Source organism: Xanthomonas sp. JL1 (genome assembly GCF_038405005.1).
Map to the genome: position 1 here is coordinate 1 of NZ_JBBYGR010000001.1, position 40796 is coordinate 40796.

Here is a 40796-nt window from a genome sequence, read left to right on the forward strand (position 1 = left end):
GACTCAGCATTTTTCCAGTCATTGAAATGCAAGAAGCTGGAATTTTAGAGGTTTGATGGGTTGTTCAGACCTTCCCTAACTGACCCTACTGCAATGGGCGACAGCTACTTCCGCTATTAAGGTTAATCTCCTCGGCGCCGAGCGCATGCAACCGATCACGCCCAAGCAGTGGATCGGCGCGCCGCAGGCCAAGGGCGATACGGTGCCGCTGTCCAGCGCCGAGGATCTGAAGGTGGCGCTGGAGTATCGCGGCTTTGCCGGCGAGATCAGCGAGCCGGCGCAGCTGCCGCACGATCGCAAGCCGGCGGCGATCAGCACGTCCAGCGGCGGCTACAAGGCCGATGTGTTGCACGCCAACAGCACGCGCTACCCCTGGGCGCTGAGCACCCATAGCATGAGCGGCGCTTCGGCCGAGCAGGCGCTGCAGCAACGCTATGCGCGCATGTGTGCGGCCAGCCACAACGGTAAACAGGGCGATCAGCGACAGACCTACATGCCGATGCTGCTGGGCCTGTGGGACGCGGTGGGCGTGGTGCACGAGCTCAACGGCTACCGGCACGACGTGGTCGCGGCGATGGCGCGTTACAAGGACGAGCGGGCGATGGAGTTCAACGCGATGGAGCACATCGAGGAGATCGACACGCTGTTGCAGCGCAATGCGGCGGTGTTGTCGGATCTACCCCCCCAAGGACGCCGCACGCGCCGAGGTGTTCGACGACATCGAAATGTTCTACAACCCACAACGCCGTCATGGTTCAATCGGCAACCTGTCCCCTGTAGAGTTTGAACGGCGCTACGCGCAACGAGGGTCTTGAGTGTCTACGGAACCCTGGGCGTATCACACCGTCTTCCCCGCCATGCCATGACGCACGATCGCAACGTGCCGCCTGCTCGCACGGTCTAGCCCACGGCACGCGCTATGCGTTGTCCATCTCGCAGATATGTGAGCGATCCGCTCTGTGCAAAACCCAACTCATCGCCGAAGGCTGCGCGCACTGCGATTGCCTAAACGAATGCGTGGCCGCGTGGTTTCTCGCGCGGTTTGATGCAATACGCAGCGGCTAGCCACCGATTACATGCCGCACGCAAGACACCAGCGTACTCGAGTGCTCCGCCAGCGTGCGCTGTTGTTGTCATTGGATCCTGCGGGCAAGCCCATCACGCATATCCATACCTGCCATGCCGGTGTTCGATTTCATTCCGCCGGCAGCAGCGCACACGATGCATCTCCGGTGCAAGGGGGACGCCTTTGCCACATGGCCGCTGCAACCGCAGCGTCCAGCAACCACGCAGATCATCGGAGGCCGCATGTCCGTTCGCAGCAGCAGTCAGAAGTTCATTGCCAGAAATCGCGCGCCTCGCGTGCAGATCGAGTACGACGTCGAGATTTACGGCTCGCAGAAAAAGGTGCAGGTTCCGTTCGTCATGGGTGTGTTGTCGGATCTGTCCGGCGCCAATACCGAACACCTGCCGGCGCTGGAAGCACGCGAGGCAGTGGAAATGGATGTCGACAATTTCGACAGCCGGCTGCGTGCCATGCAACCGCGCGTGGCCATGAGCGTTTCCAATACGCTCACCGGCAGCGGCGAGTTACCGGTCGATATCACCTTCGACAGCCTGGACGATTTTTCGCCCACCGCGGTCGTGAAAAAGGTGGCACCGCTGGCCGAGCTGCTGGAAGCACGTACCCAGCTGGCCAATCTAGGCACTTACCTTGACGGCAAAGCCGGCGCCGAGCGCTTGATCGCCGATGCGATCAAGGATCCCACCCTGCTGCGTTCGCTGGTCGCGGCTCCCAAGTCGAAGGATGCGTAACCTCATGGTGACCCAACATTCCGCTGCCCAAGACCTTGCCGAAGCGCAGCCGCAAACCAGTCAGACCGACGACTTTGCGGCCCTGCTGACCCGCGAATTCCGTCCGCGTAGCGAACGCGCCGGCGAAGAAGTGCGGTTGGCTGTGCGCACCTTGGCCGAACAGGTGCTGGAACGCAGCGACATCATCAGCGACGACCTCGCGCAGACAATCAACGCGTATGTCGCCGAGATCGACCGCAAGATCAGCGAGCAACTCAACCTCATCCTGCACGCCCCGCAATTCCAGGCGCTGGAGGGTGCATGGCGCGGACTGCATTATCTGGTCAGCAACACCGAATCGGACACGCAGTTGAAGATCCGCGTGCTCAACGTGTCCAAAAGGGAGCTCGCCAAGAACCTCAAGCGCTTCAAGGGCACCGCCTGGGACCAGAGCCCGGTATTCAAGAAAATTTACGAAGCCGAGTACGGCCAGCTGGGTGGCGAACCCTACGGCTGTTTGATTGGCGATTACCACTTCGACCATAGCCCGCAGGATGTCGACACGCTGCGCGGCATCAGCCAGATTGCCGCCGCCTCGCATGCGCCTTTCATCGCCGCTGCGGGTCCTGGCCTGATGGGGATGGAAAGCTGGAGCGAGCTGTCCAACCCGCGCGATCTGGCCAAGATTTTTTCCACCCCCGATTACGCGGCTTGGCGTTCGTTGCGTCAGAGCGAGGATGCCAAGTACCTGGCGCTTGCCATGCCGCGCACGCTGGCGCGGCTGCCGTACGGAGTCAAGACCGATCCGGTGGAAGCGTTCGACTTCGAAGAAGACACCCAGGGCGCCGATTCGTCGTGCTACACCTGGCAAAACGCCGCCTACGCGATGGCGGTCAACATCAACCGCTCCTTCAAGCAGTACGGTTGGTGCACCCGCATTCGCGGCGTGGAGTCGGGTGGGGCGGTGGAAGGCCTGCCGACGCATACCTTCCCGGCCGACGATGGCGGTGTGGACATGAAGTGCCCGACCGAGGTCGCGATTACCGACCGCCGTTCGGCCGAACTCGACAAGATGGGTCTGATGCCGCTGGTACATCGCAAGAACACCGACATGGCAGCCTTCATCAGCGCGCAGTCGCTGGGCAAGCCCGAGGAATACGACGACCCGGATGCCACCGCCAACGCGGCGCTGAGCGCACGCCTGCCGTATATGTTCGCTTGCTGCCGCTTCGCGCACTATTTGAAGTGCATCGTGCGCGACAAGATCGGCTCGTTCAGCACGCGCCAGCAGATGCAGAGCTGGTTGACCGATTGGGTGATGAACTACGTCGACGGCGACCCGGCCAATTCCAGCGAAGAAACCAAGGCGCGTAAGCCATTGGCTGCTGCCGAAGTGGTCGTCGAAGAGGTCGAGGGCAACCCCGGCTACTACACCTCCAAGTTCTTCCTGCGCCCGCATTACCAGCTCGAAGGCCTGACGGTATCGCTACGCCTGGTCTCGCGCTTGCCATCGGCGCAGGCAGCCTGATCGGCCACAGGCCTCGCTTTCGAACACCAACGCCCTGCGGCTGACAACGCCACGGGATCGGCTCCCCCTTCCTGCACCACCCATCACTGGAGAAGTTCCATGGCTTTCGATATGCATCTCAAATTCGGCTCGGGCGACGTCGAGATCAAGGGCGCGTCCAACCATACCAAGCACAAGGACCAAGTGCCGATCATTGCCTGGTCGTGGGGCACCAGCAACACCGGCAACCTGCATACCGGCGCCGGGTATGCAGCCGGCGGCAAGGCCAATGTGAAGGATATTTCCATCACCAAGTACGTCGATAGTTGCTCCAATGCCTTGCTCAACGCCTGCTGCACGGGTGCGCGTGTGGATTCGGCCACGCTGTACGTCACCAACGCCACCGGCGAGCAGTCGGACTACGTGACGATCGAACTCAGCGAAGGCGTGATGATCACCTCGGTGTCCACCGGCGGTAGCGGTGGCGAGGACCGTCTGACCGAAAACGTGACCCTGCATTTCGGCAAGTTCAAGTATTCGTTCCAGCCGCAGGACGACAAGGGCAAGAAGCAGGGCGGCACCAAGGACTTCACGTTCAACATGCAGGAAGTGAAGAAGTCCTGAGCCCCACGCATCCCCCAACCGGAGCGCCGCTGCCGATGTCTGCTGTCCATCCCGAACATGCCTGCGCCCGCCTGCTCAAGGCGGGCGACCCGGCGCAATCGTTGGCCACCGCCAAGGACTGGGTGCGGCAGTGCCCGGCCGATGCCCAAGCGCGCATCGGGCTGTTCCAACTGTTGGCGGTGGCCGGAGAGTGGCAGCGCGCGCAACAACAATTGCGCCTGGCCGCGGAGTTGGACCAGGGTTGGGGCGGGGTCGTGGCTGCGTATGTGCGCATCCTCGACGCTGAACTGGAACGCGAACAGGTGCTGGCCGGCCGAATGATGCCGCTGATGCCTGGTCAGGTCCCGCCGTGGCAGCAGGATCTGCTGCAGGCATTGCAGCATGATCGCGACGGCGAACCAGGGCAGGCAGCGCGACGGCGTGCCCTGGCGCTTACGCAAGCCGATGCCATCGCTGGCCATATCGATGGCCGGCGTTTCGACTGGCTGGCCGACGCCGACCCGCGTTTTGGTCCGTGCCTTGAGGTCATCCTCGAAGTGGGCTACGCGTGGGTGCCGTTCGTCCAATTGCGCAGCCTGTGCTTGGAAGCCCCGACCACGCTGCGCGACTTGCTATGGCAGTCGGTCGACATCCAATGGCATGACGGCACACGCAGCCGTGGCGTGGTGCCGTGCCGTTACCCCGGTAGCCAACACAGCGAGCAGGGCGCGATCCGCCTTGGCCAGCGCACCGAATGGAAGGGCGAGGCGTTGTCCGCATGCGGTCTGGGGCAACGCTTGCTGGCTGGCAGCGAGGACGACTACCCGGTGCTCGACATCCGCCACATCGCATTCGACACCGCCGCGGTGGAAGCGCCATGGCCGAACTGACCCAACAAGAGCGTTTGCAGCCATCGCTGCTGGACCGATTGATCGACGACCGCCGACACGAACCGGCGGAAAGCCGCGACGCGCGGGCGATCAGTCCAGCCAAGCTGCGCGACTGCGTCATGCGCGACCTGGCCTGGCTGCTCAATTGCACGCGCCACTGGCATGAGGATGCGTTGCAGGCGTATCCGCACGTCGCCAGCTCGGTACTCAATTACGGCATTCCCGACCTGGCCGGCGCACGGCTGGCGGGGCTGGACGTGATCGCACTGCAGAACCGCATTCGTGAGGCGATTGTGGCGTTCGAGCCGCGCCTGGCTGCGGCCAGCCTGCAGGTCACCGCGAAAGTGGATATCGGGCGCATGGACCGCATGTCGCTGTCCTTCGTCATCGATTCCGAATTGTGGGCACAGCCGCTGCCGCTGGCGCTGTATCTGCGCACCGATCTCGATCTGGAAACCGGTCGTTTCAGTCTGTCTTCGGCAGGCCACTGACGTATGGATCCGCGCCTGCTCCATCACTACAACCGCGAGTTGCAGCATGTGCGCGAGATGGGTGCGGAATTCGCGCAGGCGTATCCGAAAGTGGCGGGCCGGCTTGGGATGAGCGGTATCGAGTGCGCCGACCCGTATGTCGAACGTCTGCTGGAAGGGTTTGCCTTCCTGTCTGCGCGCGTGCAGGTCGAACTCGAAGCCCAGCAGCCTGCATTCGCGCAGCATCTGACGGAAATGCTGTATCCACATTTCCTGTCGCCGGTGCCGTCGATGGCCGTGGTGGAGCTGCAACCGGAGCAAGGCGAGGGCATCGGCCCAGCGGGGCATGTGGTGCCGCGCGGCAGCGCGTTGCGCTCGTTGATCGGGCATGGCGACCGCACCGCCTGCGAATATCGCACCGCGCACGCGGTGACGCTGTTGCCGCTGCGCCTGACTGCCGCCAGTTATCTCACCTCGCCGGCAGCGCTGGCCACGCTCGGTGTGCCGGTCGAGCCGCGTGCGCGCGCCGGCCTTCGCCTGGTCTTCAACGTCGACCCCGGGCTGCGCCTGGACATGCTGGCGCTGGACACATTGCCGATCTTCATCACCGGCGCCGATGGGTTGGCCGGCACCCTCCACGAACAACTGCATGCCAATGCGTTGGGATTTGTGGTGCGTGCCCGCTCCGCGGATGGGCAGGTGCTGACGCGCACCTTCGGTCCCGAGCATCTGCAGCCGCAGGGCTTCGATGACGAGCAGGCGCTGCTGCCGCGCAGCGAACGCTCTTTCAGCGGCTATCGCCTGCTGCAGGAATATTTTGCCTGCCCCGAGCGTTTCCTGTTTACCGCCTTCGATGGCCTGGCGCAGGTGCTGACGCGAGCGGCGTGCGCCGAATTCGAGATGTTGGTGTGGTTCGACCGCAGCGTCGAGCGGCTCGATAACGCGGTGGACGCAAGTAACTTCCGCCTGCATTGCACCCCGGCGATCAACCTGTTTCCTCGGCGCGGTGATCGTATCCATCTGCATCCCGGCATCTCCGAGCACCACGTGTTGGCTGACCGCACGCGGCCGATGGACTTCGAGATTCATGGCGTGGAGCAGGTCGAAGGCTTCGGCGATGGCAATGCGCCAATGCAGCGTTTCGAGCCGTTCTATGGCGCGCAGCCGCGCAGTTGGCATGAGCGGCGTTCGGCATTTTATGCCTTGCGACGGCAGCCGCGGCGGCTGTCGACGGGACAGCGTCGTACCGGGCCGCGCTCGAGCTACGTTGGCAGCGAGGTGTTCCTGTCGTTGGTCGATGGCGACCAGGCGCCGTATTCGCACCAACTGCGGCAACTGGGCATGCAGCTGTGGTGCAGCAACCGCGATCTGCCGCTGCATATGCCGGTGGGCAAATCCAGCACCGACTTCGTCCTCGACGATGGCGGCCCGGTGGCGTCGATCCGCTGCGTTGCAGGTCCAACGCGACCGCGCTCGGGCGTGACCGCCGGCGATACCCGCTGGCGCCTGATCAGCCATCTGCAGTTGAACTATCTCTCGCTGCTGGATGCCGGCGACGACGGTGCCACCGCATTGCGCGAGATGCTCACGCTGTACCACGACCCGCACGATGCCGCTGCGCGACGACAGGTAGACGGCGTGCGCCGCATCGCTTCGCGCCCGATCGTAAGGCGCATTCCGGTGCCGGGCCCGGCCACCTATGGCCGCGGACTTGAGATCACCTTGACCTGCGACGACGCGGCCTTTGAAGGGCAGGGCGTCTATCTGCTTGCCTCGGTGCTGCGGCATGTCTTTGCGCGCCAGGCATCGCTCAATTCCTTTACCGAAACCGTGCTATGCACGCCCGAACGCAACGAGGTCGCTCGATGGCCAGCCCATCTCGGCAATCGGCCGATCCTGTAGCGCTGTTCGCGCGGCTGGATGCGCAACCGCAGGCCTTCGAGCTATTCGAAGCGCTGCGGTGGCTGGAGTGCGCGCATCCGGCGCAACCGCGTCTGGGCCAGGCAGCACGGCCGTTGGAAGAGCCTGTGCGTTTGGGCCAGCGCGCCTCGCTGGAATTTCCTCCGCGCGACATCGACAGCGTGCACGCTGGCGTTGACGGTCGCCCGCCGACCCTGCGCACGCTGTCGCTGGGCTTGTTCGGCCCGCATGGTGCGCTGCCGTTGCACCTGACCGAGCACGCCATCGAACGTGAAAGCGCTGGCGATCCCACCTTTGCGGCCTTTGCCGACATGTTTCACCATCGCATGATTGCGCTGTGGTATCGCGCCTGGGCCGATGCGCGACCCACCGTGCAGATGGATCGCGTGGGCGATGACCGCTTCGGCGCGCGGCTGGATGCGTTAACCGGTGTGGACCAACCTGCGTTACGTGATCGCGATGCGATGCCGGTGGCTGCACGCCGGCACTTCGCCGGTCGCTTCATTGCCCAGGCGCGCAATGCGGAAGGCTTGCGTGCTGTGCTGACCGGCCTGTTCGACGTCCCGGTGCAGGTGCAGGAATTCGTTGCCAACTGGTTGACGCTGCCCGAGGAAGGGCGACTGCGGATGGGACGTGCTGCTGCGCGTATCGGGCGTGACGCCACGCTTGGCGCATCGGCGCGCAACGCGCAGCATCGCTTCCGCCTGCGGATCGGCCCCTTGGAGATCGCCCGCTACCGCGAGTTCCTGCCGGGCGGCCAGGCCCTGGACGTACTGACCGCCGCAGTACGCGGCTACATCGGCGACGAGCAGGCCTGGGACTTACAACTCGTGCTGGCGCGCGAAGACGTCCCGTTGCCAGTCCTGGGGCAGGGCCAGCGCATCGGCCTGTCGCTGTGGCTCGGCCACTATCGCCGCACGCTCGATGCCGACCAGCTCGTGCTTACGTCGCCCTGATGCGTTTCTCGGTTTTCACTTCTGGAGTTTTTATGGCAGACATCAGTCGCGCCGCCTTGTTCGGCAAGCTCAACAAGACCACCTATCGCGGTATCGAATCGGCCACTGCGTTCTGCAGGCTACGTGGCGACCACGAAGTGGAACTGCTGCACTGGCTGCATCAGTTGCTGCAGGCGCAAGACGGCGACTTGCACCGCATCGTGCGCCGTTTTTCGCTGGATGCGTCGCGGCTTGCACAGGACCTGACCGTGGCGCTCGATCGCCTGCCGCGCGGCGGTGGCGGACACTTCGATCTGTCGGCCAGCGTGGAGGAGGCAGTGGAACGCGCCTGGGTGCACTGCACGTTGCGTTACGGGCGGCAACGCATCCGTGGCGGCGATCTGCTGGTGGCGATCCTGCACACGCGTAGCCTGCGTCACGGGTTGCTGGCGATGTCGAGCGAGTTCGCCAAGCTGCGCGCGGAAGCACTGGCGGACGATCTGGATGACATCGTCGCCGGCTCGCCGGAAGACGATGCCACCGACGTTGCGGCGGCTGTCGCCCCCGTTGGGACTGGCGCAACAGGTGGTACTGCGGCGCTCGCGCTGTACACGGTCGACCTCACCGCACAAGCGCGCGAGGGCAAGCTGGACCCGATCATCGGCCGCGACGACGAGATTCGCCAGGTCGTCGATATCCTGATGCGGCGCCGCCAGAACAACCCGATCCTGGTTGGCGAGGCCGGCGTCGGCAAGACCGCGGTGGTGGAAGGCTTCGCACAACGTATCGCGCGCGGCGATGTGCCGCCCGCGTTGCAGGATGTGCAGCTGCGCACGCTCGATGTCGGCTTGCTGCAAGCCGGCGCCAGCATGAAAGGTGAGTTCGAGCAGCGCTTGCGCGCAGTCATCGACGAAGTGCAGGCCAGCCCCAAGCCGATCATTCTGTTCGTGGATGAAACCCATACCCTGGTCGGCGCCGGTGGCGCGGCCGGCACCGGCGATGCGGCCAACCTGCTCAAGCCGGCACTGGCGCGCGGCACCTTGCGCACCGTAGGCGCGACCACCTTTGCCGAGTACAAAAAGTACATCGAAAAAGACCCTGCATTGACGCGGCGCTTCCAGGCCGTGCAGGTCGACGAGCCGGACGAGGCCAAGGCCGTGCGGATGATGCGCGGTGTCGCCTCGACGATGGAACAGCACCACCGCGTGCAGATCCTTGACGAAGCGCTGGAAGCGGCGGTCAAGCTCAGTCACCGCTACATCCCGGCGCGCCAGCTGCCAGACAAATCGGTCAGTCTGCTCGATACCGCCTGCGCGCGCGTCGCGGTGAGCCTGCATGCCACGCCTGCGGAAGTGGACGACAGCCGTCGCCGCATCGAATCGCTGGACACCGAGCACGCCATCATCGAGCGCGAGCGTGCGATTGGCATCGTGGTCGATGAGCGTGCTGCCGCTTGCGCCAGCCTGCTGCAAAGCGAGCACGGCCGCCTGCGCGAGCTGGAACAGCGCTGGGTTGCCGAAAAGGCGTTGGTCGATGCGCTGTTGTCGCTACGCGCGCAACTGCGAGGCGGCAACGCGCCGGTGGAAGGGACCGGCAGTGCGTTGGAAACGGAGGCCGAACAGCGTGCGTCTGGCGATATCGCGGTGCTCGAAACGCCGGTACACGTGGATCGCGATGCGCTCTTAGCACGTTTGCAGTTGGTACAGGCCGAACTGGCCGCATTGCAGGGCGAATCGCCGCTGATCCTGCCCACAGTCGATTACCAAGCCGTGGCCGCGGTGGTCGCCGACTGGACCGGCATCCCTGTCGGGCGCATGGCCCGCAACGAGATCGACACCGTGCTGCGCTTGCCCGAACTGCTGGCCAAGCGCGTGATCGGCCAGGACCACGCCATGGAGATGATCGCCAAGCGGATCCAGACCAGCCGCGCCGGCCTGGACAACCCGGACAAACCGATCGGCGTGTTCCTGCTGGCCGGAACCTCCGGCGTCGGCAAGACCGAAACCGCACTCGCCCTGGCCGAAACGCTGTACGGCGGCGAGCAAAACCTGATCACCATCAACATGAGCGAGTACCAAGAGGCGCACACTGTCTCCTCGCTCAAGGGCGCACCGCCGGGCTATGTGGGCTACGGCGAAGGTGGCGTACTGACCGAAGCGGTGCGCCGCAAGCCGTACGCGGTCGTGCTGCTGGACGAAGTGGAAAAAGCCCACCCGGACGTGCACGAACTGTTCTTCCAGGTCTTCGACAAGGGCTGGATGGAAGACGGCGAAGGCCGCCGCATCGACTTCCGCAACACCTTGATCATCCTTACCAGCAACGCCGGCACCGACCTGATCGCCAGCCTGTGCAAGGACCCGGAATTGATGCCGGATCCGGACGGCATGGCCAAGGCATTGCGCGAACCGTTGTTGAAGGTGTTTCCGCCGGCATTGCTCGGGCGGCTGGTGGCGATTCCGTATTACCCGCTCAGTAACGCCATGCTCGGACAGATCGTGCGATTGCAGTTGAACCGCATCAAGCAGCGGATCGAAGAGCGCTACAGGATTCCGTTCGACTACGACGAGTCTGTAGTGGAGCTGGTGGTGAGCCGGTGTACCGAGAGCGAATCGGGTGGCCGGATGATCGATGCGATTTTGACTAACTCGATGTTGCCGGAGATTAGCCGCAAATTTCTTCGTGGGGTAGTGGACCGGAAACGGACTGAACGCCTTGACATTCGTGTCGAAGATTCCGCATTGGTTTATTCGTTTCTCTGATTTCGAAAATTTTCTGTTGGTGGCGACGGGAAGGCCTGGCCATGAGTGGAGAGCTGTATGACTGACTACGATACCTTGATAAGCAGCGGATTCAATATTATTTAAAATCATGCGTTGGTTTAATTTTCGGTATTCAAAAAAATCGCCAATTTCACTTTTGCAGGAATTTAACGGTGTAAAGGAGTTTAATGATGCCAAAGGCATTGCGTAAGCGAGTTAACCGCAAGGATAAGGGCTACCATGCGCTCCGGCGTTCGGAGATAAACGACCTGGACAAGGCTGCAAGTTTTTTACTAGCAATTAGTTACTCTGGCCGAACTTCGCAGACAAAAGCTTCCCAAGGACTGATTCAAATGGATTGTGTTGCACTGGCGGTCATTAACAACGAATGGCTAGTGGCGGCAAATAGCCGTCGACTCGACGACTGGCATATGGAGGCGCTGGCCCAGGAGCTGGGTTTTGATTTTACATACGCCATCGTCGAGCGTGGACAGGGTGGCATGCATGCCGAGATGCAGGTTTTGGAAGAGATTAAAGCCAGTAGCTACTCGTCAAAGGGCGTACATATGGGAGTCTCGAAGCCGTGCTGTTTCGATTGCAAGTCGACGCTTGATACCGTGCAAGCTCTGTACTCCCAATACCACACAGATACAGTGGTTAACTGGGAGGCTCCGGATTTAAGATAGATATTGTGACTGCCAATTTAATTTTATTTATTCAATTATTTTTTAAAATCTTGCTGAGGTGATTAATGGCAGCTTCTGAGTACGAGAATGAGGTATCTCGCGCGATGCGCGATTCGGCTAATAAAGAAGATAATCCAAGCGAACGCTGTGTAAAAGGTGGCCTTCGAAGCGTCACGGAAACCGGCCCCAATAAAATTCCCATCATCCGTGAATGGGAGTACGCCGCTTCGCGGGTGATTGCTTTTTCGAAAATAGATTCCTGCCTGGGTGCGCTGCAGATCGTAGATGATAATAGACTGCTTGGCGCTCACTTCTCTATGTTTGCTTCGGGTGCGCCATACGATGTCGAGAAGTTCAATGAGATGATGGCTTCGGCCGGATTTCAGGTAGATTTGCCAATTTTATATTTCGGTGGAGGCGTGGGTGATTGGCGGCAGGGGCTGGGTTTCAATAATTATATGGGTGTAGCGTCTTTCTCCCCTCCTGTAATTGACGCGGAGCAAAAGGCGTGGATTTTTGAAATCAATAATGGTTATTTTACTTACCATTCAATGAATTAGAGAAACTCTGCCCCCCCCCCCGATCCAGCGACAATCACACAGACGCAACGGGACGACGACGATGCAACTGACCTTCGGAGACGCGGAGTACAACGGCAAGCGCAAGCGGACGCGGCGTGAGGTGTTCTTGGCCGAGATGGATCAGGTCGTGCCGTGGAAGGACCTGCTGGCGCTGATCGAGCCGCACGATCCAAAGTCGGGGCAGCCGGGGCGACAGCCGTATCGGCTGGAAACGATGCTGCGCATCCGATGGTCTCAACTTGCAAGCGCAACACGTCAGCTGAACTTGGAAAATTCCTCTTCCAATGCGTGATTGGGTGGGGCTCGGTAGTGGTTAGCCCCGTTTCCGTAAACGACGATTCGCCAGAAATCAAAGGAGTTATTGGAATGCCAAACCTGACAAAGGTTCCTTACGACATCAACAGCGCCAACGGCGTGGTCAGGGCGTGCCTGAGGAAGAAGCGCGAAGTTGCCCAGTCGCAGGACGACGGAGGCATCAACGGTATCGGCGCCGGCTCCTGCTGTTCCTTTGTAACTTACATAAAGCACGGAGGCGAGGTCGACAACGTGTTCGGCAACAGCCGCATCCGCATCCCGTTCAAGGTCAATGGGGTAGATGTCGCGAATGCCTGCGCACACGGGGAACTGACCGCGCTGTGGAATGCGATCGCCGATGAACCTGGCATTCCGACGATTGTGGAAATGTACATAGAGATGTCGCCTTGCAGCAAATGTCAGAATGCCTTAAACAACCTTCTACAGCCCGGACAGGAAATCTACTACTCCTTCGACCACCCGGATGAGGTCGAGGCCTGGAAGGTCGCAGCTAAGCATCTGTGTGCATGATGCCTGCGACTGGGGACGGGAGCAAAGCGGACGGAAACCTGGATTTTCCCAGCTTTCGCTTGCCGAGATCCAGCGTCTGATCCGTTGCGGCTGCGTGCCGTGCACTCAGGCGATGCCATGGCGTGAGCACGGTGACCTACTCCTCCCCGGTATGTGTGGCATCGCGATTATCGATTTCCCTGCACCCCGGCGCGGCCGGCAAAGTCATCGCATGCCATCGACCTTTGCGCCTATGTACCGCAAGACCACTCCGGGAGCCTGACCATGGCCCACGCCATTACCCTGCAGTCGCCGCTTGGCAAGACGCTGCGCTTTGTGCGGATGAGCGCGCACGAGGCACTGGGGCGGCCCTATGCGTTCGCGTTGCACGGCATCAGCCGCGATGTGGCGATCGACCTGCGCGCTCTGCTGGGCAAGCCGATGGCGGTCAAGGTCACTTCACCGCAGGGCTATGTGCGGCATTACCACGGCATCGTCGCCGAGGCGGAGCAGACCGGGTTCGAGCAGATCGAGGGGCTGCGCTACGCCACCTATGCCTTCTCGCTGGTGCCCAAGCTGTGGTTGCTCGGGCAGCGCCGCGATTGCCGCATCTACAAGAACAAGAGCGTGCCGGAGCTGGTGCGCGCGTTGCTGGCCGAGGTTGGATGCACCGACGTGAAGCTGCGCCTGAGCGCGAGCTACACGCCGCGCGAATACTGCGTGCAGTACCGCGAGAGCGCGCTGGACTTCATCAGCCGCTTGATGGAGCAAGAGGGCATCTACTACTACTTCGCACACAGTGCCAGCACGCATACGCTGGTGCTGGCCGACAGTCTCGGCGCGCACGAATCCTCTGCGCCATTCGCACAAATCCCTTACTGCCCGCCCGGGCAGAAGGGCAGCCGGATGAAGGACGCGATCACCGATTGGTCGCTGGCGCGCAGCGCGCACAGCACGCGCGTGCGCCTGGACGACTACGACTATCTCAAGCCCAAGGCCTCGCTGCGGGTGGACGAGACACCGGCCGAGTCTTCGGGACCGGCGCTGGGCGAGCTGGATGTGTTCGATTATCCCGGCGAGCATCTCGATGTCGCGGCCGGTCGTCGTCACGCGCAGGTGCGTGCCGAAGCGCTCAACGTGGCGCAGGCGCAATACCAGGGCTGGACCGATGCCTGCGGTTTGCAGGTGGGCGCATTGTTCAAGCTGCGCGACTTTCCGCTGGCCGAGCACAACCAGGAATACCTGGTGACCAGCGCGGACACCGAACTGGTTGAAGTGGATTATGTGTCCGGTGGCCAGACGGTTGCCGAGCCGTTTGCGTCCACCTTCCGTGCGCTACGCAGTCGGCAGCCGTTTCGGACCCCGCAGACCACGCCGCGTCCGAGTATTGCCGGGGTGCAGACCGCGCTCGTCGACGGCAACAAGGCCGAGGATATTGCGGTCGATCAGTACGGCCGTGTGCAGGTGAATTTCTTCTGGAGTCCGCCGGGAACGCCAAACGCCGTCTGCTCGTGCCCGGTACGCGTGGCGCAGTCGTGGGCGGGCAAACGCTGGGGCGCGCAGCACATTCCGCGTGTGGGCCAGGAGGTGGTGGTGAGCTTTCTGGAAGGCAATCCGGATCGTCCGCTGATCATCGGCAGCGTCTACAACGCCGACCAGCTGCCACCGTATGCACTGCCCGAGCACCGCACCCGTAGCGGGGTAAAGAGCCGCAGCCTGTCGGGTGGGGCAGAGGACTACAACGAGATCCGTTTCGACGACAAGAAGGGCAACGAAGAGCTGCTGCTGCATGCGCAGCGCGATCTGCGCCACGAAGCGGAGAACGACCATTTCGTCACTGTCGACCGCAACGAAACCGCCGAGATCAAACGCGAACGCAGCCACACCGTTGGCGGCAACGACCGTCTGGACGTGGGCAAGACACTCCGCATCCAGGCAGGGAGCGAGATCGCGTTGGTGACCGGGATGGCTCGCCTGCAGTTGAAGGCCAGCGGCGAGATCGTGCTCAGCGGCACCCGGCTCACGCTCGATGGACGCGTCAGCGTCGGCATCCAGGGTGGCGTCAGTGTCGATGTCAGCGCGATGGCCAACCTGACCCTGCGCTCGAACGCGTCGGTGCTGCTGCAATCCAACGCCGTGACCACCGCGCGCGCCAACGCGGCGCTGCTGTTGCAGTCGTCAGGTCCGGCCGTGCTCAAGGGCACTCCGCCCATCATCGCTTGAGGACCGCCATGTTGCAGATTCTTCACGCCGCGCGGCAGATGCGGCTCTCTCCCTCTGCGCACGCCGCCTTGGCGGCGGACATGGCGCCGGAGACCGGCGTGCGCGAATTGTTGGCGCGTGGGCTTGCCCAGGATGCGCTGCCACTGGCCTTGCGTTTGTTGCCCAGGCCGTATGCCGTGGCATGGTTGTGCCAGTGCATGCGCACGCACGCGCTCAGCGGGCACGACAGCGAAGGTCTGCGGCTGGCGCAGGCATGGGTGCAGCAGCCTGGCGCTGCCCAGCGCGAAAACGCGCGCGCATTCGCTGCCGACGACGACTATCAGTCGGTCGGCGCCTGGCTGGCGGCGGCCGCGGCCTGGAGCGATGGCAGCCTGAGCGACGAGGGCGGCCCGCCGGTGGCCGAGCATCTGACCGCGGCGGCGGCAGTGGCGGCGTTACTGCATCTGGCCGGACGCGAGCCTGCGACCTTCGACGCGCAATTGGTGAACTGGAGCGAAGATGCCGCACGCTTGCTCTCCGGGCTGCGCGTGCGCGAGCGTGCGCCATGAGCGCGGTGTCACCCCGGCTGACGCTGACGGTTCGCGATGCGCAGGCGGTGTCGGGCGGCACACAAGCGCAGGCCAGCTTCGCGGCAGAAGGCGGGCGCATCGGCCGCGACGCCACCTGCGATTGGGTGCTCGAAGGCGAGGGGGTGTCGCGCCTGCACGCCAGCGTGCGCCATCTCGATGGGGTGTATTTCATCGAAGACCACAGCACTAACGGCGTGTTGCATAACGGCGTGCCGCTACGTGCCGGTTTTCCGGTGCCGCTGCATGCCGGCGACGCCTTGCGCATCGATGCCTTCGAGATCGACGTGGCGGTGTCGGGCGCAAGCGTTACCGCTGGTGCAGCCGCGACGCAGAACTGGAATCACGCCGAACCGTGCACGCTGTCGGCAATGCCACTGCCGCAGCAGTCGCAGCACGCGCCGCTGGAGCATGATGTTTTCGCCGCGCTTGGGGCGTCGTCGATGCGGGCAACCGACACCGACCCACTGGCATTGTTCGCCACCTCGTTCACGCTGGCCGGCCGCCAGAGCGATGCGGCGGCGTTCGGGCTGGGGCATGCGCCGGCAACGGCCGAGGCCTACCGTGCACCCGTGGCCGCGCCGGCTGCCGGCGGCGTTGTGTTGCCCGAGCACTGGGACCTGACACGCAGCGAATTTGCGCTGCCGCCGGCTGCCGATCCAGTGGCAGACATGCAAGCGCCACTGCCGTCCGCCGCAGTGCCTATTGCCCCAGCGGCGGCAGCACCCGCACCGACGCCCACACCCACACCCACACCCACACCCACACCCACACCCACACCCACACCCACACCCACACCCACACCACTGCCACTGCCACTGCCACTGCCAACGCCGGTCTCGCAAACGCGTGGCGCGGCAGTAGCGGTGAGCGCTGCCGCCCCCTCCGCGGCGCAGCCGGTAGTTGCACACACGCCGGATACCCCCGAGCTGCCCGCGCTGTTCGCCGCCATGACCGCTGGCTTGATGGATGTCTTGCGCGCGCGTGCGGCGTTCAAGAACAGCCTCCGCGTGCCGGTCACGCTGATCCAACGCACCGAGAACAATCCGCTCAAGTTCGCCGCGACGGTGGACGAGGCGGTCGCCCGCCTGTTGGCGCCGCCGAGCCCTGGGTATCTGACCGGTGCGGCCGCGATCGAAGAAGCGGTGGAGGACATCGGGCGTCACCAGCTGGCCTTGTTGGCCGGCATGCGTGCCGCCTTCGAGCATGTGTTTGCCCAGTTCGATCCAGCGCGCTTCGAGGCAGACACCGCCGGCTCCGCGCTCGGTTCCTGGGGCAATCGGCCCTGGCGACGCTACGCGCAGCATTACCGCGAGTTGCTCGGCGATCCCGACGAGCGCTTCCGCCGCCTGTTCGGCGAAGAATTCGCCCGCGCCTACGAACAACAGCTGGCCCGTGCCAAGGCGCAGGCTCAACCCACAGACGGCGACCGAGCATGACCCCTTACAACAAGGTGATCTGGAGCGAGGGCCTGTTCCTGCGCCCGCAGCACCTGCAACAACAGGAGCGCTATCTGGAGCGCTACATGGAACTGCATGCCGGTGCGCTCCGGCCGCATGCGTGGGGTTTCAGCGTACTGGAGCTGGAGCCGGAATTGCTGTCCATCGGCAAGCTCGGCATCCGGCGCGCCCGCGGCTGCTTTCCCGATGGCACGCCGTTTTCCATTCCCGATCGCGATCCGGCACCGCCGCCGTTGGACGTGCCGGCCAACTGCCGCGACCAGGTGGTGAGTCTGGCGCTGCCGCTGCGCGCGACCACGCAGCCGGATAGCACCTGGCCGGATGGCGACGGCAGCCGGCTGGCCCGTTATCGCGTGGGCGAAGCGGAGGTCGGCGATTCGTCCGGCAGCATCGCCGGCACGGTCCTGCTGGAAGTCGGCGTGCTGGCCAGTCGCCTACGCCTGCAGTCCGAACCGGGGGAGGGGCTGGTGGAGGTGCCGATGGCGCGCATTGTCGAGTGCCGCGCCGATCGACGGGTGATTCTCGATGATGCCTTCATCCCGACCGCCATCCGCATCGAAGGCGCCGCGCGGTTGTCCATGCTGCTGGCCGAATTGCTTGGGCTATTGCATCAACGCGGCCAGGCGCTGGCCGACCGCGTGGCCGGCAGCGACCGTCGCGGCGTGGCGGAAATCGCAGACGTGCTGATGTTGCAGGTGATCAATCGCTACCAGCCGCTGGTGGCGCATTGGGCAAGCGCGCCGCTGGAGCATCCCGAAGCGCTGTATTGCGTGCTGCTGGGGATGGCTGGCGAACTCGCGACCTTCACCCGTGCCAGTAAACGCAGCGGGCCATTTCCGCCGTACGCACACGATGCGCTGCAGGCGAGCTTCGAGCCGGTGGTGGTGTCCTTGCGCGAAAGCTTGAGCGCGGTGCTCGAACAGTCGGCGATTGCCGTGCCCTTGCAGCAACGCAAATACGGCGTGTGGGTGGGCATGGTGCCCGATCCGGCCTTGCTGGACGCGGCGGCCTTCGTGCTGGCAGTCAAGGCGGATCTGCGCGCCGAGGATCTGCGCAAGCGGCTACCCGCCGAATCGAAGATCGGCCCGGTGGAGAAGATTCGCGACCTGGTGAACCTGCAACTGCCCGGGGTGGCCGTGAGTGCGCTGGCGATGGCACCGCGGCAGGTGCCGTATCACGCCGGCTGCGCCTACTTCGAACTCGATCGGCAATCGTCGCTGTGGAAGACGCTGCGCACGTCCGGTGGCGTGGCGCTGCATTTCGGCAGTGGTTTTCCCGGCCTGGAACTTGAGTTGTGGGCGGTGAGGAATTGAGATGAGCAACACGGTCGACCAGCACGACGACGATGCCACCGTGGTCCGCAGCGCGACGCCGGCGCCGCGGCCCGCCGCATCCATGCCGCCCCGCCAATCACCGACGCGGACGAGGCGACCGCCCGATCTGGATGCCGCCATGCGCGCGACGCCAGGTGCGATGCAGGGCAATGCGGTGGTGCGCGCAGCCACGCCGCTGCTGCTGCTGGCGGTGCAGTTGCGACACTCCGCGCAGACGCCGGAGATCGCCACCTTGCGCGAGAACTGCGGCACGCGCCTGCAGCGCTTCGAGCAGGAGCTGCGGCAACAGGGCACCGACGACAAGACCGGCATCGCCGCGCGCTACGTGCTGTGCACGTTGCTCGACGAAGCGGTGCTGGCCGCGCCCTGGGGCGAGGCCAGCGGCTGGTCGCAGCGCACTTTGCTGGTGACGTTCCACGGCGAAACCTATGGCGGCGCCAAGGTCTTCGACCTGCTCGATCGGCTGGCACGCGATCCGGCGCGGCACCTGGACCTGCTGGAGCTGCTGTACCTGGCATTGGCGCTGGGCTTTGGTGGCCGCTATCGGGTGGAGCAGGGTGGCGGGGCACGGCTGGCCGATCGCCAGGCCGAGCTCTACCAACTCATCCAGCGTCAGCGCGTGCCTGCGCCTGCCGAGTTGTCGCCGCATTGGCAAGGCGCGCAGGCGCCGTTGCTGCGCAATGCAGCGGCCACGCCGCTGTGGATCGCGGCGCTGGCCTCGCTGTGCATCGTGTTGCTGGCGTTCGTGTGGTTGCATGCGCGCCTCAATACGCTGACCGCGCCGATCAGCGCGCAGCTGGCGCGCATCGGCCTGGAGCGGGTGGCGTTGCCGATCCCGGCGGCAGTCAGAGCGGCGACCATACCGGCGCTTGCACCGCTGCTGGCGGCCGAGCAACGCGCAGGGTTGCTGACCGTCCACACCGACGGCGATGGCCGCAGCACCGTGCGCCTGGCCAGCGCATCCATGTTCCCCAGCGGCAGCGCGGAGTTGGATGCCGATCAGACCCACCTGCTCGAACGCGTTGCTGCGGCGCTTGAACAGGTGCCGGGGCGGGTGGTGGTGGTGGGGCATACCGACGATCAGCCGGTGCGCTCGCTGCGCTTCAAGGACAACTTCGCCTTATCCGCACGTCGCGCCGAGAGCGTGGGCGCCGTGTTGGCGGCAGGCCTGCGCGATCGACGCCGGGTACAGACCAGTGGCGCGGGCGATTCCCAGCCCATCGCGCTACCGCCGCAATTGCCCGGCAACCGTGCGCGCAATCGGCGCGTCGAGATCCTGTTGATTCCCGAGACCTGACCCATGCGCTTTGTGCTCGATTTCCTGCGCGTCCGCTACCTCGCCAGCGCTGCCATCCTCAGTCTGTTGGCCGTCCTGGTGTGGGTCGGCGGACCCTATCTCAGCCTGGGCCGCTGGCAGCCGTTTGCCAGCGTGAGCGGGCGCCTGCTTGCCATGGCCGTGCTGGTGCTCGCGTGGGCAGGGTGGCGCTATCTGCGCTGGCGCCGCGACAGCGCCAAGCAGCAACGTCTGGCCGCCGAACTGGTCGGGCAGGGAGCACGTGCCGAAGACGCCAGCGGCAACGACAGTCGCGCGCGTGCAGCACAGGAGCAGGTCCGCCTGCGTGCGCGCTTTACCGAAGCCATGGCGGTGCTGCGCCGTCGCCGTCGCAACGGTCCCGGCCTGCACGTGCTGCCCTGGTATCTGCTGATCGGCGCGCCCGGTTCCGGCAAGAGCACCTTGCTGCAGTCTTCGGGCCTGGAGTTCCCCCTCAAGGCACATGGCACCCACGCCGCGCTGGAAGGTGTCGGTGGCACGCGCAACTGCGATTGGTGGTTCGCCGACCAAGCAGTGTTCCTCGACAGTGCCGGGCGCTATACCACCCAGGATTCGGACGCCATCGCCGATGCCGGTGCCTGGCATGGCTTTCTGGACCTGCTGCGGCGGCATCGCCGGCAGCCATTGAACGGCGTCATCGTGACCGTGAGCGTGGCCGAGCTGCTGGAGCTCGATGGCGATGCCGGTCTGTCGCACGCGCGGGCAGTACGTCATCGACTGAACGAACTGGTCGAGAAACTGCGCGCACGCGTGCCGGTCTACCTGATCGTGACCAAATGCGATCTGGTGTCGGGCTTCGCCGAATTCTTCGCCGATCTGGATGCCGCCGGCCGCGCGCAGGTGTGGGGGGTGTCGTTCCCACAGGCGCAGGCCGCCGGTGACACCGATCCGTTGACGCGATTCCCCACCGAGCTCGAACGCCTGCTGGAGCGGATCGATCAGCGCGTGCTGGAGCGCCTGCATCGGGCGCGCGATGCACGCGAGCGTGCCGCGGTGCTGTCCTTTCCGCAGCAATTGCGGTTGCTTCAGCCAGCGCTGATGGACGTCGTGCAGACCGCGTTCGGCCGCCATGGCTATGCCGGCCAGCCGTGGCTGCGTGGTGTCTATCTGAGCTCGGGGACGCAGCAAGGCCATCCGATCGACCACGTCATCTCGGCAGTGGCGCAACACTTCGGTGTTGCCGCCGCCGGTCTGCCGCCCGTCAGCAGCGCACCACGCAGTTACTTCCTGTCACGCCTGCTCAAGGACGTGGTCTTCGCCGAGGCGGGACTGGCCGGCAGCCAACCCGGCAGCGCGCAGCGCCGTCGGTTGCTGCAGCTGGCCTGCTGGGCCGTGTTGACCGCCACCACCCTGGGCGTGCTGTCGGGCATGGCCGGCAGTTACGCCCGCAACGTGCGGCTGATCGGGCAGGTGCGCGACGCGCTCGATGCCTATCCCGCCGGCCCGCTGCCCGCCGATGCAGGCGAGGCGGCCTTCTATGCAAAAGCCTTGCAGCGTTTCGACGCGTTGGCGCAGGCGCGCGATGCGGCGCTGCCGCCGGGCGCGTCGATTCCGTGGTCGCGACGTTTCGGGCTGCACCAGGGCACGGCCTTGGCGCGCGATGTGCAAGAAGCGTATCTGCGCGACCTCAATGGCGCGTTGCTGCCGGCATTGGCGCAATCGCTGCGACGCAAGCTGGAGCAGTCCAGCAACGATCCGCAACGTTTGTATCCATTGTTGAAGGGCTACCTGATGCTGGGAGACCCGACACGGCGCGATGCAATGCATCTGGCCACGCTGGCAGACACGGTCTGGCGCCAGATATTTCCCGACGATGCATCGGTGCGTGCGGGGTTGAACCTGCATCTGCGCGCCTTGCTGGGTCCGGTGGACGGCGCGCGCGCGCTTGCGCTGGATCGGCAGCAGATCGAGCAGACACGGGCGAGCCTGCGAACCGCCGAACTGCCGGCACTGGTCTACGGTGGCCTCAAGCTGACGCAGCCCGGGGTCGATGCCGGCCAGGCCCCACGCCTGGATCGCCGCCTGGGCCTGCTGAGTGATGTCTTCGAACGCCGCAGTGGCCTGCCGTTGTCTGCGCCATTGCCCCCGCTGTTCACCCGTCAAGCGTTTCAAGCACAGATCGGCGGTGGCATCGCGCATGGCGTGCAGCAGTTTCTCGCCGACGATTGGGTGTTGGGCACGGCACCGCTGGACCCGTTGGCGCGCTCGCAACTGGAGCGCGAGGTATTGGCGCTGTATCAGCGCGACTACATCGCCGCCTGGGACAGCCTGCTGGCCGATCTGGTGTTGCGGCCGGTCGTGCAGACCGGGCAGGCGAGTGCGGTGGCCGCCAAGCTGGGTGGACCGGCATCGCCGCTGAAGGCGTTGCTGGTGTTGCTGCGCGAGCACACCCACGCACTGGGGCGCACGCCTGCAGCGAAGGCCGGCGCGGGCGCTGCAGCTGCCGCGGACACTGCTGCTGCGGCCGAGCCGGATGTGGCAGCCGAACCGATCGAACGCCATTTCGAACCGCTCACTCGCCTGCTCGATGGTGGGCCGGGCGCCAGTGCGCTGGACGAAACCCTGGCCGCGTTGACCCAGATGAGCCGCACGCTGTTGGGAGCCGCCGCTGGCGTGGCTGCCGACCAGAACGCCCCGGCGTTGCTGATCGCCGCGCAACAGGCCGAACAGCTGCCGCCGCCGCTGGGCAACTGGATGGCGACCTTGTCCGGTCGTGGTCGCGCATTGACCGCCAGCAGCGCCGGCGAGGCATTGCGTAACGCGCAACGGCAAGCCGCCGGGCGTGAGTGCGCGCTGCTGGTGAGCGGGCGTTTCCCGTTCGTGCCGGGCAGCAACAACGAGATCCCGCTGCGCGATTTCGCCGAACTGTTCGCACCCGGTGGGCGGATGGACCGGTTCGCGCAACAGGCGTTGCTCGGCAAGGTCGATACCAGCGGGCCTGGCTGGAAATGGAATGCAGGCATGGCTGCGGCTGGCGCAGACGACGTGCTGGCGCGCGCGCAACTGGCCGACGAGATCAAGCAAGCATTCTTCGCCGGCGGCGGTGCGCAGCCGCAGGTCGCCTTTACTGTTTCCATTCCACCGCAAGCAGGGATTCGCCGGCTGCAGCTGGAGGTGGATGGGCAAGCGCTGGACGTGCGCGATGGTGCGCGCGCCACCCAGTCGATGACCTGGCCTGGTCCAACGCCAGGTCTGGTGCGTCTGGCGGCGTGGGACGCCAGCGGACAGGCTTTGCCAGTGGTCGAATACCGCGGCCCCTGGGCCTGGTTTCGGGTCATGCAGGCCGGGCGGCTGCACCGCAGCGGCGATCTGGATTACACCGCCAGCCTCGCGCTGGGCGGCACCAGCGTGCGCGTGGACATACAACCGGCCAGCCTGCGGCATCCCTTTGCGGCGTCGGCCGTGCAGCGGTTCAGTTGCCCATGAGCGCCATGCAACGCCCGCCGGGTTTCTACGGCAAGCTGCCCGCGGTTGGCGATTTCGTACATCGCCGCTTGCCGGAGACGTTTGTCGACCCGTGGCATGTGGCGATGCAAGGCGTGTTGTCTGCCAACGCGGCAACGATCGCGACGCCTGCGCAGCACGCACCGGTGTGGCGCTTCGTGCTGATGCCCGGCCTCGCGGGGACGGCTGCATGGGTCGGGGCGATGCGGGCGAGCGTCGATCGGGTCGGCCGCGCGTTCCCCTTGGTCATCGCCGCAGCGCTGCCTGCACGCGATGCCGATGGCGCGACAGCTGCCGCCACGCCGACCCATTTGCGTCTGCCCGCATGGCTGGATGCTGCCGACACGGTGTTGTGCAATATCGGTGCAAAGCGACAGCAAGATGGTGCCTGGTTGGACCACGCCTGCGTGGCGCTCGCCCAACACGCGCACGACGACGCATCCGTGCTGGCGCCGCCGCTTGCGGACGCGACCACTGCTGGCAGCAGCCTGTGGTGGACGGCGATGACAGCATCTGCGCCGGGTGCCTGGATGCGTCTTGCCGGCTGGCCTGCGGCCGGTCATGCGCCGATCCTGCTTGGACCCTCGCATGCGCCGAGCGCCTGTCTTGCAGAGGCAGTGCAATGAGCGCGTCTTACGTGTCCGCCGGGCGTACCGAACAGGGCAATGTCCGTCGCCGGAACGAGGATGCGATTTTGCTGCGCGACGATCTGGGCCTGTGGGCAGTGGCCGATGGACTGGGCGGCCACAGCGCCGGCGATCTCGCCAGTCGCATGGTCGTCGATGCACTGGGCGCGTTGCGGCGCGACGGCGACCTGGCCAGGTTCGTCGATGCCATCGACGCGCAGCTGAACCAGGTCAACCGGCAATTGCGTGCATTGGCGCGCGCGCGGCGAGTGGATGTGATCGCCAGCACCGTGGTGGTGCTGGTGCACGACCACGAGCTGCTGATGTGCGGCTGGGTGGGCGATAGCCGCGCCTATGCGTTCGAGGAGGGCCGGCTGCAGTTGCTGACCCGCGACCATGTGGCCGGCGACAAGGACGATCTGACGCAGGTGGGGCGAGCGCAGCCCGCCGGCGGTGCGCTCACCCGCGCGATCGGCGCCGACGATGCGCTGTATGTGGATTGGATGGTGTGCGCGCGCCGGCCGGGCCAGCACTACCTGCTGTGCTCGGATGGAATCAACAAGGAACTCAGCGACGCCGAGATCGCCGCCCACTGCCGGCGCGCGCATCAGCCAGCCGCGCTGGTGGCACGCCTGTTCGATACTGCGCTCGGCCGTGCCGGGCGCGACAACGTCTCGGCCGTGGCGCTGCGCCTGGCCCCACGGAATGCGCCGCCATGACCACCCGCGATCACGACATGACCGGCCGCACGTCGCCGCCGGACGACGACCGCACCCGCGTACGCCCGGCCCGCGACCTCGCCGATACGCCGTCAGTGCCGCCGGCTGCCGACGACGAGGTCACCCGGCTCGCGCCGCTCACCCGACAGCGCGCCGCCCACGCTTGCGACGACGCGGCAACCAGGGTCAACCCACTGGCGCACGCCGACGACAGCGCTGGCGCCTCCAGCTGGCGGCGCGTTGCGCAATTGCAAGGCGACGCGCAGGTCGGCGTGGGCATGCTGCTGAAAGCGCGCTTCTTGCTGGTGCGCGAAATCGGCCGCGGCGGCATGGGTGTGGTCTATCTGGCGCGCGACGAGCGCAAGGTCGAGGCGCGCGACCGTCATCCTTACATCGCGGTCAAGGTACTCAACGACGACTTTCGCCGCCATCCGGATTCGCTGATCGCCTTGCAGCGCGAATCGCGTCGCGCGCAGAGCCTGGCGCACGACCATATCGTGCGCGTCTACGACTTCGACAAAGACGGCGCCATCGTGTTCATGACGATGGAGTACATCGAGGGCGACGACCTGCGTGGGCTGATCCGCAGCCGGCTGGGCGAGGGCATGCCGCTGGCCGAGGCCTGGCCGCTGATCGAGGGCATGGGGCGCGCCCTGCAACGCGCGCATGCCGCCGGCATCGTGCATTCGGACTTCAAGCCGGGCAACGTCATGGTCGGTGCAGGAAACCTCGCCAAGGTGTTCGACTTCGGCATCGCCCGCGCGGCGAAACTGGCCGGCGCCGAATCCAGCGATGACCACACGGTGTTCGACGCGGCCACGCTGGGCGCGCTGACCCCTGCCTACGCCAGCATGGAAATGTTGCGCGGCGACGAGCCGGCGTTCGCCGACGATGTCTATGCGTTCGGCTGCGTGGTGTACGAACTGCTGTCCGGCCGCCATCCCTTTGCCAAGCAATCGGCGACGCAGGCGCAGGCGCAGCAGCTGCGCGTGGCAGCGCTGCCGACGCTGAGCCGCCGGCAGATGCGCGGGCTGCGGAGCAGCTTGGCGTTCGAGGCGGCGGCACGACCGACGATGACGGTGTTGCTAGAGCAACTGCGTCCGCGCAGCCGCAGCGAGCGCGCGGTGCCGTACCTGCTGGCGGGCGTTCTGCTGTTGGCGGGCGGCGTCGGGGCGACGGTGTGGATGCAGGTGCATGCGCAACGCGAGAAGGTCGCTGGGGTGCTCGAGCGCTTCTCGCCACAAGCGCCGAACCGGTTCGCGCATGAAGCCCACGCACGGGCAGCGTTGTGGGCGCTGGGAGAAGACGACCGCCGGCGCTTGATCCTCGACCACAGCAGCACCATCGAAGCGTTCCTGCTGAGGCGCCTGGACCACTATTGGCAGCCGGCGCTTGGCCGCGAAGACTATGTGGGCGCACAGCGCATCCTGAGCGTGCGCGACCAGTGGAAGCTGTTCTCGCCACGCCTGGATGCACGCCGCAGCGCCATGGAGCAGGAGCGCGATCGTCTGCTCAACGGTCTGGACACCGCATTGACGGGCGCGATCGCCGCCGGGGCACTGTTCGAGGATCAACCCGGCAACGTGGTGGCGTTGCTCGATCGCGTGCGCCGCCTGGCGCCGGACAGCGGCCTGCTGCGGCATGCCGAACTCGAGTTGCGCTACCGGCGCGGGTGTGCGGATGCGCTCACCGCAGGTCGTCGCAACGAAGCGCGCCGCTGGCTCGACACCGGGCGCCGCGTCTTCCCGCAATCGGCTCTGCTGCGAGAGTGCGCGCACGAGCTCGACGCGGCAACTGTCACCGCATCCGCCACGCCGTCCGCTCCGCCAGCGCCGTTGGTGGAGGACGCGCAGGCGCGGCTTGCCGCGCAGATCGCCACGCGCATCGAGTCGGTGCGCGCCGCGGCCGCCGCCAACGACGTCGCCAAGGTGAAGCGGCAGTTGGCGCAAATCGCGGCCAGCAGCCCGGAGCATCCGTTCCTGCGCAGCGAAGGCGCACAGCGGCTGACCGATGCCTACCTGGGGCTGGCGCGTTCCCTGTGCCGCGATGGGCGGTGGAAAGAGGCCAGCGTCGTCATCGGGCAGGGACTGGATGCCCAGGACACGCCACGCCTGCGTCAGGCGCTGGGCCGTTACCGGTTGGCGATGGAACTGGAACAACTCGGCACCGCGCTCCCTGCGCCGTCGGTGCTGCAGCGTCTGCGCGAGCGCAAGATGGCCCTGCAAGCGCAGGACGCCGACGGCTTCCGAGCCTTCCAGAGCGATGTCGCCAAGTCCGCCCGGCAACGCGTCTCCTATACCGCGGCACTGCTGCCGAAACTGGAACCGGTGGCGGTAATGCCCGCACCGCCGGCCAAGCCGAGCGATCCCTGCCGTCTCTCCGCTCCGTCCAGTGGCGCGGCCACCTGCAGCGATGATCTGGGCAAGCACGGCCGCGGCCCGGAGCTGGTGGTGCTCTCCAAGCCCGGACGCGCACTGGCGATGATGCGTCGGGAGATCAGCGTGGCCGACTTCGCGCTGTTCTGCGCCGACACCCAGCGCTGCCGTGTGTCGCGCTGGACGCGCAAGTCGGCGCCTGTGGACGAGGTCAGCGCTGCCTTGATCCGCGATTACGCCGCTTGGCTGAGCAGCGCCAGCGGTCGTACCTATCGGCTGCCGCGCGATGCCGAGTGGCTGCGCGCGGCGCGTGCCGGCGAGGACGGCTGCACAGCGACGGTATCTAATAGCTGGGGGCTGCTCGACATGGTTGGCGGCCTCGCCGAGTGGGTCCAGGAGGGCGAGGGCGTAGCCGTGCGCGGCAGCCAGCGCGGGGTTGCTGCCTGTGCCAGTCCCGGCACGGTGAGTTCCAACGGCGACGCAGCGCGCGGCATCGGTGCACGCCTGGTGAGAGACGTGGAATGAACGACTGGGAGACGCAGGCCAACTTGGTCCTGCAGGAGTTGAACGCAGCACAGGTGGAGCGACGCCTGGACCCGGCCGAATATCGGCGCCGTCGCCTGCAATTGCTGCAATCGATCGCGCGCTCGGCCGGTGCGCCCACTGCGCGCCGCCGACGCGTCGCCGCGCCGCAGGCCTTGCCCACCCCGGTCGTGACGGTGCGACGCGACCGCACGCCGCCGACGGCCCTGCAGGCGGCCCTGCGCTCGTGGACACTACGCTTGTGGGCAGCGGTGATGCTGGCCGGCGCGGCCTGGGTGTACTGGCACGGCATCGCAGCGCTGTGATGCCGGCCGGGCAGGCCGGCAACGGAGCCCAGGCGCGGCGAACAAACCTTAGCCAGTCACCGTCAAGTGGACGTGGACGGCGCACAGGAACCGGAGTGCACGCGTGCTACCTGCCGATTCCGGGCACCGGCCGCACCCAACCGGCGACGACGCAGTCGTTGTGTTGGCTGCTCTAGTCGGAATGGTCCTGGCCCGACACCACTTGCAGCTCTTCAATCGCGCGCGGCGCGAGATCGCGTATCAGTGCGGTGAAATCCAGGCCGACCAGGCGTTGTGCGCGCCGCAACAGTAACGGCACCGGGCTGGAGGGCTCGCGCCGCGCGTAGTAATCGCAGAGCTGGTCGAGCATGCGGCGAACCTCGTCCGGATGCTCCACGGCGTGCGCGCGTGGCGTCGATGTCCTGACAGTGTCGGCGCCCGGTGCTGCATGTTCGGTCGGCTCGGCCGGGGATCCGGAACGTTCGGACACATAGGGCCGCAGGAACGCACGCAACTCGTCCAGATCCTGCGTGAGCGGTGCCAGCTCCGGACCGTGCCCCGGAGTGCGCTCGGCGAACACGCCGGCAATTGCGGCAATGTCGTCCTGCGCAGCGGCCAGGGCTGCGTCCAGATCAAGCAACGCCTCCAGCGGGCAGTCGCGCAGGCAGGCATCGATGGCGGCAGGATCTGGTATCTCGCTCGCGTCCTCCGCAGCGAGCTTGAGCGTGCCTTGCACGATGCGCAGATCGCGCAGCGAGAAATGTCCTGGATGCAGTCCCTTGAATAGGCGCACGTTGCGCAGCTGTGTCAGCGTGCGCTCGCTGTCGGCCAACGCAGCGATGGCGTTGACGCGTTCGGTCGGGTCGTTGTCTTCATCGGCATCCAGATGAGGATGGACGTCGCCCCAGAACTGCTCCAGCAGTTGTCGGAGCAGGCCGACGCCGCTGGACCAGCCCACCAGACCGTCCTGGTGCAAGCGGGCGATGCTCAGCAAGATGCCCAGCCGCAAGTCCTTGGAGCGCCCTAGCAAGTGTTCGGCGCTCTCGGCGACCTGGCGCCATTGCGGCGCGTCGGGCACAAGCACGCCAGCGCCCAAGGCGCGCTCCTGACGCGGTCGTGCAAGTTCCTCCAGGCTCTGGAACTCCGGGGTGTATTCCAGGTTCGGACCGGATGGCACCTGTTCGTCGACCGGTCGCAGCAACGGTGCGTTGTCGATCTGCATGGCGCGGCTCACGAAACGGATAGCACGAGATCGGCACGGCCGGCGGTGCGTCGCGCCGCGGCCGGCACCGCTGCGGCCGGCGCTGCCGGAACAAGCAGGTCCAGCACACGCTCGCGCAACCAGCGATGTGCGGCATGGGCATCGTTGCGTCGATGCCAGGCCATCGCCAGCGCCATGTCCGGCAGCGGGAAAGGCAGTTCGAAGCAGTCCAGCGGTGCATGCCCGCGCTCTGCCGCAAGCGTTGCCGGCATGGTGGCGACCATGTCGGTGCCCAGTACGATGTCGCGCGCGGTGGCGCACTGCGAGACGGTCACCGCGATCTGCCGGGTGTGCCCCAGATGCCGCAGTTGCGCATCGATGGCGAGGTTGCAGGCCTGTGCGTGCGCGACCTGCACATGCGCCAGACGGCTGTAGCTCGCTGCGCTCAGCGCCGCGGTACCGCGCGGATGGCCACGGCGCTGCACCAGCACGTAGCGTTCGTCGCGTAAACGGCGCAAGCGCAGCGCGTCGGGAACCGCTTGCGCGTGATCGATCAGCAGATCCAGCTCGCCGTTTTCGAACGCGTCCAGGCGCGTGTCGGAACTCACATGCACGAACTCCAAACGCATCTTTCGATTGCCCTGGGCCTGGATCAACCCTGCCAATCCCGCACCCAAGGTGCCGATCGCATCGGCAGCGGCTGCGATCCGGAAGCTCGCCGACGACGTCGCTGGATCGAACGCGCTGTCCTTGCCGAGCAGGCTCAGTTTGCCGATCGCTTCGCGCAGCGGCGAAGCCAGTTGATCCGCGCGTGGCGTGGCCACCATGCCGCGGCCGGTGTCCGATGGCATCAACAACGGATCCTTGAACAGCACGCGGAGTCGTGCGAGTTGCGAGGACAGTGCCGGCTGGCTCATATGCAATCGCTGCGCGGCATGGGTGACGTTCTTCAGCTCAAGCAATGCGTCGAGGGACACCAGAAGAGGTAAGTCGCTTGGTCGGATATTCATGTCGTGGATCGCTCGTCGTGGAATGCAGGCGGCTTACTGCGCCTGGGCATCCACTAGGCTAGGCAGCCCGCGCTACGTTCCGGTGTCGATCTGCGGCGACTGTGTTTCATTTGTCACAGAGCAGGCGTGCCCTCATCCTGCGTTGTCATGTCCATCGTGCGACCCAGCGCACGTTCCAGCGCAAGCGCCAGCGCGCTCAGATCGAACGGCTGCGCAATGATCTCGGTGATGGCGCCGCCCAGACCCTTGCGTGTCGCCAGGCTCATCGCACGGGTGGCGAGGATCAATGGCAGCTTCGGCGCAGCGGCATGCAGCGCGTCGATCGCGTGTTCGGCATCGCCGGCACGATCGCGCTTGAGCAGCACGCCATCGAAGCGCATCGGGTCGGACGTTGCCATCGCGACGGCTGCCGGCAGCTCCAATAAGCCGACCGGTTCGTGTCCCAATGCGGCCAGCATTTCTTCCAGGCGGTCGAGCTCGGCCGCGTCGTCGCACAGCAGCAGCAAGCTCGCATGCCGCGATCGCGTCTTCGGCAAGGGCGCGGCCTGGGGGGCTGCTGCAATGCCTGTCCGCAGTGGCAGCTCGACCACGAAGGTCGTGCCGACACACAGCGTGCTGTCCACGTCGATCCGCCCTTCGTGGTTGTCGATGATCTTGCGAACCGTTGCCAATCCCAGCCCGGTGCCGCGATTGCGGGTGGTGAAGAAGAGATCGAAGATGCGATCCAGTTGGTCTGGAGGAATGCCGATGCCGTGGTCGCTGACACGCAGCTGCGCGATGCGACGGGGCGTGCCGTCGGCTGCGCTGCCCTTGGCGGCCGACAGTTGAATCGTGACCGTCCCGCGCATGTCCATCGCCTGCGCCGCGTTGCTGGCCAGATTGAGGATGACCTGCTGCAGTTGCGCTGGATTGCCCAGCGCGTGCAGTGGCTCCTGCTCCTGCTGCAGGGCGATCGTGACGGTCGATGGCAGCGACACCGACAGCAGCGAAACTGCGCCTTGCAGCAAGGCGTTCAACTCAACCGGCTGTACGTTGTAATTCTGCACCCGCCCGAAACTGAGGATGGATTCGATCAGATCGTAAGCGTGCGCCGTGGTGTGGCTGATCTCGAGCAGGTGCTCCGATGCCGGCGAGTGCGGATCCAGTTTGGACAGGGCGATCTCGGCATTGCCACGAATCGCGCCGACGATGTTGTTGAAGTTGTGCGAAATGCCGCTGGCCATTGTCCCCAACGTTTCCATCCGCCGGGCCAGTTCCAGGCGATGTTCCAGCGCCCGGGCTTCGTCTTCGAGTCGCCGTCGCTCCAGTGCATCGAACAAGGTGTCGAGCGCGATGTGCAACTGCGGCAGAAGTTCGGCCGGTGCCGCCAGGCCACGATCGCGGCGCGCGGAAAGTGGCGGCAGCCGCAGGCACAGCAGTGCAACCGTCGCCGCTTCGGAGTGTTGCCGCAGGCAGAGCCACTGCGCGCCGCGCACGCGTTCGGGCTTGCCCAACACCTCGACGGTGCCATTGGCGTGGACGACCAGTACGTCGCTGGCGGCGACCGGTCCGGTGGCGGCCACTGCGGCAAGCATGGTGCGGAAGGCCTCGTCCTGCGGATCGGGCCAGATTCGCGCGTCAGCGCCGACGGATACCACGCCGAGGCGGGCACTCGGCAGCTTCGCCCACTTCGCCAACCGCATCAGCCCGGCCTCGATACCAGCGTCCAGCTGGTGGCGATCGTTGGCCACAAGACGGCGCGACACCGCAACCATCAAGCGGTCGAACTCCGCGCGTCGACGCAATACCCGCGCGCGCTGCCGCAGCAACGTGGCCAGGTACAGCAAGGCGCCCAACATGACGACGGCCAATCCCAGCAACAGGAAGCGGACCTGGCGCGCGGTGGCCTGCTGGCAGGCATGCTGTTTTTGCAGATACGTCTTGAGCTGTGCATACGAGGCCAGCGAAGCGATCGGGCGCATGCGGCGGATGGTGGTATCGGTCTCCGGCAACAGCTTCAGCAGCATGCGTCCATGCGGCAGCAGCGGCGTGCTGGTCGTGCGTTGTGCCGCTTCGTCCAGGCGCCGGCGTGCCAGTGCGACCGCCTCGCCGGTCGTGTCCAGACTCAGGCGTTGCACGGCGCTTGCCAGCATGCTCGCTGCGCGTGCCGCAGCGGGATCGTCGCCTTGGCGGATCTGCGCGCTGCTCTCGCTCCAGAAGTAGGCCAGCGAGTTGGACAGCAGCGAATTCTGCGATTTGAATAACTCCCGCTGCAGCGATTTCTCCGTGTAGTCGGCGTCCAGCGCGGCGATGGCCTGGCACAACGCAGGGTCGTGGTCGGCCAGCCGGCGCAGGTGCTGCAAGGTGTCGCGTGCGTGGGCATCGCCGGTCACCAGCGAGTCGTAGTCGCGCAGCAGGCCAATGCGCGCCTTCAGCACGTCGTTGTCGAGATTGGTATCGGCCATGTCCAGCGCGTCGAGTGCGTCCAGCGCGTGACCGTAACGCTGCGTGTCGCGATCCAGCGCCGCCATGCACAGACTGAAGAAAATCAGCCCCGCCAGCAGCACGGCGCTGAGGATCGTCGCCCACCTCATGGGTGGGGCGCCGTCAGCTGCCGACCCTGGTGCTTGCCGGTCAATGTGTTCAGAAACGCAGCGATATCGGAGACATCCGCAGGGCTCAGTGCGACGCCAAGTTGAGCGGTGCCCATCGCCTTGATCGCCTGGGGCAGGGTGCTGGCGCTGCCGTCGTGGAAGTACGGGGCGGTCGTGGCAACGTTACGCAGGCTGGGAACCCGCAGGATCGGGGTGCCATCCCGTGTGACGGGAGCGAAGATGCCGCTGCGCTGGAACAGATTGCCGCCCACGTTGACGCCTTGGTGGCAGGAAATGCAGCCGATCGACTTGAAGGTGCGATAGCCGCGTAACTCTTGTGCGTTCAATGCCGTGTCGCTGCCTTGCAGCCAGAGGTCGAAGCGACTGCCCGGCGTGACCAGCGAGCGTTCGTAGCTGGCGATGGCATCGAACAGCGCGGCGCGATCCGGTGGCCTGCCATAGGCCGCGCGAAAGCGCTGATTGAGCACCGTGTCTTGTCGCAGTCGTCCGACCACCGTCGCGATATCGGCCTGCATGACGCTTGGCTTTTCGAGCAGTGAAGCCGTGTGCACTTCCAGACTGCGGAAGTTGCCGCGCCAGCCCAGGCGAAAGTTCGCTGTCGCATTGAAAATGGTCGGTGTATTGAACGCCGGCGGCGCGCGCCCGGGCGTCCGGGTCGTCGCATCGGCAGCGGCACCGTTGCTGGACAGGCGATGACAAGACGTGCAGGCAAGGCGGTTATCGCCCGACAGCCGGCGATCATTGAACAGCAGTGCGCCCAGCGCGACCTTGCGGCTGTCCAGGCCGGTTGCTGGTTGGATGACATGGATGGGCTCATTAGGGCGCACCGACGGGGCTGCAACGCCAGCTGCCTGCATGGACGGCATCGCGAGGAACGCTGTGGAAGCGAACGCGACCTTCATGATCGCCACCGGCGTCCAGCGCTGTGTGCGATGGTCTGGCCGAGCCGGCGACGGCGGTTGCGTCATCGAGCGTGCTCGACCGACGGCGTGAAGACGTAACCGGCGCCGCGCTGGGTCACGATCAGCGTCGGCTCGCGCGGGTCCTGCTCCAGCTTGCGGCGCAGGCGCAGGATCTGCACGTCGATACTGCGGTCGAACACGTCCTCATGCAGACGCGTGGCTCGCATCAGGTGCTCGCGGCTCAGTGGTCGTCCCGGTGCATCGACAAAGGCGCGCAGCAGCGCGTATTCGCCCTTGGTGAGCGCAATGGCAGGTGCGCCTGTGCGCCCCACCGTGCGGGCCTGTAAATCGAATTCCCACGCATCGAAGCGCACGCGACCTTCGCCCGCACCGCGTGCCGCCGCCATCTTGGAGGTGATATGGCGGCGCAACACGGCGCGGATCCGCGCCGTCAGTTCATGCAATCCGAATGGCTTGGGCAGGTAGTCGTCGGCGCCCAGTTCCAGCCCCACCACGCGATCGATTTCGTCGCGGCGATGGCCGCTCATGATGATCACCGGGATATCGGATTCCTTGCGCAAGGCGCGCAACAAGTCCAGACCGTCTTCGTGCTTGAGCATCAGGTCCAGCAGCAGAATATCCGGCTCGCGCCGACGCAGCGCCTCGGCCAGTTCGCTGCTGTTGGTGGCGACAAAGGCTTCCATGCCATGCGAACGGATATGGCCCATGACCACGTGGGCCATGGCCTGGTCGTCATCCACCACCAGCACCTTGGCGACTGGGGCGGAGCGGGGCGTGGATGCGTCGGAGGAGGAGGAGGAACGGGAATGCAGCTTGCTCATCTACTCTCAATTCCGGCATGACCGCCTTCGCGGACAGATCCCGAGTGTCGACTGGTTGGGGATGACCGCATCGATCCTGTGGGGGAATTGCGTCCATGCGCGGGGCAACGGTGCGCCGTCGAGGAGACAGCATCGTCGTGCGAGATGCAAGGAGGTTTTTGTGTCGCCCAGCCACGTCGACAAACGTGTCCGCGCGATCTGCAGGGGAGTGGACGGACTTTTGCTCGATCTTGTGACCAGCCGCTCGCTCTGCAAGACGCCAGCGGGGCGCCGGTGCCGAACACGCGCGTCAGATCCGACAACGATGTCTTCGGCTGGATTCTATTGTCGAGCCTGCTTTCGCCAAGGATAACGAGGGTCGGCAGGGATTCGTGTAAAAAACAGCCGATTGTGTCCTAACCCACTGTCGATCTCCCGATTGAGATCCAGTGTGTAGTCGCCTAACCGATTGATGTGCGATGTCCGGTATGGCGACAGCTCTGCCAGGGCTTCAGGGCCGATGGTTCGGCCTTCGTCCCGCAGTTCGGCCAGAACGCGGGTCATCTGCTCGACGTTATGAAGAATGATCAGATTTGCCACGAGTTGGTTGTAGCGCACGATCTTGCGCTGCTCGTGCTGGACGTTTTCGGCGATGATCCCTTCCCCGGCGAAGAAGGCCCATTTGACGAAACCGTTGAATTCCTCGCTTTTATTGGTCGCCGCGTTGATGGTCTTGCGCACTTCGACATCGTCGATGTAGTGCAGCAGGAACAGTGTGCGCACTACCTTGCCGAGTTCACGGAATGCCCAGTACAGCTTGTTTTTACGGCTGTAAGTGCCGAGTCGGCGCAGGATTGTAGAGGCGGTGATCTTGCCGAGTTTGATCGAGATGGCGACTCGCAGCATGTCCTGGAAGTGGGTTTCGATCAGCGCCCAGTCGTGTATGCCCGCGGCATGACGGCGCGCGCGATCCAGGGGCATCTGGAGCAGATGTACAGCGCCGAGGTGCGCCCAGCCTGATCTGCTCGGTGACCGATGCCGTGGTCGATGAGGTGAAGGCCTGGCAGAGCCGGGCGCTGGATCCGGTGTACCTGATCGTCTCCATCGACTGCATTCACGTCAAAGTACGCGAGGGCGCGGTGCGGGTGAAGGCGGTCTACCTGGCCATCGGCATCACGATGGCTGGCCAAAAGGAGGTGCTGGGCCTGTGGCTGGCCCAGACCGAGGGTGCGAAGTTCTGGATGCAGGTGGTGACGGAGCCGCGCAACCGCGGCGTGCAGGACATCTTCATCGCCTGCGTCGACGGCCTGAAGGGCTTCCCCGAAGCGATTGAGGCGGTGTTCCCACAGACGACGGTGCAGCTGTGCATCGTGCACATGGTGCGGAACAGCTTGAACTACGTGTCGTGGAAGCGGCGTCCGGAGGTGGCGGCCGCCCTCAAGCGCATCGACACCTGCGCCACCGCCGAGGAGGCCGAGCTGCGGTTTACCGAGTTCCAGGAGCGCTGGGACGACGCGTATGCGCCGATCGGTCAGTCATGGCGGCGCAACTGGCCGTGCCTGGTCCCGTTCTTCGACTGCCCACCGCAGATCCGCAAGGTGATCTACACCGCCAACGCCATCGAGTCGGTGCACTACGGCCTGCGCAGGCTGACCAAGCACCGCGGTGCCTTCCCCAGCGATGAGGCGCTGATCAAGCTGCTCTCCCTGGCCCTGCGCAACATCAGCAAGCGGTGGACGTTGCCCATCCGCGATTGGAAGGCCGCGCTTAACCGCTTTACCATCCAGTTCGAGGAGCGTATCCCTCAGCTGTAAGCCAAATCCCGTTTACACAACATTCTGCACACGCTCCCTCGATGGTCACTGCTTCGTGTGTCGCGTCGTCCACGATCACCAGACACTCGATCACCCGGCTTTCTGAGGTGCTGTCGGAGACGACGTCCATCGACCACACCTGGTTGGCCTGCGATGGTCGCAACAACGGCTGACGCTCGCTCACTGGCACCTTCTTGCGCTTGCGGGGCCGGACTTGCAGCTGCTGCTCGCGGTACAACCGCTCCACCCGCTTGTCGTTCACGAGGCGTCCTTCCTGCCGCAGTTTGAGATAGATCATTCCCACGCCATAACGGCGATGACGATGCGCCAACGTAACAACGCGCTCGCGCAGCTCGACGTTGCGGTCTTCGTGCGAGAAATAGCGCGGCGCACTGGCGCTCATGCCGATCGCTGCCAACGCACGACGCTCGCCGGCACCACGCCCGATCCACTCGCGCACCAGCACACGACGTGCCGGTGCGCTCACCACTTTTTTCGCAGCGCATCCTTGATCAGATTGTTCTCGAACAGCTGCCCGGCCAGCAGCTTCTTCAGCCGCGTGTTCTCCGCCTCCAGCTCCTTGAGCCGCTTGGCCTCCGGCACGCTCATCCCGCCGAACTTGCTGCGCCACAGGGAGTAGGAGGCTTCGCTGAAACCATGGAGACGACATAGGTCCTTGATGGAGACCCCGGCGTCGGCTTCGTGCAGGAAGCTTATCAACCGATCAAGATACTCGACTCTGGAAGCGGCCAGAGCCGATGCGTTCGAAGATAGCGAACGCCGACACAACCCGAGGAGGCGACGAAGGGTCGCCCAGCAAGACAAACAAGTTCAAAACCCTTTACAACCGTCCGTGATTTAGGGGTAGAACCCAACCTACGGAAGAAAGGCAAACGCCCGGAGCCGCATTCCCGATGCGTTCGACACACGCTGCACGCGGCGCCGACACGGGGCGGTCTCAAGAGTCAGGTGCAACACCTCGAGAGACCTGCTGTTAGCGCAACGTATGGACGGACAGCCCAGCAGGCCATTGATTGTGCAAAAGTTACGTAAGCCAGTGTTTTGACAGAAAACGCGGGTCTGCAGTGGAGAAAAGTGTTGCACTTGGAACTTGAGTCGGCCCGGTAACTTTTGCGTGTTACCTGTTGCCTGACAACCGCCGCGGAGGCGTCATGGCGCGCGCCGACGCTGCCTGGCCTGCTTCGGCCCGCCTGCCCTGGCACGGCTGCCGCCCGCTCCCTGCATGCAGGGAGCCGCTATGAGCTGCGTGCGCTCGTCGCAGTCCTGCATTTGCCGGATCGCGGTCAGTGAAGCACGCAGCGCCGTCACCATCAGGGGCCGGTTCTCACGCAACGGCCCCAGTTGCTGGGCCTTCTTGTTGTGATACGTCAGGTTTCTGATGAGGGCAAGGAACTGCAAAACGTTCGTCACCAGCGCCTTGGCGACCTCGCTGTCGGGCGCAAACTCATCGAGTTCCTTGTTCTGGATGGCAACAGCGATGCGGCTGAGCATGAGAATTTTCTCCAGTCCCAGGCGCCACTCCAGCATACTGCGCCAGTCGGCCAGGAGCCGCCGTTCTTTACCGGCACGATCACGTTCATCGCCCCGGATCTCCGATTGCAGTTCCGCTTCCAGGTCGGTCACGAACCTTATCGACGAGTCGAAGGACGCATCGATGCTGTCAAACTTCGCGTTGAGCCGGCTGCTTCTAATGCGCCGGAGATGCTGTACTTGCTGTAGAGGATTATCGGTGCGTACTTGGAACACCTGCTGCATCGTCTTCAATGCCACAATCATCTGCCGGCCCCGCCGCCGGACTTCCCTTGCCAGGGACAGGGCATGCATGGCGTCGGCGCCTGCCGCGTGCTCCACAGGGACCGGAACGTCCAGGTCCATGCTGATCGCCCGTCGAACGAACTCAGCCGCCCTGGCGGTCCGGGAGGAGGCGGCACATGGCAGCAGGATGAACGGAGTTTCCTGCCAAAGGGCCAGCAATGCGGAAGAAACTCTTGCCGCATAGACCATGACATCCAGGGTCTCCCTCGCGCAACGATGCTCCTGCACGGCGTCAGGCGGCATTTCCTGCGGCATGGGGATGCTCAGCCGGTGCAGCGCGTCCACCTCTGAGGCAATGGACCGCACAGACTCCAGCAACGGCAGCGTAGTCTCCGCGGGTGCATCGCCCGCGGAGGACGCATGCGGCGCTGGTGCCTGCTCTGCCTCTGTCTCTTGCACAAGGGCCGGCATGAAGGCGAAATGCCAGCTCTGGAACAAGTCGGCGCCCAACCGGTCGGTTGCCGCCTCCAGCGTGGGCCGGGACTGCGCGAACAACTGCGACACCTCCGCGGCATGCGCTCGCACTGCCGCTACAAGGCACAGCGTATGGGCCGCATCGCACTGCCGGGCCAGCGTCTGCAGCGGTTCGGCCATCGCACCACGGGCCGCCGACCGGGCGGATCGCGCCACGGTCCGGAGTCGTTCTGCCCGCTGCAGGGCGGACTGGGTTCTGGCAGGAGGCTGGCCAAGCAGTTCGCAGGCGTCGGCCAGGGCGAAGAAGCCTTGCAAGCGCAGCTCCGTCGGCAATCGGTCGACGGCCATCTCGCTGCCCTGGCCCGCGGCGGGCAGCGGCATGGCCTTCAGTGACACCCCGGCGGCACGCGCCCAGGATGCCAGTTGGGGAAGATCGAGGGCCGGCACCTCGTGGGAAAAGCCGGAACGGGCCTCCCCACCCAGCAACGCCGATCCGCTTTGCCAAAGCGCAAGGAAGGCCTTGTCGAGCAAGGCTTGCGCCTCTTGCTCATGGGCCTGCGCCTGGGCGATGGCGCGCTCGCACAGGGAGGCGATGAAGGCGGCCGAGCCTTCACGCTCCGCTGCGGTCCACTGTTGCAACGAACGCTCTAGGACGCGGGGCAAGCTCGCTGCCGTGTGCAGCACGCCGCAGAGCTGCCGCAAGCGCTCCAATTGCCGCAGCCCCGGCATGCAGGAGTCGACGGGGGTGGACTCCGCCCGGCTGCGCAACGTGCCCAGCGAAGCCAGGAGAAGTCCGAAGGAGCGCCGCAAACAGGTCTCTTTCCAGGCAGCAACGCGGACGGCGCTGCCCAGATTTTCCCTCAGGGCATCGGCTGCCGCCTGTGTGACAGGAAGGGGATCGAGCAGAGCATCGCCCCAGGCTGCGCGCAGGCGTCGGGCCATGACCTCCAGCGCCTCGGCATCGGCGATGAAACGGCTCGTCCACTCCTTTTGCTGAAACGCGCGGTCCGCCGCGGGCAGGTGCGCAAAGGCGGGCACTGACAACGCCCCGTTCCGCAGACATTCCAGACGTTGTGCCGCTGCTTGCATCATGCCCGCCAATTCCCAGCAGAGCACGCTGTCCATCCCGTACCGGGGAAGAGTCTCCGAGTTGACGGCAGCGTCCGCGTCCAAGGAATCGCACGCTTGCCGAAGACATTGAACCAGATGCGCCTGAATGTCTCTCTGGAGGCGTGAATTCAACATGGGCGGGAAGTGGGATCGCCGCGCCGCCCAGAACACTTGATGGCGGGCAAGGAGCTGGCGTTCCGCACTCTCGCACGCTGCCTGGGCAGCCTGGATTCGCGCATCGCCCGCGTCGGCCTCGGGGTGAAGCTTGGAAAAAATCGCCTGTGCCGCACCGTACTGCTCCCCGGCGGCGCGCCAGGCCGCGGCGGCGTCCAGCATCCTGCGATGCATCTTCTGGAACTCGGGCGGGACACGGTAGCCTTCCAGCACATGCCCCACATCGGCCGGGTCGAGCAGACATTGCAATGCAGCCGCCTGGCTGGCCGCCGCTTCCGCCATGCGAACCATGGCGCGCAGATCCCGGCTGGAGCGGGCTTGCTCGACCGCCCAGGCGATGAAGGCGGTACGCTGCGCGGCCTTCAGCGCTGCGGGGCCATCGTCCGCGATGACCTGGAAGTCGAGCGCGTCGCTTGCGTCTTCATGATCCTCGGCATGCGGCGCTACCGGATTCTCCTGCACGGGAGAGGAGATGCCCGGTGGCTGCGGCAACTGGAAAGGCAACGCCGCGTGGAGAGGGAGGGTGCCCACATGGCGGCGCTGCGCGCCGGACGCCGTGGCGCGAGCAGGCAGCGCACGCAGCAGGGCATCCATGGAGGGACCGGACAAGGCCCCATCGTCTGGCGCCGGCGTGGAACTCCCGGCGGGCTCATGCGTCTGCGCGTGCTTCGCCTGCGGACCGTGAAGGGCAGAGATACCTGAGGCGCGGGGAATCATGGGTTGCCACCTCATTCATGCAAACGCCGCTACATTGACAGACGCTGGCCAAAAACGCTCCCACCAAGCCGAAAAAGCTGCAGAACTTGCGAAGCTGGATGGAAGCGCGATGCATGACACTGGCAGACCTGCCCAACCTGATCACACTAGGCAGGAGCCCGCTCCCGCGCAGTCGCGGTGGGAAGCGGATAAGCTCTGAAGAACGTGCCGTGTTGCAGATTGAAATCACCAGCGGCGCAAGCATTCGCTCCATATCGCGGCGTCTAACAGGCTGCTGAAATACCAGCCGCCAAGCGAGTCGGCACCATCGGCATGTCTCTTCGCACCTCAGAAGTGGTGAAAAATTG

At 65.1% G+C, this 40796-nt stretch carries 27 protein-coding genes, 1 other RNA gene and 7 pseudogenes; 26 read left to right on the forward strand and 9 right to left on the reverse strand.

What is annotated here, in order from left to right; all coding sequences use genetic code 11:
* Window positions 1-145 precede the first annotated feature (145 nt).
* The 24 genes and pseudogenes from WJW29_RS00005 to WJW29_RS00120 form a co-directional block, all read left to right on the forward strand.
* Window positions 146-676, forward strand: a pseudogene (locus WJW29_RS00005) (hypothetical protein); the annotation flags it as partial.
* Window positions 672-815: pseudogene (locus WJW29_RS00010) on the forward strand (IS3 family transposase); the annotation flags it as partial. The pseudogenes WJW29_RS00005 and WJW29_RS00010, both read left to right, overlap by 5 nt.
* Before the next feature lie 493 nt (window positions 816-1308).
* Window positions 1309-1815: a type VI secretion system contractile sheath small subunit gene (gene tssB, locus WJW29_RS00015; RefSeq protein WP_024711387.1), complete on the forward strand. Its 507-nt coding sequence runs from the start codon at window positions 1309-1311 to the stop codon at window positions 1813-1815.
* Window positions 1808-3322: a type VI secretion system contractile sheath large subunit gene (tssC, locus tag WJW29_RS00020; RefSeq protein WP_027703472.1), complete on the forward strand. Its 1515-nt coding sequence runs from the start codon at window positions 1808-1810 to the stop codon at window positions 3320-3322. Before tssB ends, tssC begins: the two co-directional genes overlap by 8 nt.
* Before the next feature lie 99 nt (window positions 3323-3421).
* Complete coding sequence (locus tag WJW29_RS00025; RefSeq protein WP_011259605.1) at window positions 3422-3925, forward strand: type VI secretion system tube protein Hcp; 504 nt, start codon at window positions 3422-3424, stop codon at window positions 3923-3925.
* A gap of 35 nt (window positions 3926-3960) precedes the next feature.
* Window positions 3961-4794 (forward strand): type VI secretion system accessory protein TagJ, encoded by an 834-nt coding sequence (locus WJW29_RS00030; RefSeq protein WP_011259604.1) that lies wholly within the window; start codon window positions 3961-3963, stop codon window positions 4792-4794.
* Window positions 4782-5285 carry a type VI secretion system baseplate subunit TssE gene (gene tssE / locus WJW29_RS00035; RefSeq protein ID WP_011259603.1) on the forward strand — a complete coding sequence of 168 codons (504 nt, stop codon included), beginning with the start codon at window positions 4782-4784 and terminating at the stop codon, window positions 5283-5285. Before WJW29_RS00030 ends, tssE begins: the two co-directional genes overlap by 13 nt.
* A 3-nt stretch (window positions 5286-5288) precedes the next feature.
* Window positions 5289-7166, forward strand: coding sequence for a type VI secretion system baseplate subunit TssF (gene tssF / locus WJW29_RS00040; RefSeq protein WP_011259602.1), 1878 nt, complete (start codon window positions 5289-5291; stop codon window positions 7164-7166).
* Window positions 7130-8140 carry a type VI secretion system baseplate subunit TssG gene (tssG, locus tag WJW29_RS00045; RefSeq protein WP_011408954.1) on the forward strand — a complete coding sequence of 337 codons (1011 nt, stop codon included), beginning with the start codon at window positions 7130-7132 and terminating at the stop codon, window positions 8138-8140. Before tssF ends, tssG begins: the two co-directional genes overlap by 37 nt.
* Before the next feature lie 32 nt (window positions 8141-8172).
* The gene (gene tssH, locus WJW29_RS00050; RefSeq protein WP_041182190.1) at window positions 8173-10878 is read left to right on the forward strand and encodes a type VI secretion system ATPase TssH; all 2706 of its coding nucleotides are present in this window, start codon (window positions 8173-8175) and stop codon (window positions 10876-10878) included.
* A gap of 188 nt (window positions 10879-11066) precedes the next feature.
* Window positions 11067-11564: a hypothetical protein gene (locus tag WJW29_RS00055; protein ID WP_027703476.1), complete on the forward strand. Its 498-nt coding sequence runs from the start codon at window positions 11067-11069 to the stop codon at window positions 11562-11564.
* A gap of 65 nt (window positions 11565-11629) precedes the next feature.
* Window positions 11630-12124 carry a hypothetical protein gene (locus tag WJW29_RS00060; protein ID WP_125168760.1) on the forward strand — a complete coding sequence of 165 codons (495 nt, stop codon included), beginning with the start codon at window positions 11630-11632 and terminating at the stop codon, window positions 12122-12124.
* A gap of 61 nt (window positions 12125-12185) precedes the next feature.
* Window positions 12186-12371 (forward strand): annotated as a pseudogene (locus tag WJW29_RS00065) (IS5/IS1182 family transposase); the annotation flags it as partial.
* A gap of 140 nt (window positions 12372-12511) precedes the next feature.
* On the forward strand, window positions 12512-12970 hold the full coding sequence (locus WJW29_RS00070; protein WP_011408952.1) for a hypothetical protein: 459 nt from the start codon (window positions 12512-12514) through the stop codon (window positions 12968-12970).
* A gap of 264 nt (window positions 12971-13234) precedes the next feature.
* Window positions 13235-15172 (forward strand): type VI secretion system tip protein TssI/VgrG, encoded by a 1938-nt coding sequence (gene tssI, locus WJW29_RS00075; protein ID WP_012444497.1) that lies wholly within the window; start codon window positions 13235-13237, stop codon window positions 15170-15172.
* An 8-nt stretch (window positions 15173-15180) separates the two neighbouring features.
* Entirely contained in the window at window positions 15181-15720 is a 540-nt protein-coding gene (locus WJW29_RS00080; RefSeq protein ID WP_011408951.1) for a hypothetical protein, read from the forward strand.
* Window positions 15717-17177 (forward strand): type VI secretion system-associated FHA domain protein TagH, encoded by a 1461-nt coding sequence (gene tagH, locus WJW29_RS00085; RefSeq protein WP_113124183.1) that lies wholly within the window; start codon window positions 15717-15719, stop codon window positions 17175-17177. Before WJW29_RS00080 ends, tagH begins: the two co-directional genes overlap by 4 nt.
* Window positions 17174-18511, forward strand: coding sequence for a type VI secretion system baseplate subunit TssK (gene tssK / locus WJW29_RS00090; protein ID WP_011408949.1), 1338 nt, complete (start codon window positions 17174-17176; stop codon window positions 18509-18511). The genes tagH and tssK overlap by 4 nt, the downstream gene beginning before the upstream one ends.
* A 1-nt stretch (window position 18512) precedes the next feature.
* Window positions 18513-19829, forward strand: coding sequence for a type IVB secretion system protein IcmH/DotU (icmH, locus tag WJW29_RS00095; protein ID WP_011259596.1), 1317 nt, complete (start codon window positions 18513-18515; stop codon window positions 19827-19829).
* A gap of 3 nt (window positions 19830-19832) precedes the next feature.
* A complete protein-coding gene (gene tssM / locus WJW29_RS00100; protein WP_011259595.1) occupies window positions 19833-23291 on the forward strand; it encodes a type VI secretion system membrane subunit TssM in 3459 nt (1152 codons plus the stop codon).
* Window positions 23288-23935 (forward strand): type VI secretion system-associated protein TagF, encoded by a 648-nt coding sequence (gene tagF, locus WJW29_RS00105; RefSeq protein WP_041182189.1) that lies wholly within the window; start codon window positions 23288-23290, stop codon window positions 23933-23935. The genes tssM and tagF overlap by 4 nt, the downstream gene beginning before the upstream one ends.
* Entirely contained in the window at window positions 23932-24654 is a 723-nt protein-coding gene (locus tag WJW29_RS00110) for a PP2C family serine/threonine-protein phosphatase (RefSeq protein ID WP_011259593.1), read from the forward strand. Before tagF ends, WJW29_RS00110 begins: the two co-directional genes overlap by 4 nt.
* Window positions 24651-27554: a bifunctional serine/threonine-protein kinase/formylglycine-generating enzyme family protein gene (locus WJW29_RS00115; RefSeq protein WP_027703483.1), complete on the forward strand. Its 2904-nt coding sequence runs from the start codon at window positions 24651-24653 to the stop codon at window positions 27552-27554. Before WJW29_RS00110 ends, WJW29_RS00115 begins: the two co-directional genes overlap by 4 nt.
* Complete coding sequence (locus tag WJW29_RS00120; protein ID WP_012444504.1) at window positions 27551-27877, forward strand: hypothetical protein; 327 nt, start codon at window positions 27551-27553, stop codon at window positions 27875-27877. The genes WJW29_RS00115 and WJW29_RS00120 overlap by 4 nt, the downstream gene beginning before the upstream one ends.
* Before the next feature lie 36 nt (window positions 27878-27913).
* Here WJW29_RS00120 and WJW29_RS00125 read toward each other — a convergent pair.
* The 7 genes and pseudogenes from WJW29_RS00125 to WJW29_RS00155 all read right to left on the reverse strand — a co-directional run.
* Window positions 27914-27989, reverse strand: a non-coding RNA gene (locus tag WJW29_RS00125) — sX9 sRNA.
* Window positions 27990-28049: 60 nt separating this feature from the next.
* Window positions 28050-29078: a type VI secretion system protein TssA gene (tssA, locus tag WJW29_RS00130; protein WP_041182188.1), complete on the reverse strand. Its 1029-nt coding sequence runs from the start codon at window positions 29076-29078 to the stop codon at window positions 28050-28052.
* Window positions 29079-29086: 8 nt separating this feature from the next.
* Window positions 29087-30067: a LysR family transcriptional regulator gene (locus tag WJW29_RS00135; protein WP_011259590.1), complete on the reverse strand. Its 981-nt coding sequence runs from the start codon at window positions 30065-30067 to the stop codon at window positions 29087-29089.
* A gap of 113 nt (window positions 30068-30180) precedes the next feature.
* The gene (locus tag WJW29_RS00140; protein WP_011259589.1) at window positions 30181-32640 is read right to left on the reverse strand and encodes a two-component system VirA-like sensor kinase; all 2460 of its coding nucleotides are present in this window, start codon (window positions 32638-32640) and stop codon (window positions 30181-30183) included.
* Entirely contained in the window at window positions 32637-33629 is a 993-nt protein-coding gene (locus tag WJW29_RS00145) for a cytochrome c peroxidase (protein ID WP_011259588.1), read from the reverse strand. Before WJW29_RS00145 ends, WJW29_RS00140 begins: the two co-directional genes overlap by 4 nt.
* A complete protein-coding gene (locus WJW29_RS00150; RefSeq protein WP_011259587.1) occupies window positions 33626-34405 on the reverse strand; it encodes a response regulator in 780 nt (259 codons plus the stop codon). The genes WJW29_RS00145 and WJW29_RS00150 overlap by 4 nt, the downstream gene beginning before the upstream one ends.
* Window positions 34406-34726: 321 nt before the next feature.
* A pseudogene (locus WJW29_RS00155) lies at window positions 34727-35323 on the reverse strand (Tn3 family transposase); the annotation flags it as partial.
* On the opposite strand from WJW29_RS00155, the pseudogene WJW29_RS00160 reads away from it, so the two are divergent.
* Window positions 35303-36198, forward strand: a pseudogene (locus WJW29_RS00160) (IS256 family transposase); the annotation flags it as partial. The pseudogenes WJW29_RS00155 and WJW29_RS00160 overlap by 21 nt on opposite strands.
* A gap of 15 nt (window positions 36199-36213) precedes the next feature.
* Here WJW29_RS00160 and WJW29_RS00165 read toward each other — a convergent pair.
* Window positions 36214-36951: pseudogene (locus tag WJW29_RS00165) on the reverse strand (transposase); the annotation flags it as partial.
* Here WJW29_RS00165 and WJW29_RS00170 point away from each other — a divergent pair.
* Window positions 36905-37060, forward strand: a pseudogene (locus WJW29_RS00170) (IS3 family transposase); the annotation flags it as partial. The pseudogenes WJW29_RS00165 and WJW29_RS00170 overlap by 47 nt on opposite strands.
* 308 nt (window positions 37061-37368) lie before the next feature.
* On the opposite strand, the gene xopU reads toward WJW29_RS00170, so the two are convergent.
* A complete protein-coding gene (gene xopU / locus WJW29_RS00175; RefSeq protein WP_233282841.1) occupies window positions 37369-40326 on the reverse strand; it encodes a type III secretion system effector protein XopU in 2958 nt (985 codons plus the stop codon).
* Window positions 40327-40796: the final 470 nt, after the last annotated feature.

Bases quoted from the DNA above. Each gene is read 5' to 3' on its own strand.
- tssM (WP_011259595.1), top strand. From the start codon at position 19,833: ATGCGCTTTGTGCTCGATTTCCTGCGCGTCCGCTACCTCGCCAGCGCT.
- tagH (WP_113124183.1), top strand. From the start codon at position 15,717: ATGAGCGCGGTGTCACCCCGGCTGACGCTGACGGTTCGCGATGCGCAG.
- icmH (WP_011259596.1), top strand. From the start codon at position 18,513: ATGAGCAACACGGTCGACCAGCACGACGACGATGCCACCGTGGTCCGC.
- tssH (WP_041182190.1), top strand. From the start codon at position 8,173: ATGGCAGACATCAGTCGCGCCGCCTTGTTCGGCAAGCTCAACAAGACC.
- WJW29_RS00150 (WP_011259587.1), bottom strand. From the start codon at position 34,405: ATGAGCAAGCTGCATTCCCGTTCCTCCTCCTCCTCCGACGCATCCACG.
- WJW29_RS00110 (WP_011259593.1), top strand. From the start codon at position 23,932: ATGAGCGCGTCTTACGTGTCCGCCGGGCGTACCGAACAGGGCAATGTC.
- tssB (WP_024711387.1), top strand. From the start codon at position 1,309: ATGTCCGTTCGCAGCAGCAGTCAGAAGTTCATTGCCAGAAATCGCGCG.
- tssF (WP_011259602.1), top strand. From the start codon at position 5,289: ATGGATCCGCGCCTGCTCCATCACTACAACCGCGAGTTGCAGCATGTG.
- WJW29_RS00070 (WP_011408952.1), top strand. From the start codon at position 12,512: ATGCCAAACCTGACAAAGGTTCCTTACGACATCAACAGCGCCAACGGC.
- tagF (WP_041182189.1), top strand. From the start codon at position 23,288: ATGAGCGCCATGCAACGCCCGCCGGGTTTCTACGGCAAGCTGCCCGCG.
- WJW29_RS00115 (WP_027703483.1), top strand. From the start codon at position 24,651: ATGACCACCCGCGATCACGACATGACCGGCCGCACGTCGCCGCCGGAC.
- WJW29_RS00080 (WP_011408951.1), top strand. From the start codon at position 15,181: ATGTTGCAGATTCTTCACGCCGCGCGGCAGATGCGGCTCTCTCCCTCT.
- WJW29_RS00060 (WP_125168760.1), top strand. From the start codon at position 11,630: ATGGCAGCTTCTGAGTACGAGAATGAGGTATCTCGCGCGATGCGCGAT.
- WJW29_RS00055 (WP_027703476.1), top strand. From the start codon at position 11,067: ATGATGCCAAAGGCATTGCGTAAGCGAGTTAACCGCAAGGATAAGGGC.
- WJW29_RS00135 (WP_011259590.1), bottom strand. From the start codon at position 30,067: ATGAATATCCGACCAAGCGACTTACCTCTTCTGGTGTCCCTCGACGCA.
- tssC (WP_027703472.1), top strand. From the start codon at position 1,808: ATGCGTAACCTCATGGTGACCCAACATTCCGCTGCCCAAGACCTTGCC.
- tssI (WP_012444497.1), top strand. From the start codon at position 13,235: ATGGCCCACGCCATTACCCTGCAGTCGCCGCTTGGCAAGACGCTGCGC.
- tssK (WP_011408949.1), top strand. From the start codon at position 17,174: ATGACCCCTTACAACAAGGTGATCTGGAGCGAGGGCCTGTTCCTGCGC.
- WJW29_RS00145 (WP_011259588.1), bottom strand. From the start codon at position 33,629: ATGACGCAACCGCCGTCGCCGGCTCGGCCAGACCATCGCACACAGCGC.
- WJW29_RS00025 (WP_011259605.1), top strand. From the start codon at position 3,422: ATGGCTTTCGATATGCATCTCAAATTCGGCTCGGGCGACGTCGAGATC.
- tssE (WP_011259603.1), top strand. From the start codon at position 4,782: ATGGCCGAACTGACCCAACAAGAGCGTTTGCAGCCATCGCTGCTGGAC.
- WJW29_RS00030 (WP_011259604.1), top strand. From the start codon at position 3,961: ATGTCTGCTGTCCATCCCGAACATGCCTGCGCCCGCCTGCTCAAGGCG.
- xopU (WP_233282841.1), bottom strand. From the start codon at position 40,326: ATGGATGCCCTGCTGCGTGCGCTGCCTGCTCGCGCCACGGCGTCCGGC.
- WJW29_RS00120 (WP_012444504.1), top strand. From the start codon at position 27,551: ATGAACGACTGGGAGACGCAGGCCAACTTGGTCCTGCAGGAGTTGAAC.
- WJW29_RS00140 (WP_011259589.1), bottom strand. From the start codon at position 32,640: ATGAGGTGGGCGACGATCCTCAGCGCCGTGCTGCTGGCGGGGCTGATT.
- tssG (WP_011408954.1), top strand. From the start codon at position 7,130: ATGGCCAGCCCATCTCGGCAATCGGCCGATCCTGTAGCGCTGTTCGCG.
- tssA (WP_041182188.1), bottom strand. From the start codon at position 29,078: ATGCAGATCGACAACGCACCGTTGCTGCGACCGGTCGACGAACAGGTG.